Annotated in this window: 33 protein-coding genes and 2 pseudogenes; 17 read left to right on the top strand and 18 right to left on the bottom strand. The window is 73.8% G+C overall.

Translation table 11 applies throughout. The features are described from left to right. Positions 1 to 130: 130 nt before the first annotated feature. On the bottom strand, positions 131 to 955 hold the full coding sequence (locus tag AB0H83_RS42695; protein ID WP_360106439.1) for a sulfite exporter TauE/SafE family protein: 825 nt from the start codon (positions 953 to 955) through the stop codon (positions 131 to 133). A 59-nt stretch (positions 956 to 1,014) separates the two neighbouring features. On the opposite strand from AB0H83_RS42695, the gene AB0H83_RS42690 reads away from it, so the two are divergent. Both AB0H83_RS42690 and AB0H83_RS42685 read left to right on the top strand, forming a co-directional pair. Continuing rightward, on the top strand, positions 1,015 to 1,359 hold the full coding sequence (locus tag AB0H83_RS42690; protein ID WP_360106436.1) for a helix-turn-helix transcriptional regulator: 345 nt from the start codon (positions 1,015 to 1,017) through the stop codon (positions 1,357 to 1,359). Beyond that, entirely contained in the window at positions 1,356 to 2,153 is a 798-nt protein-coding gene (locus tag AB0H83_RS42685) for a permease prefix domain 1-containing protein (protein WP_360106433.1), read from the top strand. The genes AB0H83_RS42690 and AB0H83_RS42685 overlap by 4 nt, the downstream gene beginning before the upstream one ends. Before the next feature lie 8 nt (positions 2,154 to 2,161). On the opposite strand, the gene AB0H83_RS42680 is transcribed toward AB0H83_RS42685, so the two are convergent. Then, entirely contained in the window at positions 2,162 to 2,932 is a 771-nt protein-coding gene (locus tag AB0H83_RS42680; protein ID WP_360106430.1) for an SDR family oxidoreductase, read from the bottom strand. A gap of 44 nt (positions 2,933 to 2,976) precedes the next feature. After that, a complete protein-coding gene (locus AB0H83_RS42675; protein WP_360106427.1) occupies positions 2,977 to 3,831 on the bottom strand; it encodes an RNA polymerase subunit sigma-70 in 855 nt (284 codons plus the stop codon). 75 nt (positions 3,832 to 3,906) lie between these two features. Here AB0H83_RS42675 and AB0H83_RS42670 point away from each other — a divergent pair, with 75 nt between their 5' ends. Then, positions 3,907 to 5,094 (top strand): ROK family transcriptional regulator, encoded by a 1,188-nt coding sequence (locus tag AB0H83_RS42670; RefSeq protein WP_360106424.1) that lies wholly within the window; start codon positions 3,907 to 3,909, stop codon positions 5,092 to 5,094. A 22-nt stretch (positions 5,095 to 5,116) separates the two neighbouring features. On the opposite strand, the gene AB0H83_RS42665 is transcribed toward AB0H83_RS42670, so the two are convergent. The 5 genes and pseudogenes from AB0H83_RS42665 to AB0H83_RS42645 all read right to left on the bottom strand — a co-directional run. Further along, a complete protein-coding gene (locus AB0H83_RS42665) occupies positions 5,117 to 5,563 on the bottom strand; it encodes a glutaredoxin domain-containing protein (protein WP_360106474.1) in 447 nt (148 codons plus the stop codon). A 26-nt stretch (positions 5,564 to 5,589) separates the two neighbouring features. Next, positions 5,590 to 5,889 (bottom strand): hypothetical protein, encoded by a 300-nt coding sequence (locus AB0H83_RS42660; RefSeq protein WP_360106421.1) that lies wholly within the window; start codon positions 5,887 to 5,889, stop codon positions 5,590 to 5,592. Between the two features lie 135 nt (positions 5,890 to 6,024). Continuing rightward, entirely contained in the window at positions 6,025 to 7,188 is a 1,164-nt protein-coding gene (locus AB0H83_RS42655; protein ID WP_360106418.1) for a serine hydrolase domain-containing protein, read from the bottom strand. A 78-nt stretch (positions 7,189 to 7,266) separates the two neighbouring features. Then, positions 7,267 to 7,935 (bottom strand): annotated as a pseudogene (locus AB0H83_RS42650) (alpha/beta hydrolase); the annotation flags it as partial. 135 nt (positions 7,936 to 8,070) lie between these two features. Beyond that, positions 8,071 to 8,595: pseudogene (locus AB0H83_RS42645) on the bottom strand (flavoprotein); the annotation flags it as partial. An 83-nt stretch (positions 8,596 to 8,678) separates the two neighbouring features. Here AB0H83_RS42645 and AB0H83_RS42640 point away from each other — a divergent pair. Next, complete coding sequence (locus AB0H83_RS42640; protein ID WP_360106415.1) at positions 8,679 to 10,823, top strand: Hsp70 family protein; 2,145 nt, start codon at positions 8,679 to 8,681, stop codon at positions 10,821 to 10,823. A 4-nt stretch (positions 10,824 to 10,827) separates the two neighbouring features. On the opposite strand, the gene AB0H83_RS42635 is transcribed toward AB0H83_RS42640, so the two are convergent. Continuing rightward, positions 10,828 to 11,496 carry a class I SAM-dependent methyltransferase gene (locus tag AB0H83_RS42635; RefSeq protein WP_360106412.1) on the bottom strand — a complete coding sequence of 223 codons (669 nt, stop codon included), beginning with the start codon at positions 11,494 to 11,496 and terminating at the stop codon, positions 10,828 to 10,830. 40 nt (positions 11,497 to 11,536) lie between these two features. Here AB0H83_RS42635 and AB0H83_RS42630 point away from each other — a divergent pair, with 40 nt between their 5' ends. Genes AB0H83_RS42630 through AB0H83_RS42620 form a run of 3 tightly spaced genes read left to right on the top strand, consistent with a single transcriptional unit; the run spans position 11,537 to position 14,002 of the window. Beyond that, positions 11,537 to 12,436 carry an ADP-ribosylglycohydrolase family protein gene (locus AB0H83_RS42630; RefSeq protein ID WP_360106409.1) on the top strand — a complete coding sequence of 300 codons (900 nt, stop codon included), beginning with the start codon at positions 11,537 to 11,539 and terminating at the stop codon, positions 12,434 to 12,436. A 58-nt stretch (positions 12,437 to 12,494) separates the two neighbouring features. Further along, positions 12,495 to 13,013 (top strand): SigE family RNA polymerase sigma factor, encoded by a 519-nt coding sequence (locus AB0H83_RS42625; protein ID WP_360106406.1) that lies wholly within the window; start codon positions 12,495 to 12,497, stop codon positions 13,011 to 13,013. Next, positions 13,013 to 14,002, top strand: coding sequence for a hypothetical protein (locus AB0H83_RS42620; RefSeq protein WP_360106403.1), 990 nt, complete (start codon positions 13,013 to 13,015; stop codon positions 14,000 to 14,002). The genes AB0H83_RS42625 and AB0H83_RS42620 overlap by 1 nt, the downstream gene beginning before the upstream one ends. Positions 14,003 to 14,047: 45 nt before the next feature. Here the strand turns inward: AB0H83_RS42620 and AB0H83_RS42615 are convergent, their stop codons facing one another. Next, positions 14,048 to 14,419 carry a hypothetical protein gene (locus AB0H83_RS42615; protein ID WP_360106400.1) on the bottom strand — a complete coding sequence of 124 codons (372 nt, stop codon included), beginning with the start codon at positions 14,417 to 14,419 and terminating at the stop codon, positions 14,048 to 14,050. Between the two features lie 9 nt (positions 14,420 to 14,428). Next, positions 14,429 to 14,734 (bottom strand): hypothetical protein, encoded by a 306-nt coding sequence (locus tag AB0H83_RS42610; protein ID WP_360106397.1) that lies wholly within the window; start codon positions 14,732 to 14,734, stop codon positions 14,429 to 14,431. Between the two features lie 139 nt (positions 14,735 to 14,873). Here AB0H83_RS42610 and AB0H83_RS42605 point away from each other — a divergent pair, with 139 nt between their 5' ends. Genes AB0H83_RS42605 through AB0H83_RS42595 form a run of 3 tightly spaced genes read left to right on the top strand, consistent with a single transcriptional unit; the run spans position 14,874 to position 21,732 of the window. Next, complete coding sequence (locus tag AB0H83_RS42605) at positions 14,874 to 16,385, top strand: hypothetical protein (protein WP_360106394.1); 1,512 nt, start codon at positions 14,874 to 14,876, stop codon at positions 16,383 to 16,385. Continuing rightward, entirely contained in the window at positions 16,382 to 17,146 is a 765-nt protein-coding gene (locus AB0H83_RS42600) for a hypothetical protein (protein WP_360106391.1), read from the top strand. The genes AB0H83_RS42605 and AB0H83_RS42600 overlap by 4 nt, the downstream gene beginning before the upstream one ends. After that, positions 17,146 to 21,732, top strand: a complete 4,587-nt coding sequence (locus tag AB0H83_RS42595; RefSeq protein WP_360106388.1) for a hypothetical protein — start codon at positions 17,146 to 17,148, stop codon at positions 21,730 to 21,732. Before AB0H83_RS42600 ends, AB0H83_RS42595 begins: the two co-directional genes overlap by 1 nt. A 447-nt stretch (positions 21,733 to 22,179) precedes the next feature. On the opposite strand, the gene AB0H83_RS42590 is transcribed toward AB0H83_RS42595, so the two are convergent. Further along, the gene (locus AB0H83_RS42590) at positions 22,180 to 24,240 is read right to left on the bottom strand and encodes a carbohydrate-binding module family 20 domain-containing protein (protein ID WP_360106385.1); all 2,061 of its coding nucleotides are present in this window, start codon (positions 24,238 to 24,240) and stop codon (positions 22,180 to 22,182) included. 399 nt (positions 24,241 to 24,639) lie between these two features. On the opposite strand from AB0H83_RS42590, the gene AB0H83_RS42585 reads away from it, so the two are divergent. Both AB0H83_RS42585 and AB0H83_RS42580 read left to right on the top strand, forming a co-directional pair. Further along, positions 24,640 to 27,570 carry a carbohydrate binding domain-containing protein gene (locus tag AB0H83_RS42585; protein ID WP_360106382.1) on the top strand — a complete coding sequence of 977 codons (2,931 nt, stop codon included), beginning with the start codon at positions 24,640 to 24,642 and terminating at the stop codon, positions 27,568 to 27,570. Positions 27,571 to 27,590: 20 nt separating this feature from the next. Then, complete coding sequence (locus tag AB0H83_RS42580; protein WP_360106379.1) at positions 27,591 to 29,690, top strand: carbohydrate-binding module family 20 domain-containing protein; 2,100 nt, start codon at positions 27,591 to 27,593, stop codon at positions 29,688 to 29,690. Positions 29,691 to 30,247: 557 nt separating this feature from the next. Here the strand turns inward: AB0H83_RS42580 and AB0H83_RS42575 are convergent. From AB0H83_RS42575 to AB0H83_RS42560, 4 genes are all read right to left on the bottom strand, one after another. Next, positions 30,248 to 31,882 carry an insulinase family protein gene (locus AB0H83_RS42575; RefSeq protein ID WP_360106376.1) on the bottom strand — a complete coding sequence of 545 codons (1,635 nt, stop codon included), beginning with the start codon at positions 31,880 to 31,882 and terminating at the stop codon, positions 30,248 to 30,250. A gap of 4 nt (positions 31,883 to 31,886) precedes the next feature. Further along, a complete protein-coding gene (locus AB0H83_RS42570) occupies positions 31,887 to 32,828 on the bottom strand; it encodes a hypothetical protein (protein WP_360106373.1) in 942 nt (313 codons plus the stop codon). Between the two features lie 73 nt (positions 32,829 to 32,901). After that, a complete protein-coding gene (locus tag AB0H83_RS42565) occupies positions 32,902 to 34,419 on the bottom strand; it encodes a glycoside hydrolase family 13 protein (RefSeq protein WP_360106370.1) in 1,518 nt (505 codons plus the stop codon). Between the two features lie 55 nt (positions 34,420 to 34,474). Next, positions 34,475 to 35,488, bottom strand: a complete 1,014-nt coding sequence (locus AB0H83_RS42560; RefSeq protein WP_360106367.1) for a LacI family DNA-binding transcriptional regulator — start codon at positions 35,486 to 35,488, stop codon at positions 34,475 to 34,477. 299 nt (positions 35,489 to 35,787) lie between these two features. On the opposite strand from AB0H83_RS42560, the gene AB0H83_RS42555 reads away from it, so the two are divergent. Genes AB0H83_RS42555 through AB0H83_RS42535 form a run of 5 tightly spaced genes read left to right on the top strand, consistent with a single transcriptional unit; the run spans position 35,788 to position 41,824 of the window. Beyond that, positions 35,788 to 37,038 carry a maltose ABC transporter substrate-binding protein gene (locus AB0H83_RS42555; protein ID WP_360106363.1) on the top strand — a complete coding sequence of 417 codons (1,251 nt, stop codon included), beginning with the start codon at positions 35,788 to 35,790 and terminating at the stop codon, positions 37,036 to 37,038. A gap of 2 nt (positions 37,039 to 37,040) precedes the next feature. After that, on the top strand, positions 37,041 to 38,570 hold the full coding sequence (locus tag AB0H83_RS42550; protein ID WP_360106360.1) for an ABC transporter permease subunit: 1,530 nt from the start codon (positions 37,041 to 37,043) through the stop codon (positions 38,568 to 38,570). Positions 38,571 to 38,599: 29 nt separating this feature from the next. Further along, complete coding sequence (locus tag AB0H83_RS42545) at positions 38,600 to 39,478, top strand: sugar ABC transporter permease (RefSeq protein WP_360106357.1); 879 nt, start codon at positions 38,600 to 38,602, stop codon at positions 39,476 to 39,478. After that, a complete protein-coding gene (locus tag AB0H83_RS42540; RefSeq protein WP_360106354.1) occupies positions 39,475 to 41,184 on the top strand; it encodes a glycoside hydrolase family 13 protein in 1,710 nt (569 codons plus the stop codon). Before AB0H83_RS42545 ends, AB0H83_RS42540 begins: the two co-directional genes overlap by 4 nt. A gap of 16 nt (positions 41,185 to 41,200) precedes the next feature. Next, positions 41,201 to 41,824: a ricin-type beta-trefoil lectin domain protein gene (locus AB0H83_RS42535; RefSeq protein ID WP_360106351.1), complete on the top strand. Its 624-nt coding sequence runs from the start codon at positions 41,201 to 41,203 to the stop codon at positions 41,822 to 41,824. A gap of 38 nt (positions 41,825 to 41,862) precedes the next feature. Here the strand turns inward: AB0H83_RS42535 and AB0H83_RS42530 are convergent, their stop codons facing one another. Further along, positions 41,863 to 42,177: a DUF3817 domain-containing protein gene (locus AB0H83_RS42530; protein WP_360106348.1), complete on the bottom strand. Its 315-nt coding sequence runs from the start codon at positions 42,175 to 42,177 to the stop codon at positions 41,863 to 41,865. A gap of 86 nt (positions 42,178 to 42,263) precedes the next feature. After that, positions 42,264 to 42,474 (bottom strand): hypothetical protein (locus AB0H83_RS42525; protein WP_360106346.1); only part of this gene is annotated, 211 nt, incomplete at its 5' end.

Genomic DNA, 42,474 nt, shown 5'->3' with positions numbered 1-42,474 from the left:
GTTCGGCCCGGCGGGGCTGGTCGGCCGTTCGCTGTTCGCGTCGGCCCGGCGGGGCTGGTCGGCCGTTCGCTGTTCGCGTCGGCCCGGCGGGGCTGGTCAGCCGGCCGCTGCTTGCCTCGGCCCGGCGAGGTCAGCCGGCCGCGCGCACCAGCAGCCAGGCGGCCAGGCCGAACCCCATCATCGCCACCGCGGCCCGCAGCACCCGCGGGTCGAGGCGGCGGGTGACGGCGGGCCCGAGCGAGCCGCCGATCCCCGAGCCGATCGCGAGTGGCACGACCGCCCACCAGGCGACGTCGGCGACGACCGCGAACATCGCCGCGGGCACCACGTCGGCGCACGCGGTGAGGGCGTTCTTCAGCGCGTTGGCCCGGACCAGGTGCGGCTCGACCACCAGCAGCACGATGGCGAGGGTGAGGATGCCGGCCCCGGCGCCGAAGTAGCCGCTGTAGACGAACACCGCGAAGAGCGCGACCGCCGCGACGACCCGGAGCCAGGCCGCGCGCCGGTCCCCGGACCCGGCCGCCGCCGTGCCCGCGGCGGCGGCCGCCGTGCCCACGGTCGTGGGCGTCGTGTCCGTGGCCGTGGCCGGTGAGGGACGGCCGGCCGACGGGCGGACCAGCACCAGGACCGCGGCGAACGCGATCAGGAACGGCACGATCCACGCGAACACCCCCGGCGGCGTCACCAGCAGCAGGACCGCCCCGGCGGTGCCGCCGACCACCGCGCCCGCCGCCCACCACGGCAGCCGGCGCCGGTGCACGCGCAGCTCCGGCCGGGACGCCGCCGAGGAGGCCACCGCGCCGCTGATCAGGGCGACCGTGTTGGCGACGTTGGCCTGCAGCGGGGCCAGCCCGACGGCCAGCAGCGCCGGGTACGTCACCAGCGACGTGATCCCGCCCGCGGTGCCGATCACCCCGCCGAGCACTCCCGCCAGGACGAGCAGCACGGTCCGCACCGGATGACGGTACCCGCCACCGTTGACATCGACGGTAACCATACCTAGGCTGCCTAGGTATGGACGTCCGGGGACATCTGGACCTGTTGCTGCTCGCCGTGCTGGCCGACGCCGGCCCCGTGCATGGCTACGCTCTGATCGCCGCGCTGCGCGAGCGGTCCGGCGGCGTGTTCGACCTGCCCGAGGGCACCGTCTATCCGGCGCTGCACCGCCTGGAGCGCGACGGGCTGGTCGCCAGCCACTGGGAGCAGGCGGTGCCCCGCCGGCGCCGGGTCTACGCACTGACCGCCGCCGGCCGGGAGACCAGGACGGTGAAGCAGCGCGAGTGGCGCAGCTTCGTCACCGGCGTCCAGTCCGTGATCGGTCCCGTCCCCGGGCCGTTCGCCGGGCCGGTGACAGCATGACGGGCGCGTCGGAGGGGCCGGCGTCGGCGGGGCCGATCGAGCAGTATCTCGACGAGTTGTTCGACCGGCTGGCCGGCACCGGTGCGTCCGGTCGCCGCGTCCTCGCCGAGGCCGAGAGTCACCTTTTCGCCGCGGCCGAGGACGGTGTCGGTCGTGGCCTGGACGCCGAGGCGGCGGAGCGGGAGGCGGTCGCCAGGTTCGGTGCCGCCGCCGACATCGCCCGGCAGGTCCCGCCCGCGCGGGAGGGTGTCCGCGCGGCGCTGCTCCGTCTCGCCGTCGGGGTCTGGGCCGTGGCCGGTGGCGCCCTCGCGTGGTACGGCACCAGCGGCGTCCTCACCTCGCTCCTCGCGCGGCCGTGGGCGCGGCTGCTGGTGGCGACCGACCGGTTCGGCAGTCAACCCGACATGTGCGGCCGGCCCTGGGTGCCGCCGGTGGAGGGCCTCGACTGCGTCGCGATCCATCAGGCCCACATCACCGCCGTGCCGGCCGGTGGGGCGGGGTTCCCGTTCGCGGTCGTGGCGGTCGCCGGGTTCGGCCTGCTGCTCGCCCTGTTCGCGGCGCGGTGGCTGACCCCGCTCGGCACGACCGCCTGGACCCCGGCGCGGCCCGTGCTGGGGCTGGCGTTCGCGGTGCCGTTCGGTCTCGCCGCGCTCCTGCTGCTGTTCTACGGCGTCTTCGGGGCCTTCGCGTTCATGCAGGACTGGACCCTCAGCTACGTCGTGTCCGGCCTCCTCGCGGGCATGATCAGCGTGGCCGCCGGGCTGCGGGCCCGGCGGCGCGCCGCCGCGGTGTAGCACCGGGGTCAGTCGAGCATCGCGCCGCAGGTCATGTTGAGGGCGGTGCCCGTCATCGTGCGGGCCAGGTCGGAGGCGGCGAACACGGCCAGGTCGCCCGCGTCGGCGAGGGTCGCGGCCCGGCCGAGCAGGGTCTGGCCGGTGATGTCCGCCTCGATCGCGGCGCGGCCCGGGACGTCCGCGGGGATGGCATCGGGCAGGCCGCCGGTGCGCAGGGTCAGCACCCGCACGCCGTGCGGCGCCAGCTCGGTGGCGAGCTGCCGGCGCATCTGCTCGACCGCCTCGAACGCCGTCTGCAGGCCGCCCAGGTGCAGGTCGCGCGGCGGGTGGCCGGAGCCGCCGAAGAACAGCAGCACCCCGCCGCCGGCGCGGGCCATGTGCCGGCCGGCGGCGCGGGAGGTGATGAACTTCGACCGTACCGACTGCACGACCGGCGCCAGGTAGTCCTCGACGGTCATGTCGAGCATCGGGGTGCCCTGTACGTCGGCGTCGGCGATGACGTTGACGGCCACGTCGATGCGGCCCGCCGCCGCGACGACGGCGGCCGCGTGCGCCTCGACGGCGTGCTCGTCGAGCGCGTCGACGACGGCCGTGCCGGCCTGCCCGCCGGCGGCGCGGACGTCCGCCGCGACCGCGTCCAGGGTGGCGAGGGTGCGGCCGGCGAGGAACACCCGCGCGCCCGCGCGGCCGTACGCCCTGGCCATGGCGCCGCCGACCGAGCCGCCGCCCCCGTAGATGATCGCGTTCTTCCCAGCCAGCAGCATGATGGTCCCCTCCATGTCGGTGTGCCTGTCACCGGTACAACCCCCGGCGGCGGCGCGACTCATCGCGGATCGAGAAACCCGGGCAGGCCGAACGCGGGGAACAGGGCCGGGCCGAGGAACGACACCACCTCGGCGACCCGCGACCCGCGCACCGTCACCAGGTCGATGCTGGCCGCCTCGTAGCGGTCGCGCAGCAGGTACGTGCCGAACGCCGGCCGACCGTTCGCCCTGGCGGGCAGGAACCGCCACCGGTGCCGGACGGGACCGTCCAGCAGGAACGCCCGGATGGCCGGGGCACCGCGGTACACCTCGGGCAGCGGCGGCATCGAGTACTTCGCGTCCTCGGCCAGCATGCCGGCGATCGCGTCGATGTCCCCGGCCTCCCAGGCGGCCCGGTAGGCGGCGGCGATCCGCAGCGTCGCGGGGTCGGCGGCAGCGGCGGGGTCAGTGGCCGGCAGGACCTTCCGGGCCCGCTGCACGGCGCTGTTGACGGCGGCGACGGTCGTGTCGAGCAGCCCGGCGGTCTCCGCAGCGGAGAAGCCGAGCACCTCCCGCAGCAGAAGCGCCGCCCGCGGGCGCGGCGGGAGGTGCTGCAGGGCGGCGACGAACGCGAGCTCGACCGTGATCCCGGTGAGCGCGTCGGGCCACGGCTGCAGCCACAGCGGCTCGCCCTCGGCGTCGGTGGGCGGCTCGCGGCGGCCGCGGCGGTCCAGCATGGTGAGGCAGCGGTTGGTGGCGATCCGGTACAGCCACGGCCGCACCCCGGCCTTGTCCTCGAGGCCCGGGAACGCCTTCCAGCCCCGCAGGAACGTCTCCTGCACCGCGTCCTCGGCGTCGTGCAGCGACCCCAGCATCCGGTAGCAGTGCGCGAGCAGCTCGCCGCGCAGCGGCTCGGCGAGGGTCTCGAACGTCACTCCACCGAGTCTAGAGCTGCGCTGATATCATGTATCTCCCATTCTTTTAATAGAGAATCTGCCGGAGCTGGTGCGGTGTCCGTCGAGGGTGTTCACGCGCTGGTCAGGCGCACGCATGAGGCGCGCGTCCTGCGTGTCCTGCGGGAGCACGGCGCCCTCAGCCGGGGGCAGATCGCCGCGAAGGTCGGCCTGTCCCGCACCACCCTGTCGGAGATCACCGGCGATCTGCTGTCCCGCGGCGCCGTCGTGGTCACCGACACCGACGCGAGCCTGCGCGCCGGCAGCGGCCGCCCGGCGGAGCTGCTGACGCTCGACCCGTCGTCGGGGCAGTTCCTCGGCGTCGACCTCGGCCACAGCCGGGTCCGCGTCGCCGTCGCCGACGCCGCCCACGAGGTGACGGCGACCGGCCACGCGACCTACGCGCCCGGCACCGGCTGGCCGGAGCGGGTCGCGGTCGCCTTCGACCTGATCGACGACGTCGGCGCCCGTCGCGGCGCCAGCTTCCGCGCGCTGCAGGGCGTGGGCGTCGGCGTCGCCGGTCCGCATCCGGCCGGGCCGGCGGTCGCCGAGGCGTTCCGCGAGCGGTTCGGCGCGCCGGTCGTCGCGGACAACAGCACCAGGTTCGCCGCGCTCGCCGAGGCGATCACCGACGGCCCCGACCTGGACGACGTGCTCTACATCCGGCTCGCCGAAAGCATCGACGGCGGCCTCGTCGTCGGCGGGCGGCTCGTGGCCGGCGGCCACGGCGTCGCCGGCGAGTTCGGTCACGTCCCGGCCGGCGTCCCCGGCGCCGCGGCGGACCCGTGCCGCTGCGGCCGCCGCGGCTGCCTGGAGACCGTCGCCTCGGTGCCCGCGGTGCTGCGCAACTGCCGCCGGCGCGGCCTGGCCGTGCGCGCCGCCGAGGACCTCGAGGCGGCGCTGCGCCGCGGCGACCCGGTCGCCGCCGCGGTGCTTGACGAGGCCGCCGACGCCGTCGGGCAGGTCCTCGCCGCCGCCGCGCTCGTGCTCGACCCGGCCCAGATCGTGGTCGGCGGCCGGCTCACCCGCTGCTGGCCCGGCGTCGTCGACCGGGTCGCCGCCACCATCGCCGAACGCACCGGCACCGGCACGGGCACCGCCGTCATTGGAAGCGGCGCCGGCACGGGCGGCGCCGGCGCCGGGGACCGGATCGTCCGGGCCGCCCGCCTCGGCGACGAGGGCGGCGCGCTCGGTGCCATCGCCGCCCTCTACCGCCAGACCCCGCCGCCCGCCGGCTACCACTGACGCCGGCGCCGCCGATCCGCCGTCACGCGACGTCGCGCGGCACCGGGGGACGCGCCGGGCCGGGCCGCAGGTGCGGCCGCACCATGGCAGGGCTCGGGTTCACGTGGGCCGTACCGTCGAGGACGACGGTCGGGACGGTCTCGTTGCCGTCGGCGACGGCCCGCACGGCGGCGGCGCCGTCGGGGTCGCGCCAGATGTTCACCCACGACGCGTGCCGGGCCCGGCCGAGCAGGCTCAGCCGCAGGCGCAGGCAGTACTGGCAGCCGGGCCGCCAGTACACGACCGGCCTGCCCGACGCTTGCGCCACCGCCGCCGGCGTGTGCCGCGGGAAGCTCAGCGGCGAGAACACGACGGCCAGCCCCAGGAAGACCAGGCCGAACAGCACCGCGGCGCCCATGGACCCGTCGGCGACCTGGTTGGCGGCGATCGCCGTGCCGCACGCCACGAACGCCAGCGGCACCATCCACATCCGGATCACGGCACCACCGTACTGGCTCACGTGGCGCTGCCGGCCGGCGCCTGGGGCACGAGGTTGCCGCGTTCGTCGAGGACCTTGTCGCTCCAGTACCGGTCCCACTCGTCGCCGACGTGGGTCGGGGTCTTGTCCGCCGGGTACCGCACGTAGCCGGCCGGCGGGTCGGTGCCGTCGCGGACGCACGTGCGGCCGGTGGCGTTGCCGACCGCCTTCACCGGGTGCTCGCCGGAGCGGCAGATCCGTTCCTTCAGCGAGCACCCGGTGAGCGAGGCGGTGAGCAGCGCGGCGGCGAGCAGCGGGGTGAGCAGACGCGGGCCCATCCGCCCAGTGTGCGCCTCAACCGGTCACCGGGCACCCGGGGAGACGTCGCCGCGCCCGCAGCCCGATCCGGCGGCCCCACTCGGCGTCCACCGCGCTCCCCGTACGGCGGGTGCGGCAAGTGGGGCCGCCGTGGATCACATGCCGAGCAGTGCCGCCATGATGATGCGCTGCGAGCGCAGCGGCTGCTCCGAGCCGCCCATGTGCAGGGTGTTGACGGAGAAGATCAGCCGCGCCGACAGGTCGCGGGTCGCGGCCATGCCGTTGTTGTAGCCGGGCCGGTCGCCGCTCTTGCCCCACATCGTCACCGGCCCGAGTTCCAGCTTCGTCAGCCCGGCGGTGTAGACCGCGTCCTTGTCATCGGCGGGGTCATCGTTGCCGTCGTACAGGGGCACCCCGGCCGGCACGGTGAACATCTCCTCCAGCTGCGGCTGCGGCACCAGCTTCCCGCTGAACAGCGCCATCAGGAACCGGTCCAGGTCCGGCGCGGTCGAGATGACCGACGCGGCCGACCACTGCAGGGACATGTCGGCGCGGGTCACGTCGACCCAGCCGGCCGCGGTCGCCTCGTAGCCGTGCGCGTGCGGGCCGCGCACCTCCACGTCCCGGCCGGGCGCGGTGGTGCCGCGCAGGCCGAGCCGGTCGACGATGCGCCGCTGGATCTGCGACTCCCAGGTGCGGCCGGTGACCTTCTCGATCAGCAGGCCGGCGACGATGTAGTCGACGTTGCCGTACCGCTGCTTCGTGCCGGGCGGGAACGCCAGGGGCTTCGTCGTGTCGATCTGGCTGCCCTTCGCCCAGCGGTCGTAACGGTGCGCGAGGAACCAGTCCACCTGCTTGTTCGGCACCACGATGTGGTTGATGCCGCTGGTGTACGTGAGCACCTGGCGCACCGTGACCGGTGCCGTCCCGGCGGGCAGCAGGTCCGGCAGGTAGTGCTGGACGGTCTGGTCCAGGTCCAGCCGTCCTTCGGCGGCCAGCTGCAGCGCGACCACCGCGGTGAACGTCTTGGTCATGCTGCCGATGCGGAACCGGCCGTCGCTCGGCACGCTGCGCCCCGTGCGCACGTCGGCGACCCCGGCCGTGCCCTGCCGGCAGCCGGCGGCGTCGTTGATCAGGACGAGCGCCCCGGACGCCTCCTCGTCGGGCAGCCCTTCCAGCGCCCCGCGCAGCGGGGTCCCGTCGGCGAGCGTGGTGCAGCGGTGCCGGCCGGCCTCCCCGCCACCTGCGGCGGCATCCGCCGCGGTGGCCGGTCCGATGACGAGTGCGGCCGCGACCAGGGCGGCAATGGGTACCCGCAAAGCGGACACCTCCCAACGATAGGTGGAAATCTGTCGCATCCACCCTGTCGCCGGCGGTGCCGCACGGGCATCCGGGGTTTACCTCCGGGGGTCCCCCAGAACCGCCCCCGAGAAGCCGTCAGGGTCCTCGACCCACGGCAGGTGGCTCGCGCCCTCCAGCACCACCCGGCGCACCTCGGGCAGCGCCGCGGCGAGGGAGTCCACCGCCCACCGGGGCCGCAGGTCCTCGCTGCCGTCGACGATGAGCACCGGCACCCGCAGCCCGCGGCACCGCGCGGCCAGGTCCGTCTCCCGCAGCCGCCGCGCGATCTCGGCGTTGAGGGTCGCGTTGCACTCGCCGTTGATGTCGAACCACGGCGTCGCCATCGCCTCGGCGTGCGCCGCCGCCCGCGCCCGGTCGGGGAACTCGGCCGTCCACTGCCGCACGACCGACTCCCGGTCCAGCCCGCCGGGCGTGCCACGGGTCCGCTCCCGGAACGCGGGCTTCCAGGTGTCCTCGTCGTCGATGCCGGTGCCGGCCACGTACACCAGCCGCCGGACCCGCTCCGGGTGCCGCAGCGTGAATTCGAGGGCCAGGTGCGCACCCCAGGAGTGCCCGAGCAGCGTGGCCGGCCCGTCGGCGTGCGCGTCGAGCACCGTCCCGAGATCCGCGATGCTGCGGTCCAAGGTGTACGGCCCGCGCCGCTGCGACCTGCCGCACCCGCGCTGGTCCCAGCGCACGGTCCGGTAGTGCCCGGCGAACATCGTGGCCAGGTCGCCGGCCATGTCCCACAACCCCGGCCCGCCGTGCACGAACACCAGCACCGGCCCGTCCCCGCCGGCCCGCGTCCACAGCCGGCACCCGTCGCCGGTCAGCACCGCGCGGTCGCCACGGCTCATCGGGGGCAGGGCGTGCAGCGCGTCGGTCAGGGCCGGCCAGGGGAACGGAGGTGGTGGGGTCGTGGTGTCGCTGTCCAGGGGCGGCACCGACGCCGGGTCGAACAGGACCGTCACGCCCCAGGAGCGCAGGGTGCGCAGGCCGGCCTGGAAGGCCGGGTGGTTGGACAGGCCGACGTTGGGGGTGGGCACGACGATGACCGGGCGGCCCAGGCCGATGCCCTCGTTGAGCAGGCCGAGGGCGAGGGTGTCGCTGATCCCGGCGGCGAGCTTGTTGACGGTGTTGAAGGTGGCCGGGGCGACCACGAACGCGTCCGCGGGCGGCAGGACGTCGGGCTCGTCGGGCTGCTTGTACCGCGACCGCACCGGATACCCGGTCTGCGCCTCCAGCGCGGCGGCGTCGAGGAACTTCAGCCCGTCCGGGGTGGCCACGACGCAGACGACCCAGCCGTCGTCCTGCGCGGCGGCGACGAACGCGGGCAGGTCGGCGGCCGGGCGGCCACCGCAGGCGACGACGTACAGCACCGGCATGAGGCACAGGCTAACCGCCCGGACCCCGCGCGGGGTGGCGTACCATTCGGCGTTCGGTCCGTGACGACGCCGGGGAGGGCACGGTGCAGGGTCAGGTCCGCTTCGCCGTCGACCTCGGCACCTCCAACACGGTCGCCGTCGTCGACCGCGGCGACGGCACGCCCCGCCCGCTGCTGTTCGACGGTAACCCGCTGCTGCCGTCCGCGGTGTTCGCCGACGCGTCCGGGACCGTGTTCGTCGGTCGCGACGCCGAGCGGCACATGGCCACCGACGCGGCCCGCTACGAGCCGAACCCGAAGGGCCACATCGACGAGGGCCTCATCCTGCTCGGCGACCGCGAGGTACCGGTCGTCGAGCTGCTCGCCGCGATCCTGCGCCGCGTCGCGGGCGAGGCCGCGCAGACCGGCGTCCTGGCCGGCGGCACGACCGTGCTCACCTGCCCCGCCGACTGGGGCCCGCGCCGCCGGGCCGTGCTGTCCGAGGCCGCCGCGGTCGCCGGGCTGGGCCGGGTGACGCTGCTGGACGAGCCGGTCGCCGCGGCCACGTACTGCATGCGGGTGCTCGGCTCGCAGATCGCCCCCGGGCGCAGCGTCGCCGTCTTCGACTTCGGCGGCGGCACCCTGGACGTCACGGTGGCCCAGGCCGCCCCTGAGGGGCTGCGGGTCCTCGCCACCGGCGGCCTGGACGACCTGGGCGGCACCGACGTCGACGCCGCGCTCGTCGGCCACCTCGGCCAGCAGATCGCCGCGCACGACGGCGGCCTGTGGCGGCGCCTGCAGCACCCGCAGACCCCCGCCGACTTCCGCGACCGGATGACGTTCTGGTCCGAGGTACGCGCCGCGAAGGAGATGCTCTCCAGGGCCGCCTCGGCGCCGGTGCACGTGCCGGGCGTCGACGTCGCGACCCACCTGACCCGCGAGGAGCTGGACCGGGTCGCGGGCCCGCTGGTGGACCGCGCGGTCGACGAGACCCGCCGCGTCCTGCAGCGCTCCGGCGTGCCGGCCGCGCAGCTGGACGCGATCCTGCTCGTCGGCGGCTCGAGCCGGCTGCCGCTGGTGGCGAGCCGGCTGCACGCCCGGTTCGGGCTGGCGCCGGTGGTGCCGGAGCAGCCGGAGCTGCCGGTCGCCTTCGGGGCGCTGCTGCTCGGCAACAGCCGGCCCGCAGCCGTGGACCGCCCGGCGCCCGCCACGGGGTCCGGCGCGCCGCCGGTCACGCCCTCGGCCGGCTATCCGGTCTCGGCGCCGGCATATCAGACGTCCGCACCGCCGGCGGCCTACCAGACGTCGGCGCCGCCCGCCGCGTACCACCCGGCGTCCTCAGCCTCCCCGCCGGCATCGGCGTTCCAGGCGTCCCCGGCGTTCCAGGCGTCGGCGCCGCCGGCCGCGTACCAGGCCTCGGCGCCCCCCGCGCCGGTGCCGCCCGCCTACCAGCCGCCGGCCTACCAGGTGTCCCCGCCGCCGGCGTACCAGGCCTCGGCGCCGCCCCCGTACCAGCCGTCCGCGTACCAGCCCTCCGCTTACCAGGGAGCGCCGGCCGGGTACCCGCCGCCGCAGCCCCAGCAGCCGGCCGTGCCGCAGCAGCGCACGCAGCGGCCGTCGGTGATCATCGGGCCGGGGGTGACGCTGCAGGGCAACGTCGCGATCTACGGCGACGACGACTTCATGCCGCAGTACGCCCGCGACGAGCCCGACCGCCGGACCCGCGACGAACCCCCGCAGCCGCCCGCCGACCCGCCCACCCGCACCCGGCGCGGCGGCCGGGGCTTCTCGATCTCCCGGATGTTCCGGCGGCTGCGCCTCATCGCCGTGCCGCTGATCATCGTGCTGGCCCTGACCCCGTGGGGGCGCGGCCTCCTCAGCGCCGGCCGCGACAAGATCGACGGCTGGACGGGCAAGGCGGCGCCCACCCCGACCGCCACCGTGTCGGGGTCCACCGGCACGAGTCCCGCCGTGTCGGCCGCACCGAGCGCCGCCGGCCCGTCGGTCAAGCTCGTCCCCGACACCGTCAAAATCGGTGCCTCGGTCAAGGTCACCGGCACCGGCTTCACCAAGACCGAGCAGGTCACCATCAAGGTCAACGGGGTGCAGCAGACCGTCAAGCCCGCCGTCGCCGGCACCGTCGAGTGGACAATGCCGACGCGGACCCTCAAGCGCGGCGCCACCACCGTCGAGCTGACCGGCATGCAGAGCAAGCGGCCCGCCAAGGCCATCCTGGACGTCACCGCCTGACCGCTCAGGTGCCCGGCCGCTGTCCGTCCACCGGCACGGCGCTGAAGAACTGGCGGCCGCCGCGCAGGTGACGGTCGAAGCGCAGGCCGGCACCGGCGAGGGCGGCGTGCAGCTCGGCGCGGCTGAGGCGGCGCGCCGCGCCGCGCAGCTCCCACCGGGCGTCGTCGAGGCGGTAGGTCGAGCGGCTGCGCAGCACGGTGCCGTCGAAGGACTCGACCTCGAAGTCGACCTCGACGGGCCAGATCCGGCCGGTGGACGACGCCGCCTTGTCGAACCACGACGGCGGCAGCCACTGCATGACGACCTGGCCGTCCGGGGCGACGTGCCGGCGGCACGCGTCGAGCAGCTCGGCCCTGTCCGCGGGGTCCGCCGCGTTGAGCCGGGTGCCCTGCGCCAGCACGACCGGGAACCGTTCGCCGAGGTCCAGCGCAGCGAGCCCGGATTGGACGGTCCGGGCGTCGCGGACCAGCGCCAGCATCCCGGCGGAGTCGTCGGCGACCGTCACCGGGTGGCCCAGCGCGACCAGCGGGTCGGCGATCCGGCCGCCGGTCCGGCTGAGGTCCAGGACCGCGGCGCCCGGCGGGACGTTCGCGTGGACGAAGGCGGGCTCGCCGCTGTGCGGCAGCACCGCGTACAGGCCGACGGGGCGGCCGTCGGTGGTGACCTCGGACATCGCCACACCATGCCACAGCCGTGGCATCATTGCCGGCGACATGACCTCATTCGACCTGTGCTGCGAGAGCCTCGACGGGCTGTCCGTCGGCGACGCGGTCGGCGCCCAGTTCTTCGTGCCGGGCACCACCGTCACCCACATCACCGAAGCGGCCGAGCCACCCGGCGCCTGGCCGTGGACCGACGACACCGAGATGGCCTGCTCGATCGTCGACGAGCTCGCCGTCCACGGCCGCATCGACCGGGACCGGCTCGCCGCCGCGTTCGCCCGGCGCTACGAGCCGTACCGGGGCTACGGCGGCGGCGCCGTGGCCATCCTGCACCAGATCCGCGACGGGGTGCCGTGGCGGGAGGCGGCCCGGGCCGCGTTCGACGGGCTCGGCTCGATGGGCAACGGCGCCGCGATGCGGGTCGCCCCGCTCGGCGCGTTCCACGCCGGCGACTCCCGCAGCGCCGCGCTGGACGCGATGCGCACCGCCGAGGTCACCCACGCGCACAGCGAGGGCATCCTCGGCGCGGTCGCCGTCGCCGTCGCGGCCGCCGAGGCGGCCTGGGGCAGGCTCGTCGAGGCGCCGCTGGAGCCGGTCGAGCTGTTCGACGCGGTGCTCGCGTACCAGGTCGACAGCCAGGTCAAGACGGGCCTGCGGCGCGCCCGCGACCTGCTCGGCGCGAGCGTCGCCGAGGCCGCGTACACGCTCGGCAACGGCTCGCGGGTCCTCGCCCAGGACACGGTGCCGTTCGCGCTGTGGGCCGCCGCGACCCACCTGTCGGACTACCGCGGCGCGATCCTCGCCTGTGTCGAGGCCGGCGGTGACGTCGACACCACGGCCGCGATCACCGGCGGTGTGGTCGCCGCGGCGGCGGGCCGCGCCGCGATCCCGGACGCGTGGCTCACCCACCGGGAGCCGCTGCCCGCGTGGGTGCGCACCGGCGATTCCTGAGCGGCGTGCAAGGTTTCCGGCACCCCCGGCGTCCAAGGGGGTGAAGGAGGTGCCCGCCGTGCAGACACCCGAGGAGGCCGAGTTCTCGGCCTTCGTCGAGCAGCGCGCGCATGCGCTGCTCAAGACCGCGTACGCCCTGACGGGTGACCGCCATGCCGCGGAGGACCTCGTGCAGTCCGCCCTGGCCAAGGCGTTCGCGCGGTGGCGGCGCATCGACGAGCCGGAGCCCTACCTGCGCAGGATGATCTACAACGAGTTCGCCTCCGGGTGGCGCAGCCGCCGCCGGCAGGCCGAGGTCACCGTCGCCGAGCTGCCGGAGCGGGCCGGCCCCCGGTACCTGGAGACCGACACCGCGCTGCGCCTGCTGCTGCGCGACGCCCTGCGGGCGCTGCCGCCCCGCCAGCGGGCCGTGCTGATCCTGCGGTACTTCGAGGACCTCAGCGTCGAGGAGACCGCCGCGGTGCTGTCCTGCCGCGAGGGCACCGTGGCCAGCCAGGCCTCGCGCGGGCTGGCCAAGCTGCGCGAGCTCGTGCCGCAGCTGGACTGGTCTCCCGACCTCGTGGAAGGACGACGCTGATGCGCTTCGAGCAGCTGCTCCACGAGACGATCGAGGAGATGTCGGCGGAGCTGACCGGCCCGCCGAGCGGGCTCGCCGCGGCCAGCATGGCCCGGGGCCGCCGCATCCGCCGGACCCGGCGGATCGCCGCGGCCGCCGCCGCGGTCGCCGCGGTCGTGGCCGTCGCGCTGCCCTGGGCGCTGCTGTCCCAGCCGCAGCGCCGCGCGCAGCCGGCCGCGCCCGGACTGCCCGGCGGCTGGGTCGTCACCGGCGTCGGCAACCAGGTCCTGGACCGGGCCACCGGCAAGTACGTCACGCTGCCGGTCCGCGGCACGGTGCTGCCCGCCCCGACCGGCGACCGGGTCCTGGTCGACGACGGACCCGGGTCGGTGCGGCTGATGAGCGTCCGCGGCACCGACGTGATGACCGTGGACACCACCGGCCTCGGCGGCGCGTACAACTGGTCGCCGCGCGGTGACCGGCTGGTCACCCAGGTCATCCAGAAGGAGCCGTTCAGGATCGGGTTCGCCGTCATCGACGCCCGCACCGGCGCGGTGACCAGGCACTGGATCAACCACGCCCGGTACGACTGCAGCCGCTGCACCTTCGTCTGGTTCGGCCAGGAGACGGTCGTGCTGCCCATCGCCGACCGCTCCGGCGGCGAGGCAGCGGAGCTGGTCGACCGGCTCGAGGTGTTCGACGCGCTCAGCGGCGAGCACTACGTCTCGGTGCCGGCTGGGCTGACCCCGTCCGGCCCGTTCTCCCAGTCGCCGGGCGGCCAGTACATCGTCGGCGACCTCGACGGCACGGCCACGAACTGGCGGCTCATCGACCTCGCCACCGGGCAGCTGTGGCCATTCCCCTACGACGCGGTGTGGGTGAGCTCCGACGAGTTGCTCGCGGCGCACGACGGCAAGGTGTACGTCCTGACCCGCCAGGGCACCGTGACCGCGACCATCGACGTCAACCTCCCCGGACCGGGGAAGATCAGCCTCGGCCCGGCCAGGTGAACTGAACGCCACGCCGGGCGTCCCCCTGACGTGCCGACGCGGGCGTCAACGGCCGCTACCGCAACAGCTGGGCCGGACCCGCCTGATGGGCCCTGGAACCTGGACGGGGCCCCGCGACGGCTTGGTGCGCGCTGCCGGCCAGCCCGACGTGCGGCTGCCCGGCTGCGCCGGCGGGGTGGAGACGGCCGGCGGGCAGCGGCGCCGGCCCGACCCGGCTACGTCGCGGACCTGCCCGCCGAGCCGGGCGCGCTGCTGGCGGTGCTGCGCCAGCGGTCCGGCCGGCACGGGGTCGCGGTCGCCAGGACCAGCGGCGGCCTGCGGGGCGCGCTCGTCTTCGACCCGGCCGGGCACGCGCTGCTCGGCGCCCGGACCGACGTCGTGGCCGGGCAGCTGCCCCAGCCGTGCCCGGTCGGTCATGGCGGGGGCTCAGGGCCGCGGGCCGGGGACCCGCAGGGGGCGCTCGACGGCGTCCTGGGCGGCGACGGCGGCCATCAGCGCCCGGTACTGCGCCGGGTCCAGGTCGCCGGTCAGCAGCCGGTCGAACGCCTTCGCCTCGCGGCGGGCCAGAATCGGGCCGGCCGCGCGGGGCGGTGGCAGCGGGCCGAACCTGGCCGCGAGCCACCGCGCGGCCCTCGGCTCGTAGGCGCCCTCCAGGCGGTGGTGCCGGATCACCCAGGCGTGCAGGGCGGTCAGCACCGCGTACGCCACGGCGACGAACACGACGACGAGCACACCAGCAGGCTACGCCGGGCGTCCCCCTGACGTGCCGGGACGGGCGGCGATGTGACGCGCCCCGGTTTCGGCCGATATCCTTGCGGACCGGACCGGAGCGGATCGGATCGGACCGGAACAGGCGGGGGAGCAAGCGCGCGTGGTGCAGGAGTGGCAGCCGGACCTGTTCGACACCGGGCCGGTCGGCAGCTCCGAGCAGCCGGAGGTGCGCTCGCCGGCCGCCGACGCGTCGATGCGCGCCCGCTGGCGGGCGCTGATCCTCACCGACCCGGTTGCCCGGCTGGTCCGCAACGCCGCCCACGCCACCGTCCACCAGGCCTACGACCTGCGCCAGCTGGCGCTCGCCGCGGTCGACATCGCGGTCGCGTCGATGGGGTTCGCCCGGCAGGTCACCCTCGCCGAGCTCGTCGAGTCGACCGCCGAGCTCGCCGCCGTCATGCACCCCGCCGGCACCGCCGACGACCACCAGGACGCCGCCCGGTGGGTGGTGAAAGGCCTGCTCAACGACGCCGACAACCAGGGCGCGTTCGTCTACACGTTCGTCGACGCGCAGGTCACCCCGCCGCGCCGGGAGGAGTACGCGTTCAAGCTCCTGCAGCTGCAGGACGGCCCCGACGGCGCGGTCGTGCTCGCCTCGCACCAGGCGGTCATGCTGTACCTCAACGGCCTCGACCTGGACGTCGACGACGCCGAGGCGGCGTTCTCCGTGGTGCTGCAGCGCCAGCTGCGGGACCGGCGCTTCGAGGCCGCCGCGCGGACCGCGACCCAGGCCGAGCGGGTGTCCGTGGCGATGTCCGCGTCGCTCGCCGACGTGCTCGACGCCACCCGCCGCGACGTGCGGGCCTTCGACTGGATCACCGACGTGCCGCACCGCCTGGCCCGCGCCCGCGACCACGTCGAGGCCCGCATCGCCGCCGACGCCGAGGTGCTCAACCACGTCGCGGCCGGCATCGACACCGAGACCGACAGCGCCGTGCGGCAGGCCTCCGGCGACCTCGTGGAGACCCTGCGCCGTATCCGCCGGGTCCACCTCGACCTCGCCGAGCGGGTCGCCGGCGCCCGGGGCGTGTTCCTGCAGGCGCAGCTGAGCCAGGTGTTCGCCCGCCGGGTCCACCTGCGCCTGCTCAACATCGAGCCGGAGCTGTTCCACCCGGTGCTGGCCGCGCCCGCCGGCGACGCGCGGGTGGTCGCGGAGGCGTTCGGCGACAGGGTGCTGGGGCTGCGCGTGCCGCGGCTGCTGCACCTGGACGGGCTGGTCGACATGCTGCTCGCCCCGCCCCGCCCCGCCGGCCCCGACGAGGTGGAGCCCGAGACGCCGGGCGAGGTCGAGGGCGTGGACCTCCAGGCGTACCCGCCGGCGGTGGTGGCCGAGGCGACCCGTGTCCTGCACCGCGCGTCAGCGGGCCCGGTCGCGCTGTCGGCGCTGCTGGACTCCGCCGCCGCCAGCGGCGCTGACGTGCGCGAGCTGGTGCTGCTCAGCGCGCTGTGGTCGTACGCGCCGGACGTGGCCGATCCGGACGAGGATCGCGGCGCCGACCTCACCGCGCTGGTCTCGGCGCTGTCCGCGGAGCGCTCCGGCGACCGCCTCGACCATCCCCTCGCGTGGGGCGACGACCTGCTGGTCAGCTACGAAGGAGGGCTCGAGGCATGACGGTCCCGATCGAGGACGTGTGGGCGGCCGCCGAACTGGTCGCGTTCGGGCTGCGCACCGGCGCCCGGCCGACCGACGGCAACGCCTACGGCCAGCTGCTGGAGCGGTACCGCACCAACACCGCCTTCCGCGACGCCGTCGACACCGTCGCGGGCGGGCTCGGCCTTGTCGTGCTCGGCGCGCCGGCCCGCACCGGCCTGGTGCTGAGCACCCAGCCGGGCAGCGTGTTCGCGCTGCGGATGGCGGACCTGCGCGGTGGCAGCATGGCCGCCGACGACAAGCTCATCGCCGGTCTGGTCGTCCTGGGCATCGCGGCGTACGCCTTCCCGCACGACATCGACCTCGACGGCACCGACGTGAAGATCGTCGAGGTGGCGGCGCTGGACCGGTTCGTCCGCGACGCGATCGACCGGGTCCTCGCCCTGCCCGGCGATCCCGACACCGTCGACGGTCAGGCCCGCAAGGCCGCCGAGGTGTACCGGCGCACCGCGGCGTTCAAGCCGAAGGACCGGCTGCCGGGGCCGGCCCGCGGGTGCACCCAGTTCGCGGTCCTGGAGGTACTCGGCTGGCTGGTCGAGCGGGGCGCCGCCCGGCAGCTTCCGCAGATGGGGGCCACGTCGTATCAGCTGACCGACCGGTTCCGGCTGCTCGTCGCCGACGTGGCCGGCGGCGAGGCCCTCGAGGCGCTGCGCGCGGTGCGCCGCGCTGCGGCCCCGGCCGCGCCCGCGGTCGTCGCGGGGTCCACTGTGGAGGGTCACTGATGGCGGCGCCCGCGCGGCTGTGGCAGATGCGCCGCATCTACCTGGACCGGGTCGGCTCGCCCGCGGCCCGGTTCCGCGACGTGTGGCTCGACCTGACCGGCCGGGACGGCAGGCCGCTGGACACGATCCTGTGGATGCGCAACGGCGGCGGCAAGTCGACGCTGATCGCGCTGGTCTGCGCCCTGATCCGGCCCGACCGGCGGGACTTCCTCGCCACCGCGACCACCGGCCGGCACCTGGAGGACTGCATCCTCGGCGCCGACACCGGCCACGTCGTTGTCGAGTGGACCGACCCGACCGGCCGGCGGCTCGTCACCGGCGCCGTCTACGAGTGGACCGACCGGGTCCAGCCCGCCGACCCCAACGCCGGGCACGACCGGCTGAAGCAGTGCTGGTACGCCTTCACCCCCGGCCCCGAGGTCGAGAGCCTGCCGTTCGCGGGCGCGGACTTCAAGGAGTTCGTGCGGACCGTCGAGGCGCTGCCCGCCACCGCCGAGGCCGTCGTCACCACCAAGCAGGACCGCTGGGCGCAGGCACTGCACGACCGCGGCCTCGACCCGGGCCTGTTCACCGCCATCCTGCGGATCAACGCCGCAGAGGGCGGCATCGAGCACCACTTCAAGTTCAAGACGTCCGACGACTTCGTGCAGTACCTGCTGAGCCTGGTCACCGAGCCGACCTCGGCGACGAAGGTGGCCACGATCCTGCGCGGCACCCGCGAACGCCTGGCCCGCCAGCCGCGGCTGCGCGCCGAGATCGCGTTCTGCGACGAGGCCGTCGACCTGCTCGACGTCCTGGACCGGGCCCGTGCCGCCGTCACCACCGCCACCACCGAGGCCGGCGCGGCCCGGGCGGCGGCGCTGCGCCTCGCCGCGGCGTTCACCGGCGCCGCCGCCCAGGCCGCGCAGCGGGCCGCGGCGCACGAGGCCGAGGCGGCCGCCGCCGCCCGCGCCGCACAGGACGCGCAGGCCCGCGCCGCCGGCCTCGACGTGCTGCTGCGCGAGGAGCAGTGGCAGGCCGCGTCCCGCCGGCACACCGACGCGCTCGCCGCCGTCGAGGACGCCGCCCGCACCGTCGAGGCGCGCCGCCGCCTGCACCGCGCCTGGCAGCTGGTCCCCGCCCTCACCGACCGCGACCAGCTCACCTCCCGCCTCGAGGCGGCCCGCGGCCGGCAGCGCGAGGCCGAGGCCGGCGCCGCCCCGCTGCGCCAGGCCAGGGCGGAGGCGGCCGCGGTGTACCTGTCGGTGCTGCGCGACGCGTGCGCCGAGCTCGACGACACGGTCGAGACCCTGGCCGCACAGGCCACCGACGCCGCCGACCAGCAGGCGAAGTCCCGCGCCCTCGCCGACGGCCTGCGCGCCGACCTCGGCGGCCTCGGCGGCCGCCAGCGCGCGATCGAGCAGCACCTCGCCGCCTTCGACCATGACTTGCACGCCGCCGCCGAGGCCGGCCACCTGACCACCGCCGGCCCCGCGGCCGGTGGCACGGCCGGCGCCGAAGCGGCCGGTGGCACGGATGGCACCGACGAGGCACGCGGCACGGGTGGCGCCGAGGGGGCAGGTCGCGCGGGCGGCGCCGACGAGGCACGCGGCGCGGGTGGCGTCGACGGCGGCGGCGCGGTCACGGTGGAGCGGCTGGCCGGGGCGCTGGCGGCGGCCCGGGGCGAGGACGACGCGGCGGCCCGCCGGCTGGCGGAGGAGCTACCGGCCGAGGCGGAGCGGCTCGACGCCGACCGGGCCGCGCACGAGCGGGACCGGGCCGCGGTGCACGCCGCCGTCACCGAGCTGACCAGGCAGCTGGCGACCCTGGACAGCGTGCGGACGCCGCTGCTCGCCGAGATCGACGCGCTCGCCACCGACCCACGGCTCACCGCGCTCACCGAGCGGGACACCGTCGACCCGGTCGCCGAGCACCGGCTCCTCGTCGACCAGCTGTCGGAGGCGATCATCAGCGCCGACCGGCAGCGCATCCAGCTGGCGGTCGCCGACGCCGAGGACGACCGGGCGGTGCAGGCCCTCGCGTCGCCGCGGGGGCTGCTGCCCGCGGCCCTGGACCTGGCCCGCGCCGCCGACGTGCTCGCCGCCGAGCGGATCCCGGCGGTCACCGGCTGGCACCATCTCGCCGACCGGGTCCCGCAGGATCGGTGGGCGGCCGCGGTACAGCGGGTACCGCACCTCGTCGGCGGCCTGCTCCTGCACGACGAGGCCGACCTGCCCCGGGCCCGCGACGCGCTGCGCCGGGCGGACCTCTTCCCGACCAGCGCCGTGCAGATCTCCACCACGGCCCGCCTCGACGAGGCGACCCGGGACGCGGCCCACGCGGACGGGGCTCCCCGGGACGGCGCCCGCCTCGACGAGGCGACCCGGGGCGGTGGCGGCACCGGCGGGACGGTGCGCGAGACCGGGTTCGTGCTGGAGCCGGCGCCGGCCATGTTCGACCGCACCGCCGCGGCCCGGGAGGCCGACCGGCGCGCCGGCAGCCGCCGCGACCGCGGCGAACGCGTCGAGGAGCTGCTCGACGCCCGCGACCACGACCTGCGGCTCAAGGACCAGCTGCGGCAGCTCGCCGACCGCTGCCCGCCCGGGCACCGCGAGCACCTCGACGCCGAGCACCGCCGGGCCGGCGAGCTGCTCGGCGAGGCGCGGGACCGGGCAGCACAGCTCGACGCGGCCCGCGGCGACCTCGACGCCCGCGCCGGCCGGCTGCGCGAGGCCCAGCAGCGGCTCGCCGAGCGGCGCAGGATCCTCGCCACCCGCCTCGGCGTCCTGCAGGACCTGTGCCGCCGCGCGCCCGAGGCCGACCGGCAGCGCGCCGAGCTGGCCCAGCTGCCGGCCCGCCGCGCCGACCTGGAGCGGCAGCTGGAGCAGGCGGAGGAGCAGGAGCGCGGGTACGCCGCCGTCGCTGCCCGCTGCACCGCCGGCGCCGAGCAGCACCGGGTCACGGCCCGCGGCCACCGCGCCAGGATCGACGAGCTGCGCCGGGTCGCCGACCCCCGCCCGCCGGCGCCGGCGCGGCCGGTGAGCCTGGCCGCGGCGATGAGCGCGTACCAGGCCGCCGACGAGGCGTACCTGCGCCGCTCCTCCGGCGATGCGCTGGAGGCCACGATCAGCGAGATCGGGCGGCGCCTCGACGCGCTGGACCGGCAGCTGCGGCAGTTCAGCGCCGAGGAGCACGAGACGGCGGCGCGGCTCGCGGCCACCCCCGAGGCCGCCGACCCGGCGCTGGTCGCGCGCGACACCGAGCTGGCGGAGCAGGAGCACTTCGCGGCCCGGGCGGCCGCCACCCGCGCCGAGTCCGAGCGCGACGCGGCCCGCCAGGAGCTCGCCGAACGCGCCGCGCAGCGGCCCGCCGCGGGGGAGCCGGCACTGGTCGTACACCTTGGGCAAGATCTGCGGGAGCAGCTGGAGCTGGCCGGGGAGACCGTCCGCGCCGCCCGGGACCGGCAGGCGGCGGAGGAGCAGGCGGCGCAGCTGCAGCACCGCCGGGCCGAGGACTTCCACGGGCTGGCCGGGGACCTCGAGGCGGACCTCGGCGAGCGCGGCGAGGCCGGCGCGGCACCGTTCGACGGTGACGTGGACGCGGCCCGGGAGGCCGGGCGCGCGGCCCGGCGGGCGTTGCAGGCGGCCGAGAAGGCGTTCGCCGCGGCCCGCAACCAGCTCGCCGCCGAGGTGCACCGCGTCGACCGGTGGGCCGGCGAGGAACGCTTCGCCGCGGTCACCGCCGAGGTCCGCGACCGGTTCCGCGGCGAGCACACCGCTGAGCTGCCCGCCGAGGCGGCCCGCGGGCTGGCGGGGGAGCTGCGCACGTACCGGCACGCGCTCGCCGGCGAGCTGGAGGCCGTCGACAAGGACAAGCACCTGGTGGTGACCGCGCTGTGCGCCGAGGTCCGGGAAGGGCTCAAGACGCTGCAGCGCGCCCAGCACCACGCGCAGCTGCCGCCTGGCCTCGCCGAGCACCTGCGCAACCGGCGGTTCCTCGACGTCGGCCCGCGCTCCACCGTGGACACCACGGACGCGACGCTGCGCAGCCGGGTGGAGCGGCTCGTGGAGCGCCTCGTCGCCCGCCAGGAGACGATCCCCGACGGGCTGAGCCTGGTGTGGGAGGCGACCACCGCCGTCGTCGGCCGCGGCAACTTCACCGCCCGGGTGCTGAAGCCGTCCACCGAGCTGGGCGAGGACCGGCAGCCGGTCGAGCTGATGAGCAAGTGGTCCGGCGGCGAGAAGGTGACGATCAGCCTGCTGCTGTTCTGCATGCTCGCCCGGCTGCGCGCCGCGAACCGCGGCGGTGACGTGCCCGGCCTCGGCGTGCTGCCGATGGACAACCCGCTGGGCACCGCCAACTACGTCGCGTTCCTGGACCTGCAGCGCCGGGTCGCCGCGGCCAACGGCATCCAGCTGGTGTTCCTGTCCGGCCTCGGCGACATGCGGGCCGTCGGCCGCTTCCCCAACGTGGTGCGGATGCGCAACACCCACCACCGCGGCCGCAACTACGCCCAGGTGCAGGAGCGGGAGCTCAACGACGAGCAGGTCATCGAGGGCATCACCACGGCCCGGCTCACGTTCCCGCACCAGGAGACGCTGCTGTAAGCGGCCAGCGCAGCGGAGGTGACGGTGTGAGTGGCCAGCGGAGCGGCTCGGGCCGCTCGCCATGGGTGCAGTGTTGGCTCGCGGCGGCGCCGGGGCGTAGCGGAGGTGACGGTGTGAGTGGCCAGCGGAGCGGCTCGGGCCGCTCGCCATGGGTGCAGGTTTGGCTCGCGGCGGCGCCGGGGCGTAGCGGAGGGGACGGTGTGAGTGGCCAGCGGAGCGGCTCGGGCCGCTCGCCATGGGTGCAGTGTTGGCTCGCGGCGGCGCCGGGGCGTAGCGGAGGTGACGGTGTGAGTGGCCAGCGGAGCGGCTCGGGCCGCTCGCCATGGGTGCAGTGTTGGCTCGCGGCGGCGCCGGAGCGCAGCGGAGGTGACGACGTGAGCCGGTTCCTCCGCCGCCCGCCCGGCACCGGCAGGTGCGGTGGGGCGGGCGGCGGGGTCCTCGGCTGGGTCAGCGCCAGGTTTCGTCCAGCGTGATGGTGCCGCCCGACGGGGTGCTCACCGTGCGGTTCGGGTCGCTCTCCCAGACCACGGCGCCGGCCGCGTCCTTGCGGATGTATTTGTACTCCACGACGGCCGAGCCCGGCAGGGTCACCTGGCCGGTCCACGTCGCGTCGGCCGTCTTCGTCAGCGGCACCGCGTTCGCCGGGTTCCACGACCCGATCGAGGGTGCGGCGCCGACGAGGTACAGCTGCTGCCCCGGCTCCTCGGCGACGTGCAGCGTCACATCGGCCTGCACGGTGGCGCCGGCCTCCCAGCCGTCCGATGTGGACAGCCAGCCGTCGGCGGGCACGGTGTCCGTGCGGTTGGGGCGGCTCTCCCAGGTGACGGTGCCGTCGGCGGCGACCTTCACGTACTTGTACTCGATCGCGGTGCCGGCCGGGACCTGCACCCGGGCCGTCCACTGCGGGTAGCCGGCGGCGGACAGGGGCACGCCCTTCGCCGGGTCCCAGGCGCCGAGCGCGGGGGCGTTGCCGACCAGGACGAGGCGCTCGCCGGGGGCGACGACGGCGTACGCGGAGAAGCTGACCGCCGGCGCGGGCGCCGCGACCGGGCGGGACACCCGGTGCCTGACGTCGATGGCGAGGGTGCTCAGGCCGGGCACGGTCGTGGTGAGCGCGCCGGCCGCGCCGACCGTCACCGTCGGGCCGGTGCAGCGGTTGCCGCGCACGGTGCCGCGGGTGACGTCGCAGTAGACGCCCGCCGGCAGGCCCGTGTCGAACGTGCGGGTGACCGCGGTGCTCTCCCGGTTGAGCACGATGTAGCCGCGGCCCTCCCGGGCGAACGCGATCGCGTTGTCGCCGTTGCTCCACCAGCGGCTGACCGGCGCGGTGCCGGCCGCGTTGCGGAAGCCGACCAGCCCCGTCGTCGCGGTGTCCTGGTGCTGGCAGAGCCAGCCGCCGGGGCCGCTGCTGACGCCGCCGCAGCGCACCGCGCCCAGGTCGCCGCCGGCCTTCGCGCCCGGCGGGCCCGCGTCGGTGCTGGTGAAGCCGTAGCTGGACAGCACCAGCGGGTGGCCGTAGGGCCAGGCCAGGGAGAAGGCGTTGCCGATCGCGAAGAGGGGGCCGTCCTTGTACGTGAGCGTCGCGCCGCTCTGGTCCCGCTCGGTGTCGTGGCTGTCGACGTACACGACGGCGCGGCCGGCGGGGGAGAAGCCCCATGCCTCGCCGAACTGGTCGAGCCAGCTGAGCTTGCCGGACTTCACCACCCGGCTGATCTGCTGGCCGTACGCGTCCTCGATGACGTCGCCGACGGGCAGGTAGTCCGACTTGGGGATCGGCGCGTTGCCCAGCACCTCCTGGTACAGGTACGCGGGCCGCTTGAGCTTGGCCTTGATCGCGGCGAGGTCGGCGGCCGGGACGTGCTTGGCGGCGTCGATGCGGAAGCCGTCGACGCCGAGGCGGATCAGGCCGTTGAGGTAGCCGGCGATGTCCGTGCGCACGTCCTCCTGCTCGGTGGCGAGGTCGGACAGGCCCAGCAGTTCGCAGTGCTGGATCTCCCACGCGTCGTTCCAGTCGCGGATCCAGTCGTCGTCGCCGCGGCCGCAGTGGTGGAAGTCGGTGGTGTCGTACAGGCCGGGGTAGTCGTACTTGCCGAAGCGGGTGCCGCCGCTGCCGGTGCCGCCGGCCGTCTGGCCGGACATGTGGTTGACGACGGCGTCGACGTAGACCTTGACCCCGGCGCGGTGGCAGGTCTCGACCATGCCGGCGAACTCGCGGGTGTTGCCGTAGCGGCTGTCGAGTTTGTAGCTGACCGGCTGGTACGCCTGCCACCACGGGTACCCCTGCGCGGGTAACTCGACGTGCTCCTGCGGCGGGGTGACCTGCACGGCGGCGTAGCCGGCGGGGCCGAGGACGGTGCGGCACTCGTGCGCGACGTCGCGCCACGGCCATTGGAAGAGGTGTGCGGTGACGTCCTTGCGGGCGCTGTCGCCGGACGCCTCGGCGGGTAGGGCACTGAGCCCGACGGCGGTCAGGGCAAGGACCGCCGCGAGCAGAAGGGGACGCTTCAACGGATACGCTCCACTGTAGGTTACTTGCAGAAGTTGCAAAGCCTTGCAAGAGCGATCTGATGCTAGCTTCCCCGTAACCCGCCGGTAAAGACCTGTTGATCTTTGCAAGGTGGCATCGGCGTTTCAGCAGCTCAAACCCGATGTGTCCGGTGAGAAGCTGGTCATTTTTGCAAGAAGCTTGACATACGTCAATCGGTCAGATCAGTCTTCCTCCACGCGTTGCCATGCCCTGCCGGGCTGTCACGTCGGTCGGTCCGCCACCGCATCGATGCACGCAAGGAGCACCCCGTGTCCCGCAGAAGAACCGCTTACTTCCGCAGCGGCCTGATGGCCGGAAGAGCAGTGGGGGGTTCCCACCCCACGCCCCCCGTGCGGCGCTTCGCGCCGCACGCAACCCTTGTGCTCACCGTCCTGACGCTGCTGGCGTCCCTCCTGGTCGTCCCTGCCCTCGCCGCCGCGGGCACCACGGTCACCGTGTACTACAAGCCCACCGCGGCCTGGAGCACCGTCAACATCCACTACGCGCCCAACGGCGGCGCCTGGACCCCCGTGCCCGGCGTGGCCATGACGCCGGCCTGCACCGGCTGGTACAGCAGGACGATCGACCTCGGATCCGCCACCGGCCTGCAGGTGGTGTTCAACAACGGCTCCGGTACCTGGGACAACAACGCCGGCCGCAACTACGCGCTCGGCACCGGCGACGTCACCGTCACCGGCGGGGTCGCCGGCACCGGCAACCCGTGCGGCGGCCAGCCGACCCCGACCACGCCGCCGCCCACCGGCAACACCGCCACCGTCTTCTACTCCACCGCCGGCAAGACCTGGCCGGTGGTGAACATCCACTACGCGCCGACCGGCGAGGCGTGGACCGCCGTGCCCGGCGTGGCGATGAACGAGGTCGCCTGCGCCGGCTGGGTGAAGAAGACCGTCGCCCTCGGCGCCGCCACCGGCATGCAGGCCGTGTTCAACAACGGCTCCGGCACCTGGGACAACAACAACGGCGCCAACTACCGGATCAATGCCGGCACCTCGACGGTCGCCGGCGGCGTCGTCACCGGCGGCGCCACCGACCCGTGCGCGGCGGTCCCGCCCGACACGACCCCGCCCAGCGTGCCTGGCGGCGTCACCGCGACCGTCGACCACGTCACCGTCACCCTCGCCTGGACCGCCTCGACCGACGACCGGGGCGTCACCGGGTACCAGATCTCCCGCACCCCGGGACCCGTCCTGCTGACCAGCTCGACCAACGGGTACATCGACGGCAGCCTCAGTCCGCGCACGAGCTACACGTACACCGTGAGAGCCGTCGACTCCGCCGGCAACCTCTCCGGCGCGTCCAGCACCGTCACCGTCATCACCGGCGACGTGCCACCGCTGCCGGCGGGCGGCTCGATGCTCGGCGGCGACCCGCGCAAGGAGAGCATCTACTTCGTGCTCACCGCCCGCTTCTACGACGGTGACACGTCCAACGACCGCGGCGGCAGCCAGCACGTCAAGTCCGGCAACGCCGCCAACAACGACCCGATGTTCCGCGGCGACTTCAAGGGCCTCGTCGACAAGCTCGACTACATCAAGGCCCTCGGCTTCTCCGCCATCTGGATCACGCCGGTCGTGCTCAATCGCTCCGACTACGACTACCACGGCTACCACGGCTGGGACTTCTTCCGCGTCGACCCGCGGCTGGAGTCGCCCGGCGCCTCGTACCAGGACCTCATCAACAGCGCGCACGCCAAGGGCCTGAAGATCTACCAGGACGTGGTCTACAACCACAGCTCCCGGTGGGGCGCCAAGGGCCTGTACGTGCCGACCGTGTGGGGCGCCCGCGACGGGCAGTGGGACTGGATGTACAGCGAGAAGGTCCCCGGCGCCACCTACAACCCGCTCAACGAGAACTCCCTCGGCCGCGCCTACAACGGCGACCTGTGGTCGACCACCGCGCCGGCCGGCAACACCTGCCCCAACTACGGCCAGACCAACGGCACGTTCAGCCCTGAGGGCTCCGCCAACCACCACTGCCAGTGGCCCAGCCCGACCGCGAAGATGTTCCCCGCCTCCCTCTACCACCAGTGCTGGATCGGCAACTGGGAGGGCGAGGACGCCCGCTCCTGCTGGCTGCACGACGACCTCGCCGACTTCAACACCGAGAACCCAGTCGTGCAGCAGTACCTCATCGACGCGTACAACTCCTACATCGACATGGGGGTGGACGGCTTCCGCGTCGACACCGCCGTGCACATCCCGCGGGTCACCTGGAACCGGCGCTTCCTGCCAGCCCTCCAGCAGCGCCTCACCCAGAAGTACGGTGCGGCCAAGGCCCAGGACTTCTACGTCTTCGGCGAGGTCGCCGCGTTCGTCAACGACAAGTGGAACCGCGGCTCGGTCAACCACTCCGCGCAGTTCTACACCTGGAAGGAGCGGCGCACCTACAGCGCGGACGACACGACCGCGGCCCTGGAGCAGTTCAACTACGAGAACCTGCAGGGCACCGGCAACCAGCCGACGTCCACCAACGCGTTCCTCAGCGGCACCGGAGGCAACCTCTACCACGCGCCGGACCACAGCCAGTTCTCCGGCATGAACATCATCGACATGCGGATGCACATGAACTTCGGTGACGCCGCCAACGCCTTCAACAACGGCAAGGACTCCGACGACAGCGTCAACGACGCCACGTACAACGCCGTGTACGTGGACTCGCACGACTACGGCCCCAACAAGTCCACCACCCGCTACGCCGGCGGGACGGACGCGTGGGCCGAGAACATGGACCTGATGTGGACGTTCCGCGGCGTCCCGGTCCTCTACTACGGCTCGGAGGTCGAGTTCCAGGCCGGCAAGCAGATCGACTGCGGCCCGACCTGCCCGCTGGCGAACACGGGCCGCGCGTACTTCGGCTCGTACGTCGAAGGGTCGGTCGTCGCGTCCGGGTACGGCACCGTCGCCAGCGCCAGCGGCCCGGTCGCCACCACCCTGAGCAAACCGCTGGTCCAGCACGTCCAGCGGCTCAACCAGATCCGCCGCGCGGTGCCGGCACTGCAGATGGGGCAGTACTCCACCGCGGGCGTCTCCGGCGGCATCGCCTACAAGCGCCGCTACACCGCCGGCAGCGTGGACAGCTTCGTCCTCGTCGCCATCTCCAGCACCGCCACGTTCACCGGCATCCCCAGCGGCACGTACACCGACGCCGTCACCGGTGACGTGCAGACCGTCGCCAACGGCACCCTCACCGCCACCGTGACCACCAAGGGCGCCATGCGCGTCTACGTGCTGTCGCTGCCCGGCAACCCCGCGCCGGGCAAGGTCGGCACCGCCGGCCCCTACCTCCGCTGACACCCCTCGGGAGACACCCTGTGAAGAAAAGACTGTTCAGTATCGGCGCGGTCGCGCTGGCCGTCGCCGGCGCGCTCACCTACCCGGTCCTGTCCGCCGACCGCTCCGCCGACGCCTCCACCGCCGCTGACGACGTCATCGCCAACCTGTGGCTGTGGCCCTGGACGTCGATCGCCACCGAGTGCACCAACGTCCTCGGCCCGGCCGGCTACGGCGCCGTGCAGGTCGCGCCGCCGGAGGACTCGATCAGCGTCGCCGGCCACCCGTGGTGGGACATCTACCAGCCGGCCGCGTACGACCTCAACAGCCGCATGGGCACCCGCGCCCAGTTCGTCTCGATGGTCAACACCTGTCACGCGGCGGGCGTCAAGGTGTACGTCGACGCCGTCATCAACCACATGACCGGTGCCAACCAGTCCTCGACGACCGCGTACGGCCCGGCGTCCTTCACCAACAACTACAGCTACCCGAGCGCCGGTTACGGGTACAACGACTTTCACCACAACGGCGGCGCCTGCCCCCAGGCCGACAACCAGATCCACGACTGGAACAACCAGACCGAGGTCTGGAACTGCCAGCTCGTCGGCCTGTCGGACCTCGCCACCGAGACCGACTACGTGCGCACGAAGATCGCCGGGTACCTCAACGACCTGCTCAGCGTCGGCGTCGACGGCTTCCGCATCGACGCGGCCAAGCACATGGCCCAGGCCGACCTCGCCGCCATCAAGGGCAAGCTCACCAACCCCAACGTGTACTGGGCACAGGAGGTCATGCCCGGCGGCAGCGGCAACCTGTCCATGGCCGCCTACGAGGCCACCGGCGGCGTGCTCGAGTTCAACTACGCCACCAACCTCAAGAACCAGTTCACCGGCAACATCGCCAACCTGCAGACCTTCGGTACCAGCTGGGGCCTGCGGCCCTCGGACAAGGCGACCGCGTTCGTGTCCAACCACGACACCGAGCGCAACGGCTCCACCCTCAGCTACAAGAACGGCAGCACCGACACCCTCGCCACCGTCTTCATGCTGGCCTGGAACTACGGCACCCCCAACGTGATGAGCTCCTTCAGCTTCACCAACACCGAGGCCTCCCCGCCGGCCGACGCCAACGGCTACGTCACCGCCGTCACCTGCGGCAGCGGCTGGGAGTGCCAGCACCGCCAGCGCTCGATCCGCAACATGGTCGGCTTCCACAACGCCACCCGCGCGAGCTCGACCGTCGGCAACTGGTGGAGCGACGGCTCGAACGCGATCGCCTTCTCCCGCGGCGCGCTCGGCTGGACCCTCATCAACAACGGCGGCGGCTCGGTCGCCTCGCGCACCTTCAGCACCGGCCTGCCCGCCGGCACGTACTGCGACGTCATCCACGGCGACTACACCGCCTCGACCTCCTCGTGCAGCGGCCCGACCGTCACCGTCAACGGCTCCGGCCAGGCCACCGTCGGCGCGAACGCCAAGGACGCCGTCGCCATCCACGCCAACGCCCGCGTCACCGGCGGCACCCCGTCGCCGACCCCGTCCACCTCGTCGCCCGTGCCGTCCGGGGTCGCCTTCACCGTGACCGGCGCCCCCACCGGCAACCCCGTCTACCTGGTCGGCTCGGTCGCGGCGCTCGGCTCCTGGAACACCGCCAACGCCATCCCGATGACCGCCGCCGGCTCCGCCTGGACCACGACGGTCGCCCTGCCGGCGAACACCGCCATCGAGTACAAGTTCATCACCAAGACCGCCGCGGGCGCCGTCACCTGGGAGCCGGGCAGCAACCACACGTACACCGTCCCGGCCGGCGGCACGGGCACCATCAACACCACCTGGAACGGCTCCACGACCACCCAGCCGGTGGTCACCTTCAACGCCACGGTCACCACGGTCCTGGGCCAGAACGTGTACGTCGTCGGCTCCATCGCCGCCCTGGGCTCCTGGAACACGGCGAACGCGGTCGCCCTCTCCTCGGCCGGCTACCCCGTCTGGTCCGGCACGGTTACCATGCCGGCCAACACCGCGGTCGAGTACAAGTTCATCAAGAAGGACGGCTCGGGCAACGTCACCTGGGAGAGCGGCGCCAACCGCACCCTGAACACCGGCACCGCCAACCAGACCGTCAACGCCACCTGGAAGTAGGTCCCGCCCCGCTCGAACGGCGGATCCGGCAGCCCTCTGCCGGATCCGCCATTCCCTCGTGCGTCCTGCCCCGACCGACGGGGCCGTGATCGAAGGACGGGATTGGTCGCCCGGATGACCACTCCGCTCCTTCGATCACGGCCGGGGCGACCGGCGGCGGCGAGATCACGGTCTGAGCGCCGGTTCCGCCCGGTTTGGGGGATATGATGCGGTGCCGGACGACGCCGAGGGGACATGGGGACGGCTGAGGGGGCACGAGGACGGCCGCGGGGCGCCTTGGATCACGGGGGTCTTGATCAACGGCGTGGAGTGGTCGTCCGGATGGCCAGGGCCGTCCTTCGATCATGGGGCGGGGCGGTCGGCGGCGGCGAGATCACGGTCTGAGCGCTGGTTTCGCCCGGTCCAAGCGGCATGGGGCGGTGCCGAGCGACGCCGGGGGACACGGGGACGGCTGAGGGGGCACGAGGACGGCTGCGGGGCGCCTTGGGCTTCGGGCCTTGATCGAGGGCGCGGAGTGGTCGCCCGGATGACCAGGGCCGTCCTTGGATCGCGTCGGACTAGCGTGAAGCCGGCGGAAGCGTGCCGGTCGACGGCGAGAACCTGCCGGTGAAGGGCGGGAACGCACCATCGGGCGGGAGCACCGCGACGGTCTGCGGGATCACTCCGGTCGCCGGCGGGAGCCCGCCGGCGGAGGCTGGAAACGTGCCGGTGGACGGTGGGAACGTGCCGGTGGCGGGTGCTGGCGACGGGCGGGGGACGTCGTGCGGGTTGCGGGCCGGCATCGGCAGGACGATCGACGGGTCCACGGACCGGTCGATGCGGGCGGCGGTGTCGGCGGGCGCGGCGAACAGGGCCGGCTCGACCAGCACCGCGATCCCGTCCAGGCCGATCAGCTGCCGCGCGCCGTCCGGCCACGCGTGCACCACCGCGCAGGAGCGGTAGCGGACCGTCGCCCGGCACTCGCCCTCGACGATGCTGACCCCGTCAGCGCCGAGGACGAGCGAAGCGCCGGAGCCGTCGACCGCCCGGTACGTGTGTCCGGGGACCGTGTCCGTGGACGTCGTCGGCGCCGCCGCGAACCCGGCCCAGTCGGCGCGGCTGCCGGGCGGCACCTGCAGCAGCCCTGAGCCGAGGACCTGCAGGGCGGCGCCGTGCACGTCGTCGAGGGTGACGGCGTACAGCTGGGCGCGCAGCTCGTCGAGGGTGCGCAGCCGCGCGCCGGTGAGCAGGTCGGTGGCCAGGCCCGGCAGCCGGCCGGCGGGCGCGTCGGGGTGGCGCAGCGCCTCGTCGCGTTTCGCGCGGACCGTGTCGAGCTCGGTCTGGGTGATCCGGCCGACCCGGAACCCGGCGAGGACGTCGACGAAACCGCCGACGACCGCGCCCTGCTTCTCCGGCAGCGCGTCGGCGAACGCGGTGACCACCGCCATACCGTCGCCGCGCGGGTCGTAGGCGGCGCTCGCCGCGTACGACAGGCCGCTCTCCTGCCGCAGCGACCGGAACAGCTCCCGCTCCAGCATCAGGGCGAACACCGAACCGGCCACGTGCCGGCGCATGACGCCGTCGAAGACGACGCCGCCGGGGACGCCGGTGAAGTACGCCGGTGTCGCCGGCAGCACCGTCGAAGCGACCGGCACCGGGCGGAGCGTCCCGGCCGGCAGCCGCAGCCGCAGGCCCGGCGGGACCCGGTCGCCGGAGATCCACAGCACCGCGTTCGCGCGGGTGAACCAGGCGTTCGCCCAGGCCCGCACGTCGTCGGGGCCGAGCCGGTCGATGCCCCACTCGGGGTAGCTGACCAGACCGTAGTGCTGGGCGCCGTGCCGCCACATCGGCAGCAGCTGGTTGACGCCGCCTCCGCGCCCGCCCGCCTCGGTGCGCAGGATCGCCTTTTCGGTCTCCAGCCGCTGCACCGGCAGGTCGGCGAGGGAGTCGCAGACCATCTCCAGGTACGTGACGATGTCGCGCTCGCTGCCCTGCATGTGGAAGTGGGTGACGACGCTGCCGGTGGCGCCGTTGTAGTGGTAGTCGGCGACGCCGTGCCGGTGCAGCGCGAGATGCTCGACGAGGTGCGTGATGCCGATGCGGGCGGCGCCCTCGTCGGCCAGGCCGACCCGGAAGGTCAGCCCGGCGGTCATCGGGCCGGAGCTCGGCGCGAGCAGCGTCGGGACGCCGTCGACGTCGGTGCGGTGCAGCACGGGATCAGCCTCTCGCCAGCGCGCGGTCACGGAGGTTGGCGTACGTGGTTCCGGGGTTGCCGAAGTACGACGCCCAGAGCGGGGTGCGCCGCCCGGCCAGGGCCCGGAAGTGCGGCGCCGCGGCCGCGTGGTCGCCGATGAGGGAGAACAGCATCGCGAAGTAGTCGTGCGCGGTGTGGAACCGGTAGCCGCCCTGGAACGCGGGGTGCCGGACGGTCTGGTCGGCGACCTGGTGGATCTGCGCGACGACGGCCGGGGCGCGCAGGAGCGCCGTGCCCTCGGCGTCGGAGCCGGCGGCCTGGTACCGCTCCATGTGCCCGGCGAGGACCGCCAGCAGCCCGAGCGACCCGGCCGGGGCGGTGCGCAGCAGCTCGGCGCCGAACTCGGACACCTTCTCCCACGAGCCGCCCCACTTCGGCTGCAGCTGCTGCACGAGGTGGTATCCGGCGATGTACGCGTGCGGGTGGTGCGCGCCGAGCCGGTCGTAGCGCCGGCGGGCCTCGTCGTGGCCGAGCGAGATGCCCCGGCAGATGATCATCCGCTCCAGCCACGCGTAACCCTGCCGCGGGTCGCGCGCGGTGACCTCGATGAGGATCTGCTCGGCCCGGTTGAGGTACTCGTAGAAGCCGGTCCACTGCTGCCGGGTCACGCTGCGGGCCCAGCCGGTGCCGCGGATGTTCCAGCCGTGGCGGACGGTGCGGACCCCGAGGATGGTGTACGCCATCGCCCAGGACGGGTCGCCGACCGGCACCCGCTGGAGCATCTGGTCACTCAGGCGGTCCTCCACCTGGCCGCACGCCACCGCGAGGTCGTCGAGGCTGCGCAGGCCGCCGAGGAACGCCGCGACGGCCGGCCAGTCACCCCGGTCGGCGTCGGCGGTGAGCCGCCGCAGCTCGGTGAAGAGGTCGGCCGGCTGGCTCTCCGGCACCGGCATCTGAAACGGCACGGCGCGGAGCATATGCGAGCGGGCGCCGTCCCGATGCCCCCCGGGAGGGCAGGCATCGGGACGGCCCGACGACCTACGCGCGCAGCCAGACCGCCGCGTCGGGCGGCAGCGTCCCGTCGAGCAGGTCGCCGCTGGCCAGGACGACGGAGCCCGCCGGGACCGGGACGGCGGCACCGGACAGGTTGACCACGCAGCGGACGCCGTCGCGGGTGAAGTCCAGCACGCCGGCGGGGGAGTCGTGCCAGGTGAGCGGGCCGGTGAAGGTGCGGCGCAGGCGCAGGGCCGTGCGGTACAGCTCCAGGAACGACGACGGCACGCCCTGCTGCGCCGAGGCGGCCAGGCCGGCCCAGTCGGGCTGGGGGAGCCAGGAGCGGCCGGTCGTCGAGAAGCCGTACGCCGGCAGGGAAGCGTCCCAGGGCAGCGGCACGCGGCAGCCGTCGCGGCCCGGGTCGGTGCCGCCGGAGCGGTGCCACACGGGGTCCTGGCGGGCTTCGGCGGGCAGGTCCAGCACCTCCGGCAGGCCCAGCTCCTCGCCCTGGTACAGGTAGACCGCGCCGGGCAGGGCCAGCATGAGCAGCGCCGCGGCGCGGGCGGTGCCGGGGGAGCCGAAGCGGGTCACGTGGCGGGGCTTGTCGTGGTTGGACAGGACCCAGGTGGTCGGCGCGCCCACGCTGTCGGCGGCCTCGATGCAGGCGTCGATCGTGGCGCGCAGCTCGCGGGCGGACCAGGGCGCGGCGAGGAAGTCGAAGTTGAACGCCTGGTGCAGCTCGTCGGGGGCGACGTACCGGGCCAGCCGCAGCGGGGTCGACGCCCACGCCTCGGCGACGGCCATGCGGTCGCCGGGGTAGGAGTCGAGGATCTTGCGCCAGGCGCGGTAGATCTCGTGCACGCCGTCCTGGTCGAAGTACGGCAGCGGCTCCCGGCCGAGCAGCCCGATCTGCTGCGGGTGCCCGACGGACGGCAGGCCGGCCTCCTTGACCATGCCGTGGGCGACGTCGACGCGGAAACCGTCGACGCCCCGGTCGAGCCAGAAGCGCAGCACCGACTCGAACTCGGCGCGCACGTCGGCGTTGTCCCAGTTCAGGTCGGGCTGGCCGGGGTCGAACAGGTGCAGGTACCACTCGCCGTCCGGGGTACGGGTCCAGGCGCGGCCGCCGAAGATGGACTCCCAGTCGTTCGGCGGCTCATCGCCGCTGTTCCGGAAGATGTACCGGTCGCGGGCGAGGGACCCGGGCGGCGAGGCCAGCGCCTCGGTGAACCAGGCGTGCTGCGCCGAGGTGTGGTTGGGCACGATGTCGACGATGACCCGGATGTCCAGGGCGTGCGCCGCGGCGAGCATCGCGTCGAAGTCGGCGAGGGTGCCGAACATCGGGTCCACGTCGCGGTAGTCGGCGACGTCGTAGCCGCCGTCGACCATCGGGGAGCGGTAGAACGGCGTCAGCCAGATCGCGTCGACGCCGAGGTCCTTGAGGTACGGCAGCCGCTCCCGCAGCCCGATGAGGTCGCCCTCGCCGTCGCCGTTGCCGTCGGCGAAGCTGCGGACGTAGATCTCGTAAATGGCAGCGGTACGCCACCAGTTGGAAGAAGGCACGGTGAAGGGTCCCTTGCACTGAAGGCCGGAGGATGACGAGCGATGAAAGAAGACGTCAGCGGGCGACGATGCCCGTCGAGCCGCGGACCACGAGCTCGGGGTTGAAGAGGAACTCCGAGTGCGGAGTCGGCTGCCCGTTGATGGTGTCGACGAGGGCCCGCACGGCGGCGTTGGACATCGCCCGGACCGGCTGCCGCAGGGTCGTCAGCGGCGGGTCGGTGAAGGCGATGAGCAGCGAGTCGTCGTAACCGACCACGGAGACGTCCTTGGGCACCGACAGGCCGCGGGCGCGGGCGGCGCGGATCGCGCCGAGCGCCATCAGGTCGGAGCCGCAGACGAGCCCGGTCGCGCCGCGCGCGATGAGCCGGTCGGCCGCGGCGGCGCCGCCCTCGACGCCGAAGAGGGACAGCTCGACCATCTCGTCGAGGCCGTGGCGCTGCATCGCCGCGCGGTATCCGGTGAGCTTGCGCTGCACCGGCAGGTAACGGTCGGGGCCCGAGATGAGGCCGATACGGGTGTGGCCAAGGGAGGCCAGGTGGTCGACCGCCGTCTGGCTGGCGAGCCGGTCGTCGCAGGAGATGCAGGGCGCGTCGAGGCCCGCGACGTATCCGGTGATCATCACGATCGGCAGGGGCCGGTCGATCAGCTTGCGGTAGCGGTCGTGGTCGGCCGTGGTGTCGGCGTGCAGGCCGGAGATGAAGATGATCCCGGCCACGGACCGGTCCAGCAGCATCTCGACATACTCGTCCTCGGTCACGCCGCCCGGGGTCTGCGTGCACAGCACCGGGGTGAAGCCGTGCTGCGCCAGTGCCGACTCGATGATCTGGGCGAAGAGCGGGAAGATGGGGTTCTCCAGCTCGGGCGTGACCAGCCCGACGAGGCCCGCGCTGCGCTTGCGCAACCGCTCGGGGCGCTCGTAGCCGAGCACGTCGAGCGCGGTGAGGACGGCCTGCCGCGTGTCCGCGCTGACGCCGGCGCGGTTGTTGAGCACGCGGGACACCGTCGCCTCGCTGACCTCCGCCTGCCGGGCGATGTCAGCGAGCCGGGCACGGGGTGGCTCGGTGGACATAGGGCGACTGTAAAGCATCGAACCGCGGTTTGTGAAAGGTCGATGCAAGGTCTTTCATTCACAGCAAGGTCTTGCTAGCGTTCGGCCACGGAGTACGGGTGTCGTTGGAATCGCGACCCGACACCCGTACGCCGCACACCCCGTTCTGGCATTGCCACGTGGCTCCGTGAGGAGACCGCGCAACACCCCCTGCACACCTTGCACGCCTTTGCACCGCGGTCCCAGCCGTGCGGCCCTCGACGGGCCCGCCCGAAGCCGCGGCGATGAGGCACACCCCTGTCCGAACAGGAGAAATCCCCATGCGCATCCGCATCACGGGTGTCGTCACCCTTGCGGCTCTGTCGTTAGCACTCACCGCCTGCGGCGACGGCGACACGAGCAGCCCGTCGTCGACGGAGTCGAAGGCCGCCGGCGGCACCCTCACCATCTGGGCCGACGACCAGCGCGCCGCGGCGCTCAAGCCGTTCGCCGAGAAGTTCGGCAAGGACAACGGCGTCACCGTCCAGGTCCAGGCCGTCTCCAAGGACCTGCAGACCAACTTCGTGACCGCCTCGCAGTCCGGCAAGGGCCCGGACATCGTGGTCGGCGCGCACGACTGGATCGGCAACCTGGTCCAGAACGGCGCGATCGACCCGGTGCAGCTGCCCGACGCGCAGAAGTCGGCGTTCGCCGAGGTCGCGGTCAAGGCCGTCACGTTCAACGGCCAGCTCTACGGCGTGCCATACGCGATCGAGAACCTCGCGCTCATCCGCAACACCGACCTGGCGCCCGCCGCGCCCGCGTCGATCGAGGACCTCGTCAAGGCCGGGCAGACGCTGAAGACCGCCGGCAAGGTCACCAACATCATGTCGCTGCAGGTCGGCCCCAACGGCGACGCGTACCACGCGTACCCGCTGTACACCTCCGCCGGCGGTTACCTGTTCGGGCAGAAGCCCAACGGCGACTACGACCCCGCCGACCTCGGCGTGGACAAGCCCGCGTCGGTCGAGGCGTTCAAGAAGATCGCCGCCCTCGGTGAGAAGGGCAGCGGCGCGCTGACCCGCTCGGTCACCGGCGACAACGCGATCCCCACGTTCACCGGCGGCAAGACCGCGTTCCTCATCTCCGGCCCGTGGGCCGTCGCCGACATCAAGAAGGCCGGCGTCAAGTACGACATCACCCCGATCCCGGCGTTCGCCGGTGGCAAGCCCGCCCAGCCGTTCGTCGGCGTGCAGGCGTTCTACGTGGCCAGCAAGGGCAAGAGCAAGGCCCTGGCCAACGAGTTCATCACCAACCACCTGACCAAGCCCGACCTGCAGGTCGCGCTGTACCAGGCCAACCCGCGCCCGCCGGCGCTCGTCGCCGCGCTCGACCAGGTCAAGGGCAGCGACCCCGACATCCAGAAGTGGCTCGACGCCGGCAAGGGCGGCGCCGTGCTCCCCGCGATCCCGGCCATGGCCGCGGTGTGGGACCCGTTCGGTAAGGCTGAGGCCGCGATCATCGGCGGTGCCGACGTGCAGACGACGCTGGCCGCCGCCGGCAAGGCGATCACCGAAGCGATCAACAAGTAACGATGACGACGACGATCCAGCGGGGAGGCGGCTCGCTCGCCGGCCCCACCATCAAGATCGCCCTGCTCGGCGCCGGGCTGGCGTTGGCGATCGCGGCCGCCCTCCCGCTGGTCGACGCCCATGCCTGGGGCTGGCTCGCGGTGCTCGCCGCGACCACCGCACTGCTCTTCTACGTCTACCTGACCCCGCGGCACATCGCCGCCAAGTACCTGGTGCCCGGCACCGTCTTCCTGCTCGCCTTCCAGGCGCTGCCGGTGCTCTACACCGCCAGCACCGCGTTCACCAACTACGGCGACGGGCATCGCGGCAGCAAGGCCGAGGCGATCACCGCCGTGCAGGGCGCGTCGGTGAAGCAGGTCCCCGGCTCCATGGAGTACGACCTCGCCGTCGCCACCCGGGAGGGCGCCATCGTCTTCCTGCTGGTCGACAAGGCCGGCGCGACGTTCGTCGGCGACGGCACCGGGCTGCACCCGGCGCAGTTCACCGTCGAGGGCGGCAGGATCGTCGCCGCCGACGGCTACACCCTGCTGAGCCTCGGCGAGGCCAACCTGCGCAACGACGACATCCTGGCCTTCAGCGTGCCGACCGGCGAGGGCGCGGTCCGCGCGTCCGGCCTCACCCGCGCGTACAACGGCCAGGCCACCCAGTTCTACGACCCGGGCTGCGACTGCGTCACCGACCGCGGCACCGGCAGGCAGTGGAGGGCCGACAACGACTCCGGCAGTTTCGTCGCCGCCGACGGCGACCGGCTCCCGCAGGGCTGGAAGGTGTCCGTCGGGCTGAGCAACTTCACCCGCGTCCTCACCGACTCCCGCATCTCCGGGCACTTCCTGGGCACCCTCGCGTGGAACTTCGCGTTCGCGATCGCCTCGGTGCTCGTCACGTTCGGCCTCGGGCTCGGCTGCGCCCTGGCGCTCAACGCCAAGCTGCGCGGCCGCAGCTTCTACCGGGTGCTGCTGGTGCTGCCGTACGCGATGCCGGGCTTCGCCATGCTGCTGGTCTGGCGGGACCTGTTCAACCAGCAGTTCGGGCTGGTGAACCGGTTCTTCGGCATCGATGTCGACTGGTTCGGCCAGCCGTGGACGGCGCGCCTCGCGGTCATCCTCGTGCAGATGTGGATGGGGTACCCGTACATGTTCCTCGTCGCCACCGGCGCGCTACAGGCGATCCCGAAGGAGATGACGGAGGCCGCCACCATCGACGGCGCCTCGGTGCTGCAGCGCTTCAAGCGGGTCACCCTGCCGCTGCTGCTGGTCGCGCTGACGCCGCTGCTGATCGCGTCGTTCGCGTTCAACTTCAACAACTTCAACGCGATCTACCTGACCACCGAGGGCGGCCCGTTCCCGCCCGACGACTCCACCGTCGGCGCCACGGACCTGCTCATCACCTACACGTACCGGCTGGCGTTCGGCGGCTCCGGCGCCCAGTTCGGCTTCGCCGCGGCCATCTCGGTCTACATCTTCGCCATCGTGGCGATCGTGTCGCTGATCGGCTTCCGCCGCAGCCGCAAGCAGGAGGAGGTGTACTCATGACCGCGCCGACGCACCGCCGAGGTGACGGCATGACCGTGCCGAGGCGCACCAGGGGCAACGGTATGACGAAGTGGATGCGCAGGCTCGGGTGGCGGCACGCGGTCGGGATCGCCGCCGTGATGTTCTCGCTCTTCCCGATCGTGTTCGTGGTGTCCGCCGCGTTCAACCCGGTCGGCTCGCTGAGCTCCACCGAGCTGTACCCGACCGGGGCCAGCACGGCGAACTTCGCGGACCTGTTCGGCACGACCGCGTTCGGCCGGTGGTACGTCAACTCGGTCGTCATCGCCAGCATCGCCGCGGCCGCCGCCGTGTTCCTGTCGGTGCTCGCCGCGTACGCCTTCTCCCGGATGCGGTTCGCCGGCCGGCGGGTCGGGCTGATGGCGCTGCTGCTCATCCAGATGTTCCCGCAGTTCCTCGCGGTCGTCACGATCTACCTGATCTTCGCCGAGATCGGTGACTTCTACCCCGCGTTCGGGCTGGACACCCCGTGGGGCCTGATGCTGCTGTACCTCGGCGGCGCGCTCGGCGTGAACACCTGGCTCATGAAGGGTTTCCTGGACACGGTGCCCCGGGAGCTGGACGAGTCCGCGGTGATGGACGGCGCCACCCACGCGCAGACGTTCTTCCGGATCACGCTGCCGCTGATCGCGCCGATCCTCGCCGTCACCGCGCTGCTCGGGTTCATCGGCACGATCAACGAGGTCCTGCTGGCGAACGTGTTCCTGCGCTCCGACGACTCCAAGACCCTCGCGGTCGGCCTGTACGGTCTCATCGCCGGGCAGCGCAACGCCAACTTCGGCATGTTCTGCGCCGGCTCGCTGCTCACCGCGATCCCGACCGTGCTGGTCTTCCAGTCGCTGCAGCGCTACATCGTGTCGGGCCTGACCGCCGGGGCGGTGAAGGGGTGATCCACCACGACGGCTCGGCGCTGCACGTGCCCGACCAGTCCCCGCAGCCGGGCGACGACGTCGAGGTCTACCTGCGCACCTCGCCCGGCGTCTCGCAGGTGCACGTGCGCTCCGTCCTGGACGGCGAGCCGCGCTTCAGCGAGGCGACCGCCGAGCGCCGCGGCGACGAGCTGTGGTGGCGGGCCACCCTGCCGGTGCGCAATCCGGTCACCCCGTACCGCTTCCTGGTCGACGAGCACTGGTACACCGCGGCCGGCCCGGCGGACCACGAGGTCTCCGACGCCACGGACTTCCGGCTGGTGGCACACCCGGCGCCGGCGGCCTGGATCCGTGACGCGAGCGTCTACCAGATCTTCCCCGACCGGTTCGCCCGCTCGCTGGCATGGCCCGAGCGCGCCCTGCCGGCGTGGGCGGTGCCGTGCGGCTGGGACGCCGCCGTCGTCGGGCGCGGCGAGCTGACCGGGCGGCAGGTGTACGGTGGCGACCTCGACGGCATCGCCGGCCGGCTGGACCACATCCAGTCGCTGGGCTGCGACACCGTGTACCTGACGCCGTTCTTCCCGGCCGGCTCCAACCACCGCTACGACGCGTCCACGTTCGACGCCGTCGACCCGCTGCTGGGCGGCGACGCGGCCCTCGCCCGGCTCGCCGGCGCCCTGCACGCCCGCGGGATGCGGCTCATCGGCGACATCACCACCAACCACACCGGCGACCGGCACGAGTGGTTCCTGGACCCGGCCGCGCAGGACCGCTACTACCGTTTCCCGGACGGCGGGTACGCGTCCTGGCTGGGCGTACCGAGCCTGCCGAAGCTCAACTGGAACTCCACCGGCCTGCGCAAGGCGTTCGTCGACCCGCTGCAGCGGTGGCTCGAGCACCTCGACGGCTGGCGGGTCGACGTGGCCAACATGACCGGCCGGCACGGCACCGACGACCTCACCCACGAGGTGTCGCGGCTCGTCGCCCGAGCCGTGCGCGACGTGCGCCCCGACGCGATGCTCGTCGCCGAGCACGCCCACGGCGCCGGCGGCGACCTGGACCTGGACGGCTGGCAGGGCACGATGAACTACGCCGGGTTCACCCGCCCGCTGTGGACCTGGCTGCGCGCCCCCGACCTGGGCCTGCCGGACTTCCTCGGGGTCCCCGGCGGGGTGCCGTTCCGCGGCGGCGACGCCGTGGTGCGGTCGATGCGCTCGGTCTCGGCCAGCATGTCGTGGCGGTCGTGGACGCACTCGTGGACGGCGCTGAGCACCCACGACACGCCCCGCGTGCGGACCGTCGTGGGCGACCCGGACCGGGTGGAGGTGGCCGCCGGGCTCCTGGCCACCCTGCCGGGCGTGCCGATGGTCTTCGCCGGCGACGAGCTCGGCCTGACCGGCACCAACGGCGAGGAGTCCCGGCGCACCATGCCGTGGCACGACGAGGACAGCTGGCACCGGCCGACCCTGGCCCGGTACCGGGCGCTGCTCGGCCTGCGCCGCGCCCACCCGGCGCTGCGCCACGGCGGGATGCGGGTCGCGCACGCCGACGCCGACACGATCGCGTTCTGGCGGGAGAGCCCCGGAGAGCGGATCCTCGTCGTGGCCCGCCGGGCGCCGGGCGCGCCGGTGCGTGTCGCCGGGTTCGAGGGTGCGGTCAACCTGTACGGCGGCGCGGCGGAGATCCCCACCGACGGCCCGACCTTCCAGGTGTGGTCGGTCGGGTAGGCAACGTATTGACAGGTTGGCCTCGAAGTTCGTGAAGCCCGGCGCGAAGCGGGTCGCCACCGGCTACGGCAGCACCGGCACCGTCACCAACGTCGCGTTCCTCAACCCCGACGGCACGCTCGTCGCCGTGGTGGTCAACCAGACGAACGGCAACCAGGCGTTCACGCTGCGCGTCGGCACCCAGCAGGTCAGCAGCACCCTGCCGGCCAAAACCGTCGGCACCTACCTGTGGGAGGGCGCCAGCAGCGGTACCCCGTCGACGCGGGTCGGCCCGATCACCGGCTACGGAGCCAAGTGCGTCGACGTCGCCGGCGCCAACCCGGCCAACGGCACGAAGATCCAACTGTGGACCTGCAACGGCACCGCCGCCCAGTCGTGGACCGTCGGCACGGACGGCACGCTGCGCGCCCTCGGCAAGTGCCTCGACGTCGCCGCCGCGAACTCCGCCAACGGTACGAAGGTGCAGCTGTACGACTGCAACGGCACCGCGGCCCAGACGTGGACGGCGCCGGGCGACGGCACGCTGCGGGCCCTCGGCAAGTGCCTGGACGCCACCGGGCCCAGCTCGGCCGACGGCACCCAGCTGCAGATCTGGGCGTGCGGCACGGGCCAGAACCAGCGCTGGACCCTGCCTGCCTGAGCCTTGTCCTTTGGCCTTGTCGCTGGCCTTGTCTTTGGTCAGGCGCGTTCCATGGCCGGGGCGCGCCTGACCCGCTCCACCCACAGTTCGAACAGCAGCGTGGTGAACGGCGGGATCGACGCGACCGCGCCCAGGGCGATCCGTCCCAGCCCCCACCGTTCTTTCACCGCGACCCACAGCAGCGCGGCCAGATACGCGACGAACATGGCGCCGTGGACCGGCCCGAAGATCTTGACCCCGATCTCGTTCTCGGCCACGACGTACTTGAAGAGCATCCCGACCAGCAGGCCGAGCCAGGAGCACGCCTCCCCGATCGCGGCGAGCCGGAACACCCGTGCGGCAGTGTTGTTCACCGGTAGAGCGTCCACCCTCGTGCGCACATGGCTGAGGCCGGTCACCATGTTTGGTGACCGGCCTCACGCCAGGGGCTGCGGGTGTGTCAGTTGGAGGCCATGCCGAGTTCGCCGGCGCCGCCGGTGCTGATCTGGGTGGCCGACGCGAACGTGCTGTTCAGGCGGGCCTGGAGGGCGTCGAGCTGGTGGTACTCGCTGGCGTTGTAGGACTCGCTGCCCTCGGCGGCGAAGATGTGGTCGGTCTCGGCGGCGGAGTGGTCGTAGGAGGTGAAGTCCGACTCCTCGTAGTGCGAGCCG

It is taken from the genome of Dactylosporangium sp. NPDC050688 (assembly GCF_040654515.1).
Taxonomy (GTDB): domain Bacteria; phylum Actinomycetota; class Actinomycetes; order Mycobacteriales; family Micromonosporaceae; genus Dactylosporangium.
Note: the sequence above shows the minus strand (reverse complement) of the source record. Positions and strands in the feature narration are given on the sequence as shown.

Coding starts and splice junctions, on each gene's coding strand:
- AB0H83_RS42660 (WP_360106421.1), bottom strand. CDS start 5,889: ATGGGCCCGCGTCTGCTCACCCCGCTGCTCGCCGCCGCGCTGCTCACC.
- AB0H83_RS42680 (WP_360106430.1), bottom strand. CDS start 2,932: ATGGAGGGGACCATCATGCTGCTGGCTGGGAAGAACGCGATCATCTAC.
- AB0H83_RS42690 (WP_360106436.1), top strand. CDS start 1,015: ATGGACGTCCGGGGACATCTGGACCTGTTGCTGCTCGCCGTGCTGGCC.
- AB0H83_RS42685 (WP_360106433.1), top strand. CDS start 1,356: ATGACGGGCGCGTCGGAGGGGCCGGCGTCGGCGGGGCCGATCGAGCAG.
- AB0H83_RS42600 (WP_360106391.1), top strand. CDS start 16,382: ATGACGGTCCCGATCGAGGACGTGTGGGCGGCCGCCGAACTGGTCGCG.
- AB0H83_RS42560 (WP_360106367.1), bottom strand. CDS start 35,488: ATGTCCACCGAGCCACCCCGTGCCCGGCTCGCTGACATCGCCCGGCAG.
- AB0H83_RS42665 (WP_360106474.1), bottom strand. CDS start 5,563: ATGTGGATGGTGCCGCTGGCGTTCGTGGCGTGCGGCACGGCGATCGCC.
- AB0H83_RS42615 (WP_360106400.1), bottom strand. CDS start 14,419: ATGACCGACCGGGCACGGCTGGGGCAGCTGCCCGGCCACGACGTCGGT.
- AB0H83_RS42635 (WP_360106412.1), bottom strand. CDS start 11,496: ATGTCCGAGGTCACCACCGACGGCCGCCCCGTCGGCCTGTACGCGGTG.
- AB0H83_RS42595 (WP_360106388.1), top strand. CDS start 17,146: ATGGCGGCGCCCGCGCGGCTGTGGCAGATGCGCCGCATCTACCTGGAC.
- AB0H83_RS42550 (WP_360106360.1), top strand. CDS start 37,041: ATGACGACGACGATCCAGCGGGGAGGCGGCTCGCTCGCCGGCCCCACC.
- AB0H83_RS42620 (WP_360106403.1), top strand. CDS start 13,013: ATGCGCTTCGAGCAGCTGCTCCACGAGACGATCGAGGAGATGTCGGCG.
- AB0H83_RS42545 (WP_360106357.1), top strand. CDS start 38,600: ATGACCGTGCCGAGGCGCACCAGGGGCAACGGTATGACGAAGTGGATG.
- AB0H83_RS42555 (WP_360106363.1), top strand. CDS start 35,788: ATGCGCATCCGCATCACGGGTGTCGTCACCCTTGCGGCTCTGTCGTTA.
- AB0H83_RS42630 (WP_360106409.1), top strand. CDS start 11,537: ATGACCTCATTCGACCTGTGCTGCGAGAGCCTCGACGGGCTGTCCGTC.